General features: G+C 37.6%; 42 protein-coding genes (2 of these 42 cut by a window edge). 28 read left to right on the top strand and 14 right to left on the bottom strand.

What is annotated here, in order from left to right; all coding sequences use genetic code 11:
• On the bottom strand, positions 1 to 334 hold the 5' portion of the coding sequence (locus J7J00_RS03940) for a GRP family sugar transporter (RefSeq protein ID WP_214787619.1). Its footprint begins 518 nt before the window's first position; the window shows 334 of its 852 coding nt (coding positions 1-334); it begins with the start codon at positions 332 to 334; its stop codon lies beyond the left edge, outside the window.
• Between the two features lie 216 nt (positions 335 to 550).
• On the opposite strand from J7J00_RS03940, the gene J7J00_RS03935 reads away from it, so the two are divergent.
• The gene (locus tag J7J00_RS03935; RefSeq protein WP_214787617.1) at positions 551 to 1,111 is read left to right on the top strand and encodes a thioredoxin family protein; all 561 of its coding nucleotides are present in this window, start codon (positions 551 to 553) and stop codon (positions 1,109 to 1,111) included.
• A gap of 196 nt (positions 1,112 to 1,307) precedes the next feature.
• Here J7J00_RS03935 and J7J00_RS03930 read toward each other — a convergent pair whose 3' ends face one another.
• On the bottom strand, positions 1,308 to 1,853 hold the full coding sequence (locus J7J00_RS03930; RefSeq protein ID WP_098370550.1) for a helix-turn-helix domain-containing protein: 546 nt from the start codon (positions 1,851 to 1,853) through the stop codon (positions 1,308 to 1,310).
• A gap of 393 nt (positions 1,854 to 2,246) precedes the next feature.
• Between J7J00_RS03930 and J7J00_RS03925 the strand changes: the two genes are divergently transcribed.
• The 14 genes from J7J00_RS03925 to J7J00_RS03860 all read left to right on the top strand — a co-directional run bounded on the left by J7J00_RS03925 (position 2,247) and on the right by J7J00_RS03860 (position 32,588).
• Positions 2,247 to 2,486, top strand: coding sequence for a PLD nuclease N-terminal domain-containing protein (locus J7J00_RS03925; RefSeq protein WP_034305547.1), 240 nt, complete (start codon positions 2,247 to 2,249; stop codon positions 2,484 to 2,486).
• The gene (locus J7J00_RS03920; RefSeq protein ID WP_214787616.1) at positions 2,483 to 3,388 is read left to right on the top strand and encodes an ABC transporter ATP-binding protein; all 906 of its coding nucleotides are present in this window, start codon (positions 2,483 to 2,485) and stop codon (positions 3,386 to 3,388) included. Before J7J00_RS03925 ends, J7J00_RS03920 begins: the two co-directional genes overlap by 4 nt.
• Positions 3,385 to 4,173 (top strand): ABC transporter permease, encoded by a 789-nt coding sequence (locus tag J7J00_RS03915; protein WP_098370552.1) that lies wholly within the window; start codon positions 3,385 to 3,387, stop codon positions 4,171 to 4,173. Before J7J00_RS03920 ends, J7J00_RS03915 begins: the two co-directional genes overlap by 4 nt.
• Before the next feature lie 49 nt (positions 4,174 to 4,222).
• Positions 4,223 to 4,939 carry an ABC transporter ATP-binding protein gene (locus tag J7J00_RS03910; protein WP_179891015.1) on the top strand — a complete coding sequence of 239 codons (717 nt, stop codon included), beginning with the start codon at positions 4,223 to 4,225 and terminating at the stop codon, positions 4,937 to 4,939.
• Positions 4,914 to 6,506: a hypothetical protein gene (locus tag J7J00_RS03905; RefSeq protein WP_214787614.1), complete on the top strand. Its 1,593-nt coding sequence runs from the start codon at positions 4,914 to 4,916 to the stop codon at positions 6,504 to 6,506. Before J7J00_RS03910 ends, J7J00_RS03905 begins: the two co-directional genes overlap by 26 nt.
• Positions 6,507 to 6,585: 79 nt before the next feature.
• Complete coding sequence (locus tag J7J00_RS03900; RefSeq protein ID WP_214787612.1) at positions 6,586 to 6,873, top strand: transposase; 288 nt, start codon at positions 6,586 to 6,588, stop codon at positions 6,871 to 6,873.
• A gap of 379 nt (positions 6,874 to 7,252) precedes the next feature.
• Complete coding sequence (locus J7J00_RS03895) at positions 7,253 to 7,951, top strand: 4'-phosphopantetheinyl transferase family protein (RefSeq protein ID WP_214787610.1); 699 nt, start codon at positions 7,253 to 7,255, stop codon at positions 7,949 to 7,951.
• A complete protein-coding gene (locus tag J7J00_RS03890; protein ID WP_214787608.1) occupies positions 7,942 to 8,601 on the top strand; it encodes a hypothetical protein in 660 nt (219 codons plus the stop codon). The genes J7J00_RS03895 and J7J00_RS03890 overlap by 10 nt, the downstream gene beginning before the upstream one ends.
• 12 nt (positions 8,602 to 8,613) lie before the next feature.
• A complete protein-coding gene (locus J7J00_RS03885) occupies positions 8,614 to 16,152 on the top strand; it encodes a non-ribosomal peptide synthetase (RefSeq protein ID WP_214787606.1) in 7,539 nt (2,512 codons plus the stop codon).
• 11 nt (positions 16,153 to 16,163) lie between these two features.
• Positions 16,164 to 16,430, top strand: a complete 267-nt coding sequence (locus tag J7J00_RS03880) for a phosphopantetheine-binding protein (protein WP_098370559.1) — start codon at positions 16,164 to 16,166, stop codon at positions 16,428 to 16,430.
• A gap of 26 nt (positions 16,431 to 16,456) precedes the next feature.
• Positions 16,457 to 21,175: a non-ribosomal peptide synthetase gene (locus J7J00_RS03875; RefSeq protein WP_214787604.1), complete on the top strand. Its 4,719-nt coding sequence runs from the start codon at positions 16,457 to 16,459 to the stop codon at positions 21,173 to 21,175.
• 79 nt (positions 21,176 to 21,254) lie between these two features.
• On the top strand, positions 21,255 to 28,940 hold the full coding sequence (locus tag J7J00_RS03870) for a non-ribosomal peptide synthetase (RefSeq protein WP_214787602.1): 7,686 nt from the start codon (positions 21,255 to 21,257) through the stop codon (positions 28,938 to 28,940).
• On the top strand, positions 28,937 to 31,837 hold the full coding sequence (locus J7J00_RS03865) for an amino acid adenylation domain-containing protein (RefSeq protein WP_214787600.1): 2,901 nt from the start codon (positions 28,937 to 28,939) through the stop codon (positions 31,835 to 31,837). Before J7J00_RS03870 ends, J7J00_RS03865 begins: the two co-directional genes overlap by 4 nt.
• A 19-nt stretch (positions 31,838 to 31,856) precedes the next feature.
• A complete protein-coding gene (locus tag J7J00_RS03860) occupies positions 31,857 to 32,588 on the top strand; it encodes a thioesterase II family protein (protein WP_214787598.1) in 732 nt (243 codons plus the stop codon).
• Between the two features lie 634 nt (positions 32,589 to 33,222).
• Here the strand turns inward: J7J00_RS03860 and J7J00_RS03855 are convergent.
• Positions 33,223 to 34,614, bottom strand: a complete 1,392-nt coding sequence (locus J7J00_RS03855) for a hypothetical protein (protein WP_214787596.1) — start codon at positions 34,612 to 34,614, stop codon at positions 33,223 to 33,225.
• A gap of 497 nt (positions 34,615 to 35,111) precedes the next feature.
• On the opposite strand from J7J00_RS03855, the gene J7J00_RS03850 reads away from it, so the two are divergent.
• The 6 genes from J7J00_RS03850 (at position 35,112) to J7J00_RS03825 (ending at position 40,491) form a co-directional block, all read left to right on the top strand.
• Positions 35,112 to 35,504 (top strand): DUF2283 domain-containing protein, encoded by a 393-nt coding sequence (locus J7J00_RS03850; protein ID WP_214787594.1) that lies wholly within the window; start codon positions 35,112 to 35,114, stop codon positions 35,502 to 35,504.
• Positions 35,505 to 35,707: 203 nt separating this feature from the next.
• Positions 35,708 to 36,772, top strand: a complete 1,065-nt coding sequence (locus J7J00_RS03845) for a C45 family autoproteolytic acyltransferase/hydrolase (protein ID WP_214787592.1) — start codon at positions 35,708 to 35,710, stop codon at positions 36,770 to 36,772.
• A gap of 212 nt (positions 36,773 to 36,984) precedes the next feature.
• Positions 36,985 to 37,275, top strand: coding sequence for a DUF3817 domain-containing protein (locus tag J7J00_RS03840; RefSeq protein ID WP_214787590.1), 291 nt, complete (start codon positions 36,985 to 36,987; stop codon positions 37,273 to 37,275).
• Between the two features lie 180 nt (positions 37,276 to 37,455).
• The gene (locus tag J7J00_RS03835; RefSeq protein WP_214787588.1) at positions 37,456 to 38,223 is read left to right on the top strand and encodes an ABC transporter ATP-binding protein; all 768 of its coding nucleotides are present in this window, start codon (positions 37,456 to 37,458) and stop codon (positions 38,221 to 38,223) included.
• Positions 38,210 to 40,129 (top strand): ABC transporter permease, encoded by a 1,920-nt coding sequence (locus J7J00_RS03830; protein ID WP_214787586.1) that lies wholly within the window; start codon positions 38,210 to 38,212, stop codon positions 40,127 to 40,129. The genes J7J00_RS03835 and J7J00_RS03830 overlap by 14 nt, the downstream gene beginning before the upstream one ends.
• A gap of 5 nt (positions 40,130 to 40,134) precedes the next feature.
• Entirely contained in the window at positions 40,135 to 40,491 is a 357-nt protein-coding gene (locus tag J7J00_RS03825; RefSeq protein ID WP_214787584.1) for a YxeA family protein, read from the top strand.
• Between the two features lie 54 nt (positions 40,492 to 40,545).
• Here J7J00_RS03825 and J7J00_RS03820 read toward each other — a convergent pair whose 3' ends face one another.
• Together J7J00_RS03820 and J7J00_RS03815 are read right to left on the bottom strand one after the other, a co-directional pair.
• Positions 40,546 to 41,946 carry a sensor histidine kinase gene (locus tag J7J00_RS03820; RefSeq protein ID WP_214787582.1) on the bottom strand — a complete coding sequence of 467 codons (1,401 nt, stop codon included), beginning with the start codon at positions 41,944 to 41,946 and terminating at the stop codon, positions 40,546 to 40,548.
• The gene (locus tag J7J00_RS03815; RefSeq protein WP_214787580.1) at positions 41,943 to 42,653 is read right to left on the bottom strand and encodes a response regulator transcription factor; all 711 of its coding nucleotides are present in this window, start codon (positions 42,651 to 42,653) and stop codon (positions 41,943 to 41,945) included. Before J7J00_RS03815 ends, J7J00_RS03820 begins: the two co-directional genes overlap by 4 nt.
• A 375-nt stretch (positions 42,654 to 43,028) precedes the next feature.
• Between J7J00_RS03815 and J7J00_RS03810 the strand changes: the two genes are divergently transcribed.
• Entirely contained in the window at positions 43,029 to 44,204 is a 1,176-nt protein-coding gene (locus J7J00_RS03810) for an MFS transporter (RefSeq protein ID WP_214787579.1), read from the top strand.
• A gap of 75 nt (positions 44,205 to 44,279) precedes the next feature.
• Here J7J00_RS03810 and J7J00_RS03805 read toward each other — a convergent pair whose 3' ends face one another.
• The 7 genes from J7J00_RS03805 to J7J00_RS03775 form a co-directional block, all read right to left on the bottom strand.
• Positions 44,280 to 45,017: an amino acid ABC transporter ATP-binding protein gene (locus J7J00_RS03805; RefSeq protein WP_214787577.1), complete on the bottom strand. Its 738-nt coding sequence runs from the start codon at positions 45,015 to 45,017 to the stop codon at positions 44,280 to 44,282.
• Between the two features lie 29 nt (positions 45,018 to 45,046).
• Entirely contained in the window at positions 45,047 to 45,751 is a 705-nt protein-coding gene (locus tag J7J00_RS03800) for an amino acid ABC transporter permease (RefSeq protein ID WP_214788245.1), read from the bottom strand.
• A complete protein-coding gene (locus J7J00_RS03795) occupies positions 45,735 to 46,559 on the bottom strand; it encodes an amino acid ABC transporter substrate-binding protein (protein ID WP_214787575.1) in 825 nt (274 codons plus the stop codon). The genes J7J00_RS03800 and J7J00_RS03795 overlap by 17 nt, the downstream gene beginning before the upstream one ends.
• Positions 46,560 to 46,871: 312 nt before the next feature.
• Positions 46,872 to 48,461 carry a CehA/McbA family metallohydrolase domain-containing protein gene (locus J7J00_RS03790; protein ID WP_214787573.1) on the bottom strand — a complete coding sequence of 530 codons (1,590 nt, stop codon included), beginning with the start codon at positions 48,459 to 48,461 and terminating at the stop codon, positions 46,872 to 46,874.
• Positions 48,462 to 48,688: 227 nt separating this feature from the next.
• Positions 48,689 to 49,276 carry a YjgB family protein gene (locus J7J00_RS03785; RefSeq protein ID WP_286201158.1) on the bottom strand — a complete coding sequence of 196 codons (588 nt, stop codon included), beginning with the start codon at positions 49,274 to 49,276 and terminating at the stop codon, positions 48,689 to 48,691.
• Positions 49,277 to 49,574: 298 nt separating this feature from the next.
• A complete protein-coding gene (locus tag J7J00_RS03780) occupies positions 49,575 to 50,045 on the bottom strand; it encodes a DinB family protein (RefSeq protein WP_214787571.1) in 471 nt (156 codons plus the stop codon).
• A gap of 482 nt (positions 50,046 to 50,527) precedes the next feature.
• Positions 50,528 to 50,938 carry a GNAT family N-acetyltransferase gene (locus J7J00_RS03775; protein ID WP_214787569.1) on the bottom strand — a complete coding sequence of 137 codons (411 nt, stop codon included), beginning with the start codon at positions 50,936 to 50,938 and terminating at the stop codon, positions 50,528 to 50,530.
• 582 nt (positions 50,939 to 51,520) lie between these two features.
• On the opposite strand from J7J00_RS03775, the gene J7J00_RS03770 reads away from it, so the two are divergent.
• From J7J00_RS03770 to J7J00_RS03755, 4 genes are all read left to right on the top strand, one after another.
• The gene (locus J7J00_RS03770) at positions 51,521 to 52,411 is read left to right on the top strand and encodes a TIGR01777 family oxidoreductase (protein WP_214787567.1); all 891 of its coding nucleotides are present in this window, start codon (positions 51,521 to 51,523) and stop codon (positions 52,409 to 52,411) included.
• 62 nt (positions 52,412 to 52,473) lie between these two features.
• Positions 52,474 to 53,652, top strand: coding sequence for an LL-diaminopimelate aminotransferase (locus J7J00_RS03765; RefSeq protein ID WP_214787565.1), 1,179 nt, complete (start codon positions 52,474 to 52,476; stop codon positions 53,650 to 53,652).
• Positions 53,653 to 53,960: 308 nt separating this feature from the next.
• Positions 53,961 to 54,233: a phage holin gene (locus J7J00_RS03760; RefSeq protein WP_063577356.1), complete on the top strand. Its 273-nt coding sequence runs from the start codon at positions 53,961 to 53,963 to the stop codon at positions 54,231 to 54,233.
• A gap of 192 nt (positions 54,234 to 54,425) precedes the next feature.
• Positions 54,426 to 54,905: a C40 family peptidase gene (locus J7J00_RS03755; protein WP_214787563.1), complete on the top strand. Its 480-nt coding sequence runs from the start codon at positions 54,426 to 54,428 to the stop codon at positions 54,903 to 54,905.
• Between the two features lie 87 nt (positions 54,906 to 54,992).
• Here J7J00_RS03755 and J7J00_RS03750 read toward each other — a convergent pair whose 3' ends face one another.
• Together J7J00_RS03750 and J7J00_RS03745 are read right to left on the bottom strand one after the other, a co-directional pair.
• The gene (locus J7J00_RS03750) at positions 54,993 to 55,529 is read right to left on the bottom strand and encodes a GDYXXLXY domain-containing protein (RefSeq protein WP_214787561.1); all 537 of its coding nucleotides are present in this window, start codon (positions 55,527 to 55,529) and stop codon (positions 54,993 to 54,995) included.
• A complete protein-coding gene (locus tag J7J00_RS03745; RefSeq protein WP_214787559.1) occupies positions 55,522 to 56,580 on the bottom strand; it encodes a DUF2157 domain-containing protein in 1,059 nt (352 codons plus the stop codon). The genes J7J00_RS03750 and J7J00_RS03745 overlap by 8 nt, the downstream gene beginning before the upstream one ends.
• Positions 56,581 to 56,813: 233 nt before the next feature.
• Between J7J00_RS03745 and J7J00_RS03740 the strand changes: the two genes are divergently transcribed.
• Together J7J00_RS03740 and J7J00_RS03735 are read left to right on the top strand one after the other, a co-directional pair.
• On the top strand, positions 56,814 to 57,134 hold the full coding sequence (locus J7J00_RS03740) for a PadR family transcriptional regulator (RefSeq protein ID WP_144527963.1): 321 nt from the start codon (positions 56,814 to 56,816) through the stop codon (positions 57,132 to 57,134).
• On the top strand, positions 57,131 to 57,671 hold the 5' portion of the coding sequence (locus J7J00_RS03735) for a DUF1700 domain-containing protein (protein ID WP_214787557.1). The gene runs 14 nt beyond the window's last position; the window shows 541 of its 555 coding nt (coding positions 1-541); it begins with the start codon at positions 57,131 to 57,133; its stop codon lies off the right edge, out of view. Before J7J00_RS03740 ends, J7J00_RS03735 begins: the two co-directional genes overlap by 4 nt.

Here is a 57,671-nt window from a genome sequence, read left to right as displayed (position 1 = left end):
TCCATTCGCTGAAAATGATAACCGCAAAAAATGTATTTCCTAGAATTTGCAATCCTGTTGAGATGGGGACGGTCTTCGATACCCCGATTTCCTTGACGCTATTGAATTGAAATAACTGCCCGAATGCCCAGCCTATCCCGGAAATGATGCCGACAATCCACACTAGACTGCTCCATTCCGGCGGATTGATGAAAGACATCATGATGGCGAACAGTAATGAACCGATTGTGATGCCAAGTGTTTGATTATAAGAGTTGCCTCCGAGTTTTTCGGAAACAAGCACTAAGCTGCCCCATGTCAATGCAGGGAGTAGCGCAAAGAGAAAACCTTCCACAAAAATTTCATCTCCTAAACTAAAAAACAATGTTTTAATGAATATTAAATAGATAGTTACCAAGCTATTGAATGTATTTAGAGTTTTCCCTTTACACGGGAAAGAAAAACATGGTTTTAATTTACCAATTTGTCATTTTATTTTTCAGGGTGGAAACAATGAAATAATAAGTGGTTTATGGTACTTTTAATTTAAAAAATAGTTAGGAGAAATAGTATGACGACACTGAATGAATGGTTTGAAAAGGGGATTCCTGCAAAAGAATTTGTAGCTTCGATGAAAGTTCATAAAGAAAACTTACAATCGATTCAGGAGGGTTTTTCCATTTCTGCAGAGGACCAAGGGTTCTTTGATGAGTTAAAGACGAAGGAACTTCGAGCCATTGTCATTACTGAAGACTGGTGCGGAGACGCGATGATGAATATTCCTATATTGCTGAATATATCTGAAGCGGCAAATATTGAAACTCGCATGGTTTTACGGGATCAAAATCTTGAACTGATGGATCAATACTTAACGAATGGAACAGCGCGTTCGATTCCCATTTTTATATTCATTGATAAGAATGGTGAAGAAAAAGCTGTTTGGGGACCTCGTGCACCAAAGGTACAAGAGTACGTAATGGAGTTAAGGTCTGACCTGCCGGCCAAGGATGATGAACGTTTCGAGGCAGAGCAAAAAGCAGTTATTAAAAAGATAACTGCGGCTTTTGCTGAAGAAAAGCACCTGTGGGACGAAGTATACAGCAGCATCAAGGAAGCATTGGGGAGCTGCTGACAGCGGGTATGGCACTTTTTGACCTGTCCAAAAAAGGGTGGTAAGCCCATTTTAGAGTTTCTTCCATAATGAATGGCTGTTTCAAAACGGAGACTGCAACCTGATTGGTTGAATATATAGATACGATTCCTAACAGCTTTTTCTATAGTATTCACCTTTCTTGAGTCAGATGTTTTTGGAACAGCCTTTTCATTTTTTATGATTCTGGAATAATTGTAACGCCGATTGTTCGAATAGGAGAGTCTTGTTTAGCACTTTGATTCGTAGCTTTGTAGTATTTTAACATTAAATCGTTCAATTCATTTTGGAAGTTAATAAAGCTTTCATCATCAAGCTTTAGTTCTAAAAGGGAAAAGGTTGAACCATCCTCCGCGCAGTCTCTTTCTTCTAATTTATTAAGATAGTTTTGATATTGAGTCATAAGGGATAATTGATAATAAGAAAAATAATTCACCTTTTTCTCATTAGAAGATTTTTTCCATTCTTCCCCGCTAAGTCGCGCTTCTTCTTCATTTAAAACATAGTATTTTTCGGAAACGGATCTCACTTTTTTCTCTTTTACAATGCGAATGACCCCTGAATCCAACAGAACCTGTATATGTCTATATAATGTTGCTTGGGGTACATCTTTAATGATTTTTAACATTTCCAATGGTGTTAAGCCATTTTCCCTGTTTCTCATTAAAGCTTGGGTAATCTTTATTCTTACAGGATGCATTAAAATTTCAGCTTTATTAATCATCTTATTCTCCTCACATTGGACTGGATAATTTTCAATAAATTTTAATGTTGACCGTGAATAATAAGTTTAATTCATCATATATTGTAATGTTTGAATCATTTTCATTTAAATAAAAATGACACGGTTTGAAAAATAATATTACAGAAATACTTTTTCGAAGTAAATAATAAGCCTTTTCAAATAAGTGTAAAAAAATAATGTCTTCATGAAATAAAATTTAATAAATAACACTATATTTTTATTATTATTCATTGTGATAATATTATCATTATAAATAACAATAAAAACTAAAACAATATTTTATTAAAGAAAAAAATAGGTGCAAAATTCCATTTTTCATGTTATCATTATCGATAATGATAATAATATTTCGTTTTCAAAGGAGTGGTATATATGGAATTGCATTATGGATGGAACGAATTGAAAGATATTGATTTCATGTCTATTCTGCCGATTATTTTACCGGTAATTGCTATTGGAATGATTTTAGTGCTTATAGCATTAATTGATTTATACAGAAATCGAAAGACGAGGAAAAATGTTTTATTGTGGACACTCATCATTATTTTTGCAAATACTATCGGTCCAATTCTGTATTTCGTTATTGGTAGAAAGGACAGTGAAAGAATATGAAATTAGAGATTAAAAATGTTACAAAAAAATTTAAAGAAAAAACAGCGGTCAGTAATTTTTCAATGGAACTGCAATCAGGGGAATGTGTTGGATTGATAGGGCCAAATGGGGCTGGTAAATCGACACTAATAAAAGTGATTTCAGATATTATAGATCCAAGTATGGGAGAAGTATTGCTTGATGGTAAGAAAATTTCAAAAATGAAAAAGGAGATAGGCTATTTACCACAATACCCAAACTTCTTTCAATGGATGACTGCCAAAGAAACCCTCACTTTCATGGGCCAGCTCTCAGGTATCAAGAGAGAAGAATTATTAAGCGGCATTCCAGAGATATTGTCGAAAGTGGGGTTGAGCGGGGAAGAGAATTCCAAGGTGCGGACTTTTTCAGGCGGAATGAAACAAAGGCTTGGAATTGCACAGGCGCTGTTACATAAACCAGCATTGATTGTCATGGATGAACCGGTTTCTGCATTGGATCCAATCGGCCGGAGAGAAGTGCTAAACATCATAAAAGAAATAAAGAAAGATACGACAATTTTATTATCGACGCATATATTAAGCGATGCAGAAGAAATATGTGAGAGGTTTGTCATAATAAAAAGTGGTAAAAAAATTGAGGACACAACGATGTCGGAATTATTAAACAGGAATAGCAGAAATAAGATCAATGTCGATATAACCTCTAAAAGTCAAAAATGGATTGAAAACGTTAAAAGCTTGAACTTTGTCAAAGGTGTAGAGGTAATGGGAAATAAATTGAAAATAGAAGTGGATAATATTGAGTCAAATAAGAATATGTTACTGGCGAATGCTTTGGAGCATAATGTTGATCTTGTAAGGTTCGAAATAGATAACGATACATTGGAAGAGATATTCTTAAAATTGGTGGTGGAAAAATGAATAATTTTGCCGTTTTAGCTAAAAAGGAATTTGTTCAGATGTTACGTGAGTATAAAGTGATTTGGCTGCCGCTTGTATTTATATTTTTAGGAATAACTCAACCAGTCGTAAGCTATTATTTACCTTCAATATTAGAGGCACTGGGCGGGGGCCAAGGAATCACCATTGATCCAAGCATGGCTGCCCAAAAAGGCGGCGAAGTACTTGCTAGTACCTTAGGGTCTCAATTCGATCAGCTAGGGGTCATGATCATCATCGTTTCCATGATGGGAGTCGTACAATCCGATAAAGCAAATGGAATGCTGGCTTTCATTCTAACAAGGCCAGTGACGGTTGGATCTTATATAAGCGGGAAAATCATTTCCAATTATCTGTTTGTTGCCTGCAGTGTAGCATTAGGATATTTGGTTTCATATCTGTATGTAGTTTTTTTGTTTACGAGTGTTGATTTTGGGGATTTAGTAGTGGCTTTGCTGTTCTATCTGCTGTGGATCCTATTTATCGTTTCATTCACGACGATGATCAGTACCATTTTTAATAGTCAGGGTATTATTGCATTAATTTCGATAGTATTTCTCCTCGGCTGTAGAATCATAGTTGGGTTAAGTCCGGTTATAGACAATGTGAATCCGGCAAGCATGAGTAAACATGCCATGGAAGTACTGATTTTAGGCACAGTCAATTCACAGGCGATTTGGGGTGCAATAGCGGCACTTGCGTTAACGGCAGTAACGATATTGGTAACGAATATATGGATTTCAAAAAAGAAATTCAATAACGAGTAAGTTGGGGATGGAAATGTGTTAATCATGAAGTGATGGGAGGATGATAACTTTGTTAAGCATCACAGATTTAGAGAAAAGCTACTCGGCCAAGAAGATTTTGAATGGTGTAAATCTAGAAATCAAAAAAGGGGAAATCTTAGGTTTTATAGGGGCAAATGGTGCAGGAAAAACCACGACGCTGAATATTATTACGGGCATTTTAGATTCTGAAAATGGAAAGGTTGAAATAAATGGCCTGACCAAAGAAGACGGCATAGAATATAAAAAACAATTTTTCTTCATCCCTGATACTATCAATGTTTTTAACAATGTTTCGGGATTTGATTGGATTCGTTTCTTGATGAACCTATATGGAAATGATGACAAAGAACGTTTGGGGAAATATATCAATCGGTTTGGGATGCAGGAGTCCATTAAAAAGCCAATGGGAAGTTATTCTTATGGAATGATGCATAAGGTATCCCTGATAGCGGCTTTTACCATTAATCCCCCGATTATCATTATGGATGAACCGTTAAATGGATTAGATCCAAACGCCGTTTTAGTTTTTAAGGGGTTAATCAAACAATATGTTGAAACGGGCGGTACAGTGTTTTTCTCGACGCATCTGCTGGATGTGGCAGAGAAAATTTGTAATACAGTGGCTATTTTAAAAGAGGGGAAAATCATCCTGCATGATGAAATACAAAATATAATAGGTGAAAGTTCATTAGAATCTACCTTTATGGAGGCTCAGGTATATGAAGGGAAAACTTCAGTTAACTAGATTTTTCATTTCTTCCTTCTATAAAATGCCCAAGCAGACAATGTTGCAGGCTGTACTGATAATAGCCGTTTTTTATATGTTTATGCAGCTGACTGTCGTAAACGCCTTTGTTTATTTTCTTGGAGATACCGATGTCTTCCTGTTTTATAATGTAACGATTTCTAGCATTCTCGTCTTTGCATTGGTTTGCTATTTGTCCACATCACAAATATTTGCTTATTATGAATTTAAAGTGTTGGCACCTCTGCCACTCACCTATAAAGAAATATCAAGGGCTAAGTTGTTAAGTAGCTTATGGGTTCCTATCATTTTATCAATGGTAATCCAGGTGCCAACAATAGTCTTCTTGATAGTCGATCTAAAGTTTATGGAAGCGTTTAAATTGTTCATATTTTTACCGATTGTCAATGGTTTAACGGCTTTGCTCCTGCTTTTTATCTTATCGTGCATTAATAGATATTATTATAGATTCAAAAATAAAGTAGCATACTTAATGGTGAACATTGCTGTCATCCTCATGCTTGCGATTATTTCCATTGTATATTTTGCTGGAAAATCATCGATTGCCATATTAAAGGTCATCTCGGAAATAGATTTGAATTCTATTGAAGGGCTTAAAAACTCGTTGGAATTCATAATGAGACATATGTTTGAAACCGCAAATATGATTCCAGTGATTAAGTGGATACTGGATGCTTTTGTATCAAATGAAATAACAGTTCAATTTATTATTATTTATATTTCGATACTAGTAATTGGTTTCCTATTGTATTCATTTATTATAGAAAACATTTCCGTTAATTATTTCAAAAACGGGTTATTGGGAAATAACAAAGCGAATTTGAAAAACTCAAAGGTTAATATATCAAAAAATCAATGGAGTAACTATTTACAAAGAGAGATATGGGTCATTAAGTCTGAAACATATTTTAAGATGCAAATCGCTTTAGGTCTTTTATTGCCGCCGGTCTTTTCACTTGTCATGTTATTGCTGATTCAGAATGAAGTGTTCCCGAATTATTTGAATATAACGAAAGAGGGAGTCTTTGATAAATATTTTTCATATTCGATCCTTTTCTTGTGCTGTATTAATAATATAAGCGGAACCCCATATTCAAGAGAAGGGGAATATCATTATTTACTGAAAAGTGCCCCTTTTGATGAAAAATATGTTTATTTTTCTAAAGTGATATTTTCATCAATAATAGGAATTATAGCCGTATTGATCAGCTTTATGATATTTGCACTTTTTGGCTATTGGGAAATGGAAAATGCAGTCATGTTATTAATTACTTCTTGTTTAGTGGTTTGCTATAATCTTCTAACACCATTATATGATATGAAAAATCCAAGTATAGAATGGGAGAACCCATCTGCTGCCATTAAATCAAACCCCAATGTATTAATAAGCCTGCTTTATGGATTGCCATTATTAATCATGGTTACAGCCATTCATTTTGGCTTGGTTTGGTTCAGTGTCCAACCCCTGATGGGAGCTCTCATAATATTAATGATCGTAATAGCGATCAATTCCGTTTTGATTAATAGGTTGAAATATAATTTATGAAAGTCATTATATTAGAAAAGTATATAAAGGAAGTACAGAAAATCGGCACTAAATAAATTTAAAAAAGGAGTGTCTTATTATGGGGAAGCACCATGATAGAGATTTTAAAATTTATGCTGCTCGATTAGTATTGGAAGAAGGCAGAAAACCTAGGGAATTGGCCGAAGAACTTAATATCTCGACACCTACATTAAGAAATTGGGTCAATATCTATAAAGAAACAAATGAAGAGGGACAGGCGGACTTTAGTATTGGTTTATCAGGTCTCAGTCTGAAAGAGGAAAAAGATAAAATAATTAAAGATTTACAGGAAGAGAATGAGATATTAAAAAAGGCAATGCACATTTTTACGAAACAACCAAAATGATCGAACAGTATTAAAGCCATATTTTATTTTTCACAAATTATAGTGAAAAATAAAATATGGCTTTTTTAATTAGAAAATTTATCATTTCATGCACATTTTTTAAAGTGTTTCATACTAAAATCCCTATGAAAATACTACTAAGAAGGAAAAATAATGAAAATTGGTAAAGTTATTATGTAATGTAGATAATTTACAAATTTTTAATGGACTCGGCAAAATTGTTGTGATAAAGTGTTATCGATAATGATAATAGGTAATAATTAACCTAGAAAATGAAATAATTGTTTAAAAAAAGAAATTTTTGAGGAAAAAAATGGAGAAAAGATGCGGGTTTTTTTAAAAAAAGAGGGGAGGGAAATTATAATTGATTGAATATTTTATGAATAAGGAAAAAACTTATAAATCTTACATCAAGTTTTATGAAGCGGATTCAGTCAATTTGGACTATATTGATGATGTTTTCAACGAAAAGGAATGGAATTATCTTAATTTGCAAAATGGCAAAAGAACCATCGAAGCAAAGAAAAGTTTGTACTTTGGAAAAAAAGCAATTATGGAGTTTTTAGATATAGGTTTGGATGAAATAAAGAATGTATCACTGTTGAAAGGAGTCTTTGGACAGCCGATTATTGTTAATAACCTGTTCTTATTAATGAACATGAACATTGGTATATCCATCACTCATACGGATAAAACATTCGGAATATTGATTTTTGATCAACTGCATCCAATGGGAATCGATATTGAAACTAAAACGAAAACTGATTCTGCGTTTTTAGAGACCTATTTAACGGAATACGAGAAAAAAATGATTAAGGATAGTGAAGGTCTTTTAAGTAAAGAAATTTTCTTTAGTGCAAAAGAAAGTCTATCAAAAATACTAAAAACAGGATTGACCTCTCCACTTGAAATCTATGAGATTTCCAAAGTTGAAATGGATCATGAAAACATCTCACTTTTCTATAGGAATTTTCCCCAGTACAAATCAACGGTTGTACTCGTGAATGATGAAATAAGAAGCGTTACCTTTCCAATAAGTTCTACGAAAGTAATTGAGGGGGAATACCAATGGAATTAAAAATGGAAGCAAATGCTGAATTTAAAAACAATAATAAATTAGTACAATATCTTTTTAAAAAAGAGGATAGAGTTCATAAGTTAATATTTTCGTTATTGATACTCAGTTTAATCGCAGGTATCGAAACGACGCTTTTGTTATATTCTGCGGATCAAAAAGGGATGAATGTATTAAATGGCATGTCCATTTCAGAGATCGGAGCCATGAATTTTGCCATTAGCACAATTGTAATGGGGGCTCTAGGATTATTGGTCACTTTCATCATTCAAATATTAATTGTGTGCCTAATATTTTTAGTTTTAAAAGAAAGACCGGTAAATATTAAAGGAATTTGCCGAGCTGCCATAAATGCTGGGATATGCATCGTAATTGGATCTGGAGTTAATGCAATAATCGCATTATTGGTTAAAAGCAAGGAAACCACATTTACTAGCTTATCCTTACTCGTGCATGATAAAAATTCCATCCTTCACACCCTCATGGCCGAGTTTGAATTGTTTTACATTGTCAGTTTAATCCTATTCAGTTTTAGTTTGGAAAAGTTGGCGCTCGTCAAGAGAAGAAATGCAATAATCATAACGATTGTAATAGCTTTAATTTCTTTAGTTTTTCATATGTTGACAGTTGCATCAGGCACATATTTAAAATAATGGGGGAAAATGATGAAGATGAATTCTTTAGCGAATCTATTTGAAAAAAGTGTTAGGGAATATGGAGACAATATTGCAGTAAGAAATAAGGATATGCAATTTACATATAAAGAAACGAATATCTTGGCAAATAAAATGGCGCTGTACATAAAGGACAAAGGGATAAATAAAGGAGATAATGTCGGAATCTATATTGAAAAGTCGGAGCATGTTTTATTTTTAATCATAGCACTCCTTAAATTGGGGGCTACCTATGTACCTATCGACCCTAAAAGTCCTGATGAAAGAGTAAAGCATATAATAAAGAACTCAGAATTGAAGTTATTGATTGGGGATAAAGGCCGGATTAGCGGCATTGATTGCCATTATGTAACCCTCGATGAATTGATAGAGAATTCAAATGATAGGCCAGGTGAGAATTTCCATACCTTAATTGATACAGAGGATCCAGCCTATATCATTTTCACATCGGGCTCTACAGGAAAGCCTAAAGGAGTTTGCGTTTCACATGAAAATGTCATGAACTTGTTTTTAGGCTGCGAGGGTTTGTTCGAGTTTAATAATAAAGATATATGGACATTTTTCCATTCATACGCATTTGATTTCTCCGTCTGGGAGATGTGGGGGGCTTGGATATATGGCGGAGAAGTTGTAGTGGTTTCATTTGAGGAAAGCAGAAATCCAATATCCTTTGTTAATTTATTGATAAATACACAAACAACCGTTTTCAATTGTACACCAAGCGCTTTCTTCGAGGTGATTGGTGAACTCATAAACCGACAAAATGAATTAAGTTTAAAATACATCATTTTTGGAGGGGAAGCATTAAACTTCAAGAAATTGACGCAGTGGTTTTCTCCCGAAAATGGCAGGCTGCCAAAGCTAATAAATATGTACGGAATAACTGAAACCACAGTGCATGTAACATACAAAGAAATAGCTAAGAGTGATGTGGAAAAAGGAATTACGAATATCGGAAAAGTCTTGCCACATCTTGGGTTCAAGGTGATGAATCAAAATGGAGAAGAAGTAACTGGAGATGAAGAGGGCGAGTTATACGTTTCAGGAAAAGGTGTTTCGCTAGGCTACTATAAAAATACCATGATGAATAAGATGAAATTTACGGATATTGATAATGTTCGCTACTATAAGTCAGGGGATGTAGTGAAAGTTTTGGATGATGGTGATCTGCAATATATCGCCAGGAATGATGATCAAGTGCAGTTAAGAGGTTTCAGGATTGAATTAGGGGAAATAGAGAGCTCGTATAATGATTTGAAAAACATCAAGAATGCAGTCGTTACGATGGATAAAGCGTTTAATGATGATATGCATTTATTTTTATACTATGTTGCTGATGAAGAATTAGCTGCTGATTATTTGAGGGAAAGTGTAAAAAGCTCATTGCCAGCCTATATGATACCAAGCTTTTATATCAAGGTGGACAACATCCCCCTAACGGTAAATGGCAAACTGGATAAATCCTTATTACCCAAATTCGTCATAGAAGACTGTGAAGCTCCATCGAATATCAAGAGTCCAGTGGATGAAACAATTAGTGAAAAAGTAAGAGAATTGGTTGTTAGCATCATAGGCAATGGGGTTATAAAAAATAATCAGTCCCTACTTGAATGTGGAATGAACTCATTATCGATAATGAGATTAATTGTCAAGATTAAAAATCAATTTCAAATTGAAATTGCTCCTTCAGTTTTATTGGAGAACGATACGATCATAAAATTATCCCGAGTCATAGAAACTAGTCAAAAAGAAGAGGTAATGCAAGATTATACACCGATCAATATTAATGCCAGAAATACATACCCTTTAACATATGAACAAGAAAATTTGTGGTTCATTCACCAAACCAATGTAGACAAATCGTTATATAACATAGTTTTTTCGTATGAAATATCAGGTGAAGTGAATGAAGGAAATCTGGAACTATCTTTAGATAAACTAAGCAATAAACATCAAATTTTAAAAAGTGTCATTAGAGAAGAAGCTGGAATGGGCATCTTGGCTTTCGATAAGTCGATTCATCATGATATTAACTATTTCGATGTTTCGCATATTCCATTAGTCATGCAGGAAGAAAAAATAAATCACTTGGTGAAGGAAGAAACGGAACGGCAATTTGATTTAGGAAATGGTCCCCTCTTATCGATGTCGCTAGTGAAGACAAATGAATGTGAACATCAATTATTATGTAACATCCACCATATTATTTTTGATGGTTGGTCGATTCCATTAATGATCAATGATTGGTTTTCCATTTATGAGGAAATCGAGAATGGCGAACGAAATGATAGAGATAACCAATCAATCCAATATGGAGATTATGCTTTATGGCAAAAAAACTCGCCAAATTATGTAAGTGGTAAGGATAATGAGTTCTGGAGTAATGAAATAACTGCATTATGGCAAAAGTCCTTTTTACAATATGATCATCAAAAAAACGGAGAAGGTAAAAGCACTTCCGATATTATCAGCTTTTTGTTACCTAAAGAAATTCAAAACAACCTGGAAAGTCTTCATAAAAAAACGAAATCGACTTTGTTCATGAGTTTACTTACCGCCTATCAAACCTTTTTATCGGTGTACTTTGATGAAGAGGAAGTTGTCGTCGGAAGTCCTTTGGCGAAGAGAAACCATGTGGATACTGAACAATTGATAGGATATTTCGTCAACACATTGCCCTTTAATTTAAATGTATCCCAGAAAGATTCATTTGAAGAAATTTTGCGGAAAAATATAAAAAAAATTGCAGGTGTTTTTGACCATCAAAATTTACCTACTAAGGAAATTTTGAAATATTTATCGGCAGAAAGAACCATGGGAAATACGCCATTGTTCGATACAGTATTTGTCCTGCAAAATAACCAAAAAGAAAAGCTGGCATATAGAAATTTCACGTTAAAGCCGAAAAAAGTCAATACCTTTAAAGCTAAATTTGATTTGGTTGTTCAGGCAGAAGAAATGGATGGCGATGAATTATTCATTTCGTTTGAATTCAACAAATCATTATTTAATAAAGCAACGATTCAAAGAATGGCTAGTAATTTTCAGTATTGGCTGCAAGAGATTACAACCGAGGAAAGCAAGAAGATAAAGGACATCACCTACTTAGAGCCTGCACAGTTACGATCAATAATCGAAATGGGTACAGGCAATGTAAATCAAGAAGTGGAAAATCAGCGTTTTGAAGATGTAATAACTAAGTTTGAGAATATAGTAAGTACAAATTTCAGTGATGTTGCCATTGTTCATGGTGATGACCAAGTGACGTATAGCGAGTTAAATGCCCGGGTAAATCAGGTGGCGCACCGATTATTCCGAAACCATGTAAATGTAGAGGATAGAATTGGGGTTTTTATGGATCGATCGATCAATATGGTTACGGCCATTTTAGCCATTATGAAAGTTGGGGCGGCATATGTGCCTTTGGACCCATCACAACCAGAGTCACGGCTGAAACATATGATTGAGGATTCTCAAATCAAATATTGTTTAAGTAATGAAGAAGGACTTTCAAAGTATCCCGGTGATGAAGGAAAACTAATATGTATCGAAGACATGCTAAAAGAACGAGAAATTGAATGCGAAGAATTCGTTTCAAGAAAGATATCGGAAAGTGATCTGGCCTATATCATCTACACTTCAGGAACAACGGGAAAACCTAAAGGGGTCATGATTGAACATGGAGGGTTGGCTAACCTCTGTAATTGGCATATCAATTATTATTCTGTCGATGGAAAAGATGCAGCAGTACTAGTTTCGAATACATCTTTTGACGCTTCCGTTTGGGAGATATTCCCTTACCTGACAAATGGGAATAAACTCCTGATATTGGATTACTATGATTTATTGGATGTAGAGATCCTTTCGGAGAAGTTAGAAAAGGAGAACGTCACACTCGCGTTTTTTTCAACGGGACTGCTCGAGCAATTATTTATCAACGATATGAAATTTCCAGAATCAATCAGAGCCATTTTGACAGGGGGAGATCGTTTAAAAACGATACCCGATCATTTGAATTTTGATTTATATAATAATTACGGGCCAACTGAGGGCACTGTCGTTTCGACAGCATATAAGGTACTTCCAAGTGATGATACAGTGATCCCGATCGGAAAGCCAATCTTAAATGCAGAAGCGTATGTGTTCAATTCCAGGATGAAGCCCACTCCTAAGGGTCAAATAGGCGAGCTGTATATCGGCGGGAGGGGCATTGCAAGAGGATATATAAATAATCCGGAGAAAAACGATGAAAGTTTCATTCCAAATCCGTTCAATCCTTCAAGGAAGCTATATAAAACTGGAGATTTAGTTAAGTATACCGAGGATGGAAATTTACTATTTGCAGGCAGAGCGGATGACCAAGTGAAAATCAGGGGATATCGTATCGAACTTGGCGAGATCAGTGCCGTTCTAAATAAATGCACAGGTATAAAGGATTGCTTTATAGCGATAAAAGATGAATCTAAGGCAAAGAAATTCATCATTGCTTATTATATCTCTGACAATGACCTGGAAGAAAATTATATCCGGGATTATATGAAGAATCATCTTCCCCAATATATGATTCCTTCTTATTTCATTAAAATGGAGTCATTTCCGTTAACCGTTAACGGCAAAGTAGACATGAAGAGCCTGCCGGATACAAAAACGAACACGGAAGGAAGCAAAAATAAAAGTGCCATTAATGGAACGGAACAAAAATTGTTAAAGATATGGAAAGAGGTGCTGAATAATCAGGAAATAACCATCTTTGATAACTTTTTCGAATGTGGAGGAGACTCCATCCTAAGCATTCAAATTTGTTCACTTGCCAAGAAAGAAAATCTTTTCATTACTTCAAAAAACATCTTTGAAAAACAAAGTATCGAAGAGCTGGCAAAGGTTGTGGAATTGACGGGCGATTTAACGATAAATCAGTCTGATGTTTTTGGAAAGGCACCATTTACACCTATTCAAAGTTGGTTTTTCACTCAACAAATAAATAATTATAATCATTGGAATCAATCTGTAACGTTAAAGGGATACCCGCAATTGAATGAGAAGCGGCTGCAAAAGATCATGGCTCATATCGTTAGACATCATGATGGGCTGAGATCAAGGTTCAATAAAGATGAAGCATTTTCGAAAGTGGAAGAGCATATCGACCCGACTGAAAATTGGACTATGAATTACGTAAATCTATCGAACATGAATAAGGACAAACAGGAACGGGAAATAGCTAGACTCGGGAACGGTGCACAGCAGGGCATAAACATTTCAAACGGTCCACTGATGAAAATTGAATGCATCAATACTGGCCAAAATGAGCATGTAATCATTTGGATCATTCATCATTTACTTGTTGATGGGGTTTCCTGGAGAATCTTGATCGAAGATTTTGATCGGCTATATATTCAGGATATCAACGATCAAGAACTAAAACTGGATACTAAAACGACATCATATAAGGAATGGGCGAATAATCTAAACCAATACAAAAATAGCATTCCATTAGGCATTAAAGAGTACTGGCTGAATGAACATGAGGCAGTAAACGATAACACCCTAGTCAAAACAGGGAATGTTTACGATGGAAAATCATTTGAAGTGAAGCTGAATAAAGAGATTACAAACAAAATCTATAAGGAAATGACAAAAGCGTATAAAGCATCTATCGATGAAATATATTTATCAATTTTCGCAACGCTAATCGGGAATTACTTTAATAAAAGGGATATTCATTTCACTTTGGAGGGACACGGTCGCGAAGAATTATTTGCAGGTATCGATTTATCCAGGACAGTAGGATGGTTTACGACCATGTGCCCGGTTTATATAGAAAATAAAGAAACCATTTCGAACACGATTCAAGGTACAAAGAAAAAGTTAAGGATACTGCCTAATAAAGGGATTGAGTATGGAATCCTGACCGAATTATGTGGCGAGACACATATGAAACGAAATAGGCCGATTATCAGTTTTAATAATTTAGGTAGATTTCACCAAAGCAATGATTTGGCTGCAAAAGAGGTGATCTTTTTTAGTGAACAAGATATTCAACATAATTCCTATACCGAGCATGAAGTCGATATTGAATTGCTTGTAGTGAACGAAGAGCAAACTATAAAAATAAACTATAACAGACATTTCGTAAGAGAAGATTTTGAGAAATATATTCAACACAATTTGCCGGATTTGTTGCGGACATTGGAAGAAGAAACAAAATCGGTAAAACAGATGTACCGACCGGAAGACTTTCCATTGTTGGATATGCCTGAAGAGGAACTTAACCAACTACTGCGCAAAGAAACAGGAATTGTTGATATTTATGAATTGACTGCTTTGCAAAAAGGGATGTTGTACCATAGCTTGTTTGATAGTGAGAGCAGCCAGTATAAAGTGCAGCTCATATTTGATATTAAAGGTTTTCTGGACGTCGAAAAATTAAAGAATGCCATTGTGACAACGGCAGGGAAACATGACATTTTAAAAACGAAATTATATTCAAGTAAAAAAGGGTTATTCTACCAACTGTTAATGAATTCCATGGATACCGAGATTGAATATAAAGAAATAATGGATCAACAAGTAAAGCTGGAAAAGTTGTTAGCAGATCAATATAAGCTCATAGATATCGAGAACAATAGGTTGAATCGCTTCATGATCGTTAAGCTTACGGACAATGAATACCAATTAATATGGACATTCCATCATATTATTATGGATGGCTGGAGTTATTCGATGGTTATTAATGACATCTTTAATTCTTATCATTCAATAACACCATCATCATCCGGTAGTGCTTCATTTAAAGAGTATGTTGAATATATGAAAGATTATACGAGTAATAAGGAGCTGCGGGAATATTGGGCAGGGAAATTGGAAGGTGCCCGAAATTCTGGATCTAGTATAACGGGAGTGTTGGAAGGCGAGGGATACATTGAAAATGGTTACTTGAAAGTACTGGATGAGGAATTGAGTGATACCATTCAACGATTCTGTCAGGAATACAAGATTACCATCAATACTTTCTTTCTAACAATATGGCTAGCCACTTTAAAAGAAGTAAAAGGTACGGAAAATGTATGCTGCGGCGTAGTGACATCCGGCAGGAATATCCCAGTCCGGAACATTGAGGCCATAGTTGGTCCATTTATCAATACTGTGCCATTTATAAAGCATATCAGCCAAGAAAAGACTTACATTGAACTGCTCGATGAAGTTCAAAAGGAGTTTTTGGAACTAAGCTCCTATGAGAATACACCATTATCAGAGATTTATGAGTGGGCTAATTTGGAGAATCATTTGTTTGAATCATTATATGCTTTTGAAAACTATCCCATGCTATTAGCTAATAATGATGAAATCAATGTGAGTTTGAAAGAAGGACGGGAAACGACCCATTATCCAATCGTCATTATCATCACTCCTGGTTCAAGTGTTCAAATTAAGTTTAATGAGGCAGCGGTCAATCCAAAGTTAAGGTCATCAGTCATTTCTATATTTAATCGAATCTTAAGCGAAATGTTAGAAAAAATGAAAGTTAAGTGAGGGGGATATATATGGAAACAACTATTGCTGTGAAGGAAAGGTTAATTGAGGAAAAGCTTATAGGATTTTGGAAAGAGATTTTAGAACAAGAAACTATAGGTACAGATTCCAACTTCTTTGACTTAGGCGGGAACTCCCTTTTAGCCATGCAATTTATTCAAATGGTGAAGAATAACATGGGAGTGAGATTACCAATCAAAGTGATGTTCGAACAATCAACCATCCAGGAACTATCCGTACTCATCAAACAATTGGATGATATTAATAAGTTAGGTTGAATGGAGAAGAATTGAGGTGTTTTTCTATGAAAAGGATAATCAGTGAAACGGAAGATAGGCTATTAAACTTGATTTCAATTGTTATCGAACCTTTTAAAATATCAGTAATGGAGGACATGAATGAACCACTAAGCAAAAATGAAAAAAAAGATGAGTTTTTGTCTTCGATAAAACGGGAGTTTGGTATTCAATTAACACCGGAAATCATTATAAGTCAATGGAATATAGAAAAGCTGGCAAGTTTTCTGGACATGCTTATCAGCATGAGGGAAGTCGAGGTAAATATGCCTTATAAACGTGGGAAAAGTGAAGGGATGCTTTCTCATAATCAAGATCGAATGTATCTGTTTGACAGCCTGAATGAAAGGAAAATGCTCTTTAATATGCCATTTAAATTCATTTTAAATGGCGTAGTGGACATTGATGACCTGCAACAGGCAATAAATTTCATGATTGAACGCCATGAAACTTTGCGAACCAATTTCAAGGGTGAAGAACATCAAATCCTTCAATTCTTATCAAAAAAAAGCAGAAACATAATTGCCTATGAAGACTGTCGGGAAGTAGATCCCGAAGTCAGTAATATAATGGTCGCCTCTCATCTTACTGAAGAAATGGAAAGATGTTTCGACCTGGAAAATGATCATTTATTTAATATGAAACTATTTCGAATTGACGAAGAAAAGCATTATTTAGTATGCAATTTTCACCATATCATTTTTGATGGAGTATCATTTGTCACCTTTTTCGAAGAGTTAATGGAGATTTATGAAAGAATTCAAACGGGCAGGGTTGGGGATATTCCTCCTCTGGACATGCAATATTTAGATTATGCTGTCTGGCATAAGGAGTGGGTCAAGGAAAGTACACCGAGCCAAAGGAGGTTTTGGGAAAGTTATTTAGATCAAGAGGAAGAAGCATTGGAACTTCCATTTGACTTTCAACGCCCAAAATCACCTTCATACTCAGGTGGAAGACTGGAAATGGCGATAACGGATGAACTTCGTGTATTGATAGGCAGGATTTTAAAGGAGAATGGCACGACTTTATATGCTTTTATGATGACCGCCTATCAAGTGTTTTTAAGTCAGTATACCGGGAAGAATCAAATCATTGTCGGGAGTACCGTGGCAAACCGCGGCCAGGTAGAATTTGCCCGGACAGTTGGATGCTTTGTCAATACACTGCCATTGAAACTGACCGTGGATGCCACAGAATCATTTCATGAAATATTGAACCGAAATCGTAAAGTGATTTTGGATGTATTGGAACATCAGGCCTTTCCATTTGAAAAAATCGTTGAAATCATTAATCCGGACAGGGATCTCAGCCATTCCCCATTGTTCCAAACAGCATTGGCAATGGAAGAAAGCTTTGATGGAAACTTTAGCAATTCATTCTTCACTCTTGAACAAGACAAATTCGAAATTCCTTATTCAAATTATGACCTGACCATAAAAGTAAAGGGTTCCCATAACCTAATCCTAGAGTTTGAGTATTCCGATGAACTTTTCAGACGGGAAACAATTGAAAGACTCATGTTGAGTTTTGAAAAATGGTTATTCCAAATTTGCAGAAATGCAAATAAACCTATACGTCATTTGGAGCATTTAGATGACAATCAAATGAACCAATTGTTATTTGGGTGGCAAGGTGAGGTTTCGGATGCACATCAAAATGAGACGATCACCTCCATATTCGAAAGAATCGTTAAGAAGCATTCAAACAAATTAGCCGTTGCTGATAATGGTAAATCCATTACCTATTCGGAATTAGATCAACGATCAAATGTGATTGCGAAATTGCTTAGAAATAATATTGAAAATGGCACCAATAAGGTGGGCCTGCATGTAAACAGATCGATTGATATGGTGATAGGCATGTTAGGAATCATTAAAGCCGGATGTGCATATGTTCCGCTTGATCCTATGCTGCCAGCTGAAAGATTGGAATATATCATTAATGATTCGAAAATGGATATATGCATTACCAATCAAGTTGAGGTTCCTGCCATAAAAAAAATAGCTAAAGTGATTAATCTTGAATCCGTCCATTACGTGGATACCGAGTGCTGTAACGAATCGATTGCCCCTTCCGATCTGGCTTACATAATTTATACTTCGGGAACGACAGGAAAACCCAAAGGTGTCATGTTATCCCATAGAGGAGTAGTGAATTTAATAAAAAGTCAAAACAAGTACTTACAACTTGTTGAGACCTCTAGGGTATTACAATTTGCCACTTTTAATTTTGACGCTTCTATCTATGAGATTTTTGGAAGCTTATTAAATGGTGCAGAGCTGCATATCGGGAATAATAAGGAAGAAATGTTTGATTTATTGGCTTTGGAATATCAAATCAAAAGTGAAAAGTTAACCCACTTAGTATTGCCGCCTGCAGTTTTGCAAGAGCTCAATATAGAGGAATCTGATGTGAAATTCGTTGGTTCAGCCGGATCTGAATGTCCAATAGCTTTGCTGGATCGCTATCGAAATATAAACTTTTATAATGCCTACGGTCCAACGGAATATTCAGTATGGACCACGATTGAAATGTTTAAAGCGTTCGAAAATAATGAGACTGCTAATAATAAAGTATCGATAGGCAAACCTATCCTGAATACTGAAGTCTATTTATTAAGTCCTGAGCAAAGACTTGTCCCGATAGGTGCCGCAGGGGAAATATATATTGGTGGTGAAGGGTTAGCTGTTGGCTATGTGAATAATGATGTTTTAACAAAAGAAAAGTTCATTGAACATCCCTTTAAAGCTGGAAAGCGTTTATATCGCAGCGGCGACCTTGCAAAATTCACGAGCGATGGTGAGTTGATTTTTCTGGGGCGTAAAGATAATCAGGTGAAAATAAGAGGTTTCCGAGTGGAAGTTGATGAGATTTCGGTCAATCTCAATGCGTATCCGAAAGTAAGTGACTCATTCATTAAGGTTCAGGATCAGCCAAACTTAAATAAACAAATAATTGCTTATTTCACATCCAAACAACAAGTTGATCATGACCACTTAAAAGCATTTTTAAAAGAGAGATTACCAAGTTACATGATTCCTGCATTCTTTATGCAAGTGGACAAATTTCCCTTAAATGCAAATGGGAAAATTGATTCAGCGCTTCTTCCGGTACCCGTAACTAGAAGCAATACATTGGAAGAACCTGAGACGGTCAATGAGAAAGTGCTTCTTCAGATTTTTAAGACTGTCTTAGGATTGGATGACATAAGTATCCGAGATAACTTTTTTGAACTTGGCGGCGATTCCATTCAGAGCATTCAAATATGTTCTCTAGCAAGGCAGGAAAATATAATCATCAGTCCAAAATCTATTTTTGAAAATCAAACGGTAGCAGAGCTGGCAGCTATTGCGAAAACCGAAAATAAGGTCATGATTCAACCTATAGCCACTAGAGGGAATGTGGAACTGACCCCCATCCAAGAATGGTTCTTTGCAGAACACACGACTTCCATCAATCATTGGAACCAGTCCATTGTTTTTAGTAAAGATTCCTGTGCTCAAATGGAGGACATTGAAAAAATTCTATCTCATATCGTGGAACATCATGATGGATTGTTAACCCTATTTAAAAAACATGACAATAAATATATCGGGAATATAGACTCAGAACACAAAACATGGGAGTTAGTCTATAAGGATATACATCATTTAGACGAGGAAACGCGAATAAGAATGAGAGATGAATGGGAAAGTAAGGCTCAACGTTCATTGGACATAAGTAATGGACCGATCATGAAAATGCTTGTTTTAAAAGAACAATCAAACAAGTATCGCTTCTTTTGGGTAATCCATCATTTATTGATTGATGCCGTTTCCTGGAGAATTTTACTTGGGGATTTCAATACTCTCCATGATCAAGCTTTAAACAATCAAAAAGGGAAGCTTGCTTATAAAACTTCTTCATTCAAAGACTGGTCAAACTTCTTGAAAAAATACAATGAATCGTTGATGGACCCTGGAACACTCCGTTATTGGGAACAAAAAACAAAAAGTGAAATAACGGATTTTAAGATAGCGGAAGACTTTATAGCTAAAGAAGAAAGAACGATGGTGAAATCATTCAGTGAAGAAGAAACTGAAATATTGATCCAGGAATTATCAAGGCAATCAAAAGCGACTGTGGAAGAAGTATTGTTGTCATTAATTGCAAAGAGTTTGAAAAAGTCTTTTGAAGTGAAGAACTTCTGGATGGAAGTAGAAGGGCATGGCAGGGAAATGGCGGATGAAACAATGGATGTTACTCGGACCGTTGGCTGGTTTACTGCGATGTATCCGATATTGCTGCATTCAGGAGAGACGTTTGATGGCACTTTAAAAAACACGAAGAATGCTATAAGGAAAATTCCAAATAAAGGTTTTGATTATGGCGTTATCAAATATTTACGCCCTGGGGTCATTAAGGAGCCGGATATCCACGTTACTTTTAATTATTTAGGAAGATTGGACTCCCAATTTGAATCATCCAATAGCAGGGACTTTGGTGAGTTTGAAAATAAACCAAAACTCCATTTCCTGGCATTGATCCAGGACGGAAAACTATTCATAAAAATAACCTCAAAATTAGCTGAAGAAAAGATGAACTTAATAATAGAAGCGATTGGTAATGTCGTCATGGAAATCAGGGAAACTGAATTTGACCAAGCTTCTTTAATAGAAAGTGATTTTCCAGATGCGATGCTTACTGAGGAAGATTTGTTTCATATATTGAATTCCAATAAATAAGGTGATTAAGGGTTTAATAGAATGATTGCAGTCGGCAGGTATGGATGACACGAAGATAATGGAATTGGGAGGCGCAAAATTGGAGAAATCTATTCAGAATATCTACTCATTAACTCCGCTTCAAGAAGGAATCCTTTATGAACTGGAAATGAACAATACAGCAGAGAACCTTTACATTTCTCAAATGCGAATCAGGATAACGGGCGCTCTTGAAGTACATGCATTATTCCAGGCGTGGAGTCAGGTTGTAGAACGTCATGAAGCATTAAGAATGAAGGTCATCTCTAAAAATATCGAAAACAATGTTCAGGTTGTATTCAATGCAATGGACTATCAACCAGAAATAATCGATATGACAGAGTTGAGTAAACATGATCAATTAAATGAAATTCAGGGAGTGACATCCAAATCCCAGGAGATGGATGTGAATAACTCCAATTTGATGAAACTCCAGTTAGTGAAAATTGAAGAAAATCAGTATATCTTGATTTGGACTCATCACCATATAATTTTGGATGGCTGGAGTACCAGCATAGTCATCGATGAACTCTTTGTTATTTACAGCCGAATTGTAGGAAAAGACTCCAAACGGCTTATTGATAAGCCGAAGCAATATGGAGATTTTATCCGGTATATGAATAAAATCGATGCGGAAGATATAAACCGTTTTTGGGAAGAGCTAGCAAAGGATATTGAGGAGCCGACAATCACATTCCCCGTTCAGAAGCATGTGAAGGAAAACCAGCAGGAAAATGATCTATTTTGGGAGCTGGATAAAAAACAGAGTGAGCTTTTAAGGGAATTTGCCGCTAAAAACCATGTAACGATTAATGTATTATTGCAGTTAATTTGGTCGATCGTCCTAAAGGAAATGTCCAATCAAAATAGAATAGTCTTTGGAATTGTAAGCTCTGGCAGGTCGAATAACTTATTCAAATCCGAAGAAATTGTTGGGCTGCTCATCAATACCATTCCGATGATAGCTGAAATGAACGATACAGATAGCATTACTGATTTACTGAAACGGTTCCAGGAAACATTAAACAATATGCTCGATTACTCTCAAATTTCTTTAGTGGATATCAAAAGGCATACGAAATTAAAGAAGGAAGATCCGATTTTCGAAACTTTATTTGTTTATGAAAATTATCCGGAAGCGAAAAATGAACAGTTTGACATTGACTGGGAAATCGAAGGCGGAAAAGAGACACATAGCTTTCCATTATCATTACAAGCCCAGGATAATAAAGAAACGATTAAATGCAAATTGTATTTTAATCGCTGCTTCATAGAGCGTTCACTAGTAAATGATATCCAATCAGCCTTCATGCAGATTGCCCATCAAATTACAAAAGTACAGCAAATTGACGAAATATATGTCGATGTTGATTTTTCAAAACTAAAAAATAATGTGAGTAAGAATCATCAAGCAACAAGTGACCATGCGATCACATCCACATCCGTTAATCAAGAACTTAAAGAAATATGGCAAGAGTTTTTCTTGAACAGGGAGATTAATGAGGATTCTGATTTCTTTCAATTGGGCGGGCATTCGATAACAGCCATGAAATTGGTGTCTAAAATAAATAAAAGACTTGATGCGAATATGAAATTAGCCGATTTGTTTGAAAATCCTACATTGAAAATGCTAAGTCATAAGATCTTTCCGGAAGTGAATACGCCTCCGAAAGATGAAACGGAAGTAGTTTCATCTTTTGTGGAAAAGACATTTTTGGAAGTCCTATCAACAAGTCAAATCGATAAAGATGCCGATTTTTTTGAAGTGGGCGGACACTCGATTTTAGCCATGAAGTTAATGACGAAATTAAACAAAGAATACAATCAAGTTCTAACTTTGAAAAATATTTTTCGAAATTCAACAATCGATTCGTTGACGGCCTTCATCATTAACGAAATGTCAGATCATGACATAGATCAGAGTGAAGCGCAACAAAAAGATCATGTTTTATCCAGTAACCAAGAGGCTTTGTGGTTCAACGAAAAACTCAATGGTAAGACAACCAATTATAATATCCCTCAGAAATATAAAATTACTGGTGCAGTGGATACTTCAATATTGGAAAAGTCAGTAAATCATGTCGTTAATAGACATGAGATTTTAAGGACCACCGTCCGTGAAAATGCCGGGAAAGGCTACCAGGAGATCAAGGAAGATTTGTACATTAAAATAGATGAAATCAACCTCTCTGCGTTAAAGCCCGAACAGCAAACGATTCGTATGCTGCAAATTGAAGAAGATGTCCAATCGGAAATCTTTGAAATGGAAAAAGGTCCTCTCATGACAGTGAAACTGGTTAAATTGAGCGAAAAAGAGTCTGTTTTATTCGTGAATCTCCACCATTTCATATTTGACGGATGGTCAGTGAGTATATTTTTAGACGAATGGTTATCTTTTTATGACAGTGAAGTGAATGAAAAGGAACTTATCCTTGGAAACGACTTTAAACAATATAAGGATTTTGCCATTGAGCAGAAAAGCTGGCTAGAACATAACATTAAAGAAGAATCGCTATTTTGGAAAACAAACTTATCTGGGGAATTACCTAAATTGGAGCTTCCTTTAGATACGATACGAACAAAAGAAAATAGCACCGATGGCAGCAGTTTCATAGTGGAACTAGCAAGTGAAGAGCTCCAAGGTTTAAAACGGATGTCCCTTGAAAAAAACTCGACATTATTCATGACACTGCTAACGATGTACCAGTCTTTTCTAGCAAAATATACAGGTCAAAACGATATCATCGTCGGAAGTCCTTTGGCGAATAGAATGATTGAAGGAACAGAAAAATCGTTAGGTTATTTTGTCAATACACTGCCCTTTAGATTAAAGCTGGGACTTGAGGAAACATTCGAAGAGATTCTTGAAAGAAATACAAACCATATCATCGACATCTATGAACATCAGCAAATGACATTGGAGAAAATTGTTGAAGTCATTAATCCTGAAAGAAATTTAGCAAGCACTTCATTATTTCAAACCGTCTTCATTTTACAAAATAATGCAAAAGCTTCATTTGAAAGTGAATACATAAAGATAACGCCTGAAGTAATAAAATCAAAGGCAGCAAAATTCGATTTGAGTTTAGCTGCAGAAGAATATGAGGATAAGCTTTTATTCGCTTTTGAGTATAATTCAGGGATCTTCAATGAACAAACCATTCAATTATTAGCTGAAAATTTCTTAGAGTGGATTAGGAAAATCACTTATCAGCCTGAGCGATCGATTGACAAGATATCCGTCGTGAGTAAGAGGCAGGAAAAAGTATTATTGGAAGAATGGCAGGGAGAAACCATTCGTTTTGAGGGGATCAATGACACAATCCCAGAAGCCTTCCATAAAATTGTTGAGCGGTTTCCTGATAAGATAGCCATTGTTGATGGTCCGAGAACCATTACATATCGCGAATTGAATGATAAGAGCAATCGACTCTCACGCTATTTACTAAGCAAAGGGATTTCTAAAGAAGAAAGAATCGGAATTTATATGAATCGATCAATTGATATGGTGACAGGGATGTTGGCAGTAATTAAAGCTGGTGCTGCGTATGTTCCATTGGATCCTCATTATCCTGATGAACGGTTAAGTTACATGGTTGAAGATTCTTCCATTTCCTACTGCTTGAGTCACAAAGAACTCGGAAAGAATGGTTTGATTGACTCATCCAAAATAATATATTTTGAAGATATTGAAAAAGAATCGGATTTGTTATTGGAAACGAATCTTCACATTGCGGATCAGAGAGACTTAGCATATGTCATTTATACCTCGGGAACGACTGGCAGGCCAAAAGGAGTCATGTTAGAACATAGAGGAATCATTAACTTAGTTTATAACCAAAATGAAATGATGTGTTTGGATACATCAGCTAAAGTGCTGCAATTCGCTACGTTTAATTTTGATTCATCCGTCATAGAGATTTTCAGCACACTATTATTCGGTGCCGAGCTGCATATAAGTGTAGATAAAGAGAATCAATTTGACATGAGTAAACTTGTTGAACAAATTAAGCGTGAAGAAATTTCTCATATCATTTTACCGCCTGCTGTGTTGAAGGAACTTCCAATCAATGAATTGAACACGATTAAAGTGTTGGGATCTGCAGGTTCTGAATGTCCAGTTGAGCTCGTTTCAAAGTTTAAACATATATCGTTTTTCAATGGCTACGGGCCTACGGAATATTCGGTATGTACAAGTTTTAAAATGTTTCCCCCGAATGAGGATGTTACAGATGAATTCGTTGTTTCGATCGGGAAGCCTCTGACCAACACGGTTGTACTTGTGTTGGATGAAAACGGGAAACTAGTGCCGGCAGGGTCAGTTGGTGAACTTTACGTTGGCGGAATTGGGTTAGCAAGGGGATATTTGAATAATGAGAGCCTGACAAATGAAAGATTCATATCCAATCCATTCAACCCTGCCGAAAAAGTATACAGAACTGGGGATTTAGTTAAGCATAACAAAGCTGGGGAATTAGTTTATATAGGCAGGGCGGACGATCAAGTGAAAATAAGGGGATACCGGGTTGAACTATCGGAGGTTAATGTTTCATTACGAAAAATAGCAGAAATCAAGGATAGTTATGTAACGGTAATGGAAGATGGATTTGAGAATAAAAGGCTAATTGCTTATTATACGGTGAATGATAAGGTTTCGATAGATTCAATCAGAAGACGTTTGAAAGATACACTGCCTGCTTTCATGATTCCTGCTCATTTTATGCAACTGGATAAATTTCCTTTGACGCCGAATGGAAAAGTTGATCGGAAATCCCTGCCGAAATGGACGGAACAGTTGGATGAGAGGAAGGAAAAAGTGCTGGATGTGCAAGAGTTGTCCAAAACTGAAACAGAGCTGCTGACAATCTGGAGAAATGTTTTAAACGATCCGACTATAGGACCGGAAGATAACTTTTTTGAATGTGGCGGTGATTCAATCATCAGTATTCAAATATGCTCTGCCGCAAAAGAAAAAGATTTATTTATAACTCCTAAAGATTTATTTGAATGCCAAACGGTCCGTGAGCTAGGGAATATTGTAAATGAGCTGGAGCAAAAACAAGTGGTTCAAGAAACGGTATCAGGTTATGTCCCGTTGACGCCTATTCAATCATGGTTTTTTAATGAAATCCATGAGAATATCCATCATTGGAATCAGTCAGTCGTTTTGATGAAGGATAATACGTTGACCACTGAACAATATAAAAAAATCATCATGAAATTAATTGATCAGCACGATGTTTTAAGAACATTATTTGAAAAACATGGTGATTCATATATTGGCAATATTTCAAATGCTGATACAGCTTGCAGTTTTTATGAGTATCATGTTTCAAGTTTTAAAGATGAAAAAAGCTTGAAGGAAATTAATGAGCTAGAAGAAAACGCTCAACAAAGTTTAAATATACACAATGGCCCCTTGATGAAGTTCCTTCTATTCAGGGATCAAAGGGAGGTAAGGGTTTTTTGGGTGATTCATCACCTAGTGGTTGATGGTGTTTCGTGGAGGATACTTCTTGAACATTTCGAAAGATGCTATCAACAGATAAAGGATGAACAAGAACCATCACTGCCTTTAAAAACGACTTCTTATAAACAATGGTCCGAGAAACTAAACGAATACAAGAACACTGACCTACCGGAAGAGGCCGTTCAATATTGGGAAAAGGAAATGAATGTTCCAGTTTCTCCGCTGACGGAAGACTTAGGAGAAACGTGTGATTTTGAAAACATGTATAAAATAGAAGTGGATGAGGCCCAAACACAAAACCTCATTAAAAACACTTTAAGAAAACATAAAACGACGATTGATGAAGTTTTATTATCCGTAATCGCACATGCACTTTCCAATCGAATGGGAATCGATGAATTTTGGCTCGATTTAGAAGGACATGGCAGAGAGGATATTGAAGATGATATTGATTTATCAAGGACGGTAGGGTGGTTCACCTCGATTTATCCAGTAAGGATTAAAGGAATGGCGACTTTGGGCTCAACTTTGAAAAACACAAAAAACATATTGAGAAATGTGCCAAACAAAGGGTTTGACTTTGGAATCCTAAAGTATATTTCCAATCGGAATCATAACTATCCAGATAGCCTTGTGAGTTACAACTATCTAGGTCAGTTTAATAACACTGGTGATATGGCACAAACCCATAGCAGCAATATCGATTTGAACTATAAATTTCCATATAAACTCAATTTTGTCGCTAGCATCGTAAACAATAGACTCCTGCTGAATATTATTGGCGATAGCAATAATGAGAACTTCCGAATGATATGTAAAGAAGTTGAAGTACACGTAAACAAAATTTTAAGTGGAAGTGCAGATTTGAATGACTCCATTGTTGAAACGGATTTTGAAGCAGAGAAAATAGTCGATGGAGGCACGATCACCCATTTCATTAATAAGTTTAATAACATTGAAGAGATCTACCCAGTGACATCACTTCAAGAAGGAATGTTATTCCATAGCGAAGTAACCCAAAGTCCTGAATATATTTCACAGCTATCCATTGATTTAGTAGGTGATCTGGACTTGGTTAAATTAGAAGAAGCCTGGAATGAAACCTGTAGAAAATACGACGTTCTAAGATCCGTTTTCAGGCGCAATCAATTGGGGGACCGTTATCAAATCATACTTAATGACATTTATTATGTGTTTAATCATGTGGATCTAACGATGTTTAGTGAAGACGAGTCAGAATCCAAGCTAGAAAACCTTTTAGAGCATAGCAAAAACAGACAAACGGATTTAGAGAATGGTCCGCTCATGAACATCACTTTGATTCAGCTATCGGATCATCGCTATAAATTCATATGGACACATCATCATGCTTTAATAGATGGCTGGAGCCTGCAAATTGTCATTAATCATTTTTTGGATAATTACCGAAACCCATCCAATACGACGAAAGACAGTGATGAACATAAGAATGCTTATAAACAAGTCATGAATCATGTCAGGAATATTAATAAACAGGAAGAATCAGCTTTTTGGAATAAAGAATTGAGGGATTTCGAACAAGTAAAAGCACTAGTGAGTAATAAAACGGATAAGGTAGTTTTTACATCGGATAAAGTTATTGAATATAGCTTACCTGAAGAGCTTACCGAAAGATTAATAGAATTATCCAAGCGTCATCGAAAGACCATTAATACCGTTGTTCAAGGAGTTTGGAACATCGTTCTATCCTACCTCAGTGAAAGCGACTCAGTATGCTATGGGGTGACAAGCTCAGGAAGGAACCTCAGCATTCCGCATATTGAATCAGCTGTAGGCTTATTGATCAATACTCTGCCATTCTCTTTAAAAATCGATTGGGATGATGATTTACAATCCTATCTAACTGCTATTCAAAACAAGCAATTACAAATGAGAGAGTATGAGTTCAGTTCACTTACGGATATAAAGAGATACGCTGAAATTCCCTGGGATAAGGAATTATTCCAACATATATTTGTATTCGAAAATTATCCGAGCACAGAACTGGCAGAGGATTCGCAAATCATGATCGAAAATTCAGTTGGAAGTGAATCGACCAATTTTGATCTTACGTTCTCTGCGGCTATAGTGCAATCCAAGCTGCATTATAAAATCATTTATAAAGAAAGTAAATTCGATGAAAATGAAATTTTACGTTTTATGGATTCCATGCAGGAAATATTCTTAAAACTAACAGAAGATGAAAAACTACTATCTATTGGTAAATTAATAAATCACTTGAAAGTTGGGGCCCGATGATAAGTAAATCGATAACGACGAATAAATTGATGTCAATAACTGAAGCTTTTATAAAAATCGTGGAAGATAATCAGTCGAAAGCGGCTCTTTGTGAAAATGACAGGCAAATTACTTATAAAGAATTAGATATTCTTTCAGATAATCTTGCCAAAAGGATCATTGATTTGGGGATTCAAAAAGAAACAATGATCGGGATTCCAAGCAAAAGGTCCATTGAACTGATCATCGGGATGCTTGCGATAATAAAGTCAGGCTGTTGTTATGTTCCAATAGACGAAAAGTACCCATTAAAAAGATTGGAATATATGCTTGCAGATACGGATATGAAGTTCTTCTTATCGTTTAATGGCCAAGAAGGGAAGCTCCGTGAATTGGATATTGAACCAATTCCATTTGAGATTAATGAATTAAGCAAGGAAGGGCACATGCCCGTTAACCGTTCTTCGGAGAATGGTCTCGCATATGTTATCTATACATCAGGAACGACTGGAAAGCCAAAAGGTGTGATGATAGAGCATAAGAGTGTAGTCAATTTAGTATTGAACTCTGAAATACTTGAAATAAACGAAAATAATAGAGTGGCTCAATTTTCCAACCCATGCTTTGACGCTGCAACTTTTGAGATATGGGGAGCTTTATTGAATGGCGCAACTTTATTCTTGATGTCGAATGAATTCACTTCTTTTGATGATTGGAAAGAAGCGATATCCATTGGAAAGGTGGATGTAGCTTTTTTTACGACAGGTCTTTTCAATGCAATGGTTGATGAGGATCCATTAATTTTTGAAGGATTAAAGAAAATTGTGGTTGGCGGAGATAAAATCTCAGTTTCCCATGTGAGAAGATTGAAGCAAACAATCGGTCATTTTTCCTTGATTAATGGGTATGGACCAACTGAATGCACGACTTTTGCCATTTGCCATGAGGTCGAAGACAAAGATGCAGATGTTATTCCCATTGGAAAGCCGTTGAGCAATGTAGAAATCAAGATTCTATCTGAAGAACAAGTAGAGGTAGAGGATGGGGAAATAGGCGAGATCTACATTGGCGGTCTAGGGGTCATGAGGGGCTATCTAAATCAGCCGCAATTAACGGAACAAGCTTTGCTCATGGATGATTTGAATCAGGCAAAGTGGTACAAAACAGGTGATCATGGCGTCCGGTTACACAATGGTGAAATCTTGTACAAAGGCCGAAAAGACAGTCAAGTGAAAATTCGCGGCTTTAGAATTGAACTGAATGAAATTCAGGAAAAGCTTGATAAATACATGAAGCTGGAAAGTTCAGTAGTTGCTGTTAAAAACATCAATGGTGAGAATTATGTTATCGCTTATTACAAACATAAAGAAAAAGCGGAAAACGCTGAAAAGGATATTAAAGATTATCTTAGCAATGAATTGCCAAATTATATGATTCCCCATTTTTTTGTCAGAGTGGATGATTTCCCGCTTAATGCCAACGGTAAAGTGGATAAAGACAAATTATTGGAAATGGATATCATGCAAAATAAAACTTCCTTAGCCAATCAAGAAACTGGAAAGAAAAAAGAAGTATTGGAGATTTGGAGAAATGTATTAGGAAATCCAAGTCTAGGATTGAACGACAACTTCTTTGAAAATGGAGGCCATTCCATCTTAGCTACAAAACTGGTCTATGTAATGAAGGAAACCATACTTCCTGAGGCCACTTTACAAGTATTATTGGAAAATAACACAGTCAATAAATTTGTTGAGGCACTTGAAGTCGATTCAGCTGGCAGCATGGAAGAAGTGATGGAGAAGGATTCCATGCTCGCTCCAGTGTTGATGGAGAAAATAAAGGAAATATCCACTAAACCAGTTGAGATTGAAAAAAATATGATGATTACAGGTGGAACAGGGTTTTTAGGGGCACATCTATTAAATAAATTGTTACTGGAATTGGAAGATGTCAAAATCTATTGTTTGGTTAGATTTCCTTCAAGAAATAGATTGAAAGATACTTTAATGAAATATGGTCTTTGGCAGGATGATTTCGTAAGTAGAATCGTTGTAATTGAAGGAGATCTTAGTAAGCATCAATTTGGTTTGGATGATATGACATATGAGAAATTAAGCAATGATGTTTCTCATGTGTATCATGTCGGTGCCGAAACGAATTTCTTCGAGCCATATAGCAAATCAAAGATTTCAAATGTGAATGGTGTAGTGGAGATCATTAAGTTTGCTTCATCATACACTAGGAAAAACATTTATTATGCCTCAACGCTTTCTGTCTTGACCGGCGAAAGGAAATGGGACGAGGAAGACGAATTGGTTTACTCCCCCGATTTAATGATCGGGTACAGCCAGTCCAAATGGGTTGCCGAGAAATTGCTTCTTCAAGCAAGGGAACATGGACTGACAATCGATATTTTCCGATTAGGCAGGATTTCATCTAATTCAAACGGGGTTTGGAACGAGAAGGATATGTTGTACAAGGTTTTTGAATCATTTATTGAACAAAGGATATTGCCATTTAAAGAGGAAATTCATTTTGAGTTGATGCCAGTCGATTTTGTAAGTGAGTTCATTTACAAAATATCAAGATTGAATGCGAATCAGAAGCTCGGGATCTATCATATGTTCAATGATCAGAGGGTTTCAAGTGAATTCGTGACCTCCTTCTTTGAAAAAAATGAAATCCCTTACTCCAACATGGATTTGGAAGAATGGTTACAATCATTAAAAGAAAAGACACAATCTAACGAGATTCATTCATTAAGTGCTCTGTCCCAGTTAATTGATGAATCAACAAAATTAAAAGAGTCGGAAATCCTGCAATCCAAAACCAAGAAGGAAATGGGATTGTTAGAAATGAAAATGCCGGAAATCGATTCAGGGTATGTTGAAAGCTTTATGAAGTTCATGCTGAAATAATCGATCATGGAGAAGGGGGATGGAAGGGCTGAAGAAGACAATTTTTTGTTTCCCTTATGCCGGGGGAAGTGCATCTTTTTATAGAGAATGGAAATTTGATGATGATGTGATAGAGGTAGTCCCGCTGGAATACCCAGGACATGGCAGTAAATATAGTGAACCATTGTGTGACCATATGGCGGATTTGACGGATATATTAATAAAAGAAATGGAAACGAAGCATCAAATGGATAAACTGGGAAGCATCTCTTTGTTTGGACATAGCATGGGTGCGATCGTAGCCTATGAAATTGCGGCAAAATTAGAAGAGAGAGATGCTAATAAAGTAGAGCATATATTCATTTCAAGTAAATCGTCTCCAGATTATAAAGTAGACCAAATCGATTGCTCTAATGCAAAACATTTAAAGCAATCGCTTGAAAAAATCGGGGGAACGAACAAGGAACTCCTAGAAACCGATGATTTCATGAATATATTCCTTCCGATAATCCAGTCGGACTTGAATGTTTTAGCCAACTATCACCATGAAAAAAAACGCGATAAAAAGGTGGGAAATAAAGCCGTTTTGCTATTGGGCTCGGATGATACCGTGACGAAGGAGAGTATCGAAAGCTGGAATGAATACATTGCACATATTGAAGGATTGCATATATTAAAGGGTGATCATTTCTATATAAAGCAAAACCAGTCTATCGTTTTAAAAATCATTCAAGAGTATTTACTCAATAGTCGTTGTGAAGTTCTGATTTAAGGTTGCGGACTGTCTTGAATACAACCGAATTTGTTCCGCCAATTAGTTTCAGAAGTCAAAATAATTTAATATAATGTGAGGTTGGAATTATCCGCCTGGATATGCATGAAACCTGATTTATATCTAAAAAAGGACTGATTTATTCAGTCCTTTGATACTGTAGATAGACTCAATGAAAATCGAGTATATCTACAGTTTTTTATTGGTTTTAGAATTTGGACGTTGATTGGAACGAAGGAAACTCGCTTTCCGCGGGCGTTCCGGGAGCCTCCTCGGCTTGCGCCTGCGGGGTCTCCTCTAGACGCGCTATTCCCGCAGGAGTCTCGCACCTTCCATTCCAATCACCTTAACTGTAGACAAATTAAAAAAGTTCCAGTTGATTTCAGAAATCCACTTCCTTTCCGCCGACTGTCTGCCAAGCCTCATCAAAGTAAACGTCTCAGGGACTAGGCTAGCCAGTTATTCGGCAGGAGTGTCGTAAGTTTCTTCAATCACTCCATATAAAAAAGTAAAAAAACATGAAGGATAACCAAGTCTTTTTCAGGGGTCGGGGTGAGACTAACCGAACCTCCTTTTAATGGAAATGGAGAGGCCGTTCCGTGCTTTAGAGTTGACAAACATCGATACAGATCAATTAAATGAGAAACATCGCGACTATCGTAGTAACTGCCAAACCAATGGTTACCGGAAGCAGATTCCGGCGGGCAAGTTCAAAGGGACTGACGTTACATATTGCAGCTGCTGGTATCAATGCCCATGGAATCAGGGTACCTCCGCCAACCCAAATCGCGGTTATTTGCCCGAGTGCAGTCAAGGTGGCGGTTCCGCTTCCGATTGCCGTTCCAAATAGTTTGGCGACAGATCCGGCTAAAGAAATGCCTGAGAAGCCCGATCCATCCAAGCCAGTGATGGCACCGATGCCCGTTAATGTGACGGCGGCTATTTCTTTCGTTAAAGGAACGGAGGCCGCTAAGGCGGCACCGAGGTCATTGACGATGCCAAGTGATGCTTTTGGTAAGTAGTCACCGATGATCTGATTGAATCCAGAATCACCTAAATAGAAGAATGCGGCGATTGGAATCACGGGTCCGAATACTTTGAAGCCAAATTGAAAACCCTGAATCAAATAAGCCGTTGATTTTTCCAGTCCTTGCTGTTTATGTGCGACAAGGGATAAAATCAGCAAAATGAAAACGGCTGTACCGCCAACCAACGCCGTGGCATCTCCGCCTTGCAACTTCAAAACCGACAATGCCACAACATCCAATAGAAAGGCAATCGGAATGAAAACGGCAAAAAACTTCTTTTGTCCCAGTGTGAGCAGATCTTCACTGATTGTCTGATCTGGGATGATTCCCTCATTATCCGCCGCCTTGATTCTTCCAAGCTTCATATCCCGCTTTAAAAGGATAAAGGCGGATATGGTGGTGACAACCCCCATTGTAATGACAAGGGGAATGCTCGCAGCGATTACATCTCCGACTGGTATGGAAGCGGCATCCCCCGTAAGTTTAGGTGCAGCCTGGATGATGAAGTCCCCTGATAATGCGATTCCATGACCAAAAAGGTTCATCGCCATCGCCACGCCAAGGGCAGGTAAACCAGCCCGTAAGGCAACGGGGAGCAGGACTGCCCCAAGTAAGGCAACGGCAGGTGATGGCCAGAAAAACCAAGATATAATCATCATAACGATTCCAATTACCCAAAAGGCAAGTGTAGGATTCTTAATGAATTTCGCAAACGGTGCAATCATGACATCATTAATGCCGGACCTCGTTAAAACCGTGCTCATGGCAACGATGATTGAAATGATTAAAATCGTGGACATTAATTCCGTAATTGCGAAAATGAAGCTGTTGAATATCCCGCTTACGGATGAGGCTAAACTGCCTGTAGCCACTAAAGCCAAAAGGAAAATCCCAATTATGCAGATGAGGGTAGTATCACGACGTTTTACCATAAACCCGATTATCAATGCAATAAATACAACATAAATCCAATGGAGTGCCGTTAATTCCATCTCCATGATCCGTCCCCCTCATAAATGTGCCTAGTTACAGATTATGAGGGAGGTATGGGGGGGTGAGTTGTTTCAAAAATTTTAAAGGCATATCTTATTTTCAACTTATGATGTAAATATCGAGTTTAAGAAGCAGTAATTCCGAAGGAGTTTACCCATTTTTTAACCTTCTTCTGCAGTTCTGCTTTTAAATCACTAGCATCTCCTGTATCTTTCATTGCCTTTTTTGAATATTTGCCAGGAAACATATTCTTAACCGAATCTTTGTATTAAGACCCGTCTGATGGTTCTTTATATTCTTTTACTATATATGTATTGTCTTCTTTTGCTAACTTTTTACTGTTAGTATTCTATTTATAATGCCACTAAAAGCAACATCTATCTGAACATATGCAAGAAAGAGGAATTTCACCAGTACTAGTATTTATGCAGTAACAAACGATAGCTTTTACCACTATCTATAAAAACAGCAAAATCTAAATTAAGGTGGGAGTAGGGATAAGATGAAATCTAGGGTTACATATGATGAAGAAGCAGAGTTAGCATATTTATATACTTTACCCTCATCAGTAAAGTATAAGATAGCGTCTACTATTGAATTAGAAGTAAATGAATATTTAGAGTTGGATATTGATGAAGGCGGTAGAATAGTAGGGATCGAGTTTTTTGGCCCAATAACATCAAAGTTGTCTAAAATAGCCGGAAGCAGGAAAATTTATAAGAAAAATGGAGAGAGATTTTCATTCCGCTTAACTGAAAAGGATATTAAAAGTAAGTTTAGCTTTAAAGGAATGGACTTTTGTTTTGCGGACAATGATTTTCAAGAATTTATGGGTTTTGATGTAGTTGATATAAAGAAGTATAATGGGGAATCTTTGAAATTCATTACAGAATGATTCTAAAAAACAATAAATATTGAAAAGCTTAATTCTGATGGAGAAAGTCCTTCTCTTAATTGAGAGGGGCGATTTTCATTTTTAAAGGTATATCAAATTATAGGTAAACCCATGGAAAAGTTTAAGGTTTATCTTCTTTATTTTCAACAATACTTCAAGTATCCTTAATTTGAATAGCAACTACTGTAAATGAGGGATAAGCCGTGAAGCAAATATATAGTGATGTCATACAATTTCGGGGTACACATTATGAGTTTGGATACATGCAAGGGGAGGAATTAAAAGATTCACTAACGGTAAAAAATCGTGAAGATCAGTGGAAGATTAGGCAGCCGCGGTTTACGGTTGAGGAAGAAGAGGTCAAGAAAGCAATTACACAATTCGCTCCTGGAGTTTGGGAAGAATTACTGGGGTTGCAAGAAGCGTTGAAATGGCCAATTGACCGCGTGCTGCAAGAGTTCGGTGGATATCGATTGGATTATGTTCGGTCGGGCTGCTCCATCATGACTGGCGATGATTATCTCATTCGCAATTATGATTACCACCCAAAGACCTATGAAGGACGCTATGTTTTATTCCAGCCAACCGATCAAGGGTATTCAAGCATCGGCCCGAGTCAGCGAGGGACTGGCCGAATGGATGGAATGAATGAAAAAGGTTTGGTGATAGGCTATAATTTCATGAATCGCAAGAACCCTGGTGATGGTTTCATTTGCTGCATGATTGGCAGACTGATTGTTGAATCTTGTGCGAACGTACAGGAAGCGGTAGCGATGTTGAAGGAAATCCCGCATCGTCATTCCTTCACTTACGTCGTCCATGATAAAAGCGGAAGTACCTATATCGTTGAAACCTCTCCGAGAAATGTAGAGGTGCGCACGTCAAATGCCTGTACCAATCACTTTGAAATCATGAAAAATGAGAACCGTAACCATCTTATCGATTCGAAACGCCGATTGGAGATCATCCAAGATCATGAAGGGAAACTTTCATCTGCCTACGATGCTTACAGGTTGTTTAATGATACCAATCAAGGTGTCTTCTCGGATTTATATAGCAGCTGGGCGGGAACGATTCATACCTCCGCTTATTTACCTAAGGAGATGAAAGCTTGGATTGCCTTGGGAGGGAACCAGGAGCCGACTTCAATAGATTTTGCGAAATGGCTTGAAGGGGAAAATGTTGAATTAGAACGAATCAAAGGTGTAATTGATACGGATATTCCCTTCGTGCATATGGATGAGGGAGCGAATTGGTTTCGGAATTGAACGTCTTGAAGTAAATTTGAACCTTACTTTGTTAAAAGGCCCGATCCTTGGATTGGGCTTCTTTTGTTGTTCTATTTTTAGGAAAAGCTGGTACTATTTATTAGGGGATCTGCCAGTAATATAATATGATAGAGGAACATATTTTGGATGGGGGACAAGAAGCTGGAAGTCTGTTTGTGCCATACTTGTAAAATGAATAAGGGGATGTGCGAATGTTTTCTACAGCTATTGGATGGTTTCGGTTTATTACAATAATTGAGGGAATCTCATATGTTCTATTGCTTGCCATTGGTATGCCCATTAAGTACATATTGGATATTGGGGAAGCAACACTCATTTTAGGCAGCATCCATGGTTTCTTATTTGTCGTGTTTGGGCTTTTATTACTTTATGTGAGCATCATATCAAAATGGTCCTTTTTAAAAATGGCGATGATTTTCATCGTTTCATTCATCCCATTTGGGAATTTTGTAATCGACCGCAGGCTATTGAAGCAAAGGTAAATGATAAAGATCCATGCCCGAATACTTTTCCTTTTGAAAAATCCATAAAAAAACGTCTTTCTATTTAAATGGAAGGCGTTTTTTTTATGGATTTAAGCTTGCTGTAAGGTTGGCACAAAGATGCTGTAAGAATGAGCATGTAAAGTATAAGTATCAACAATACTTGAAGAGGTGAAACAAATGGAACCATTATTAAAAGTGGAAAATATAAAAAAAACATATGGTAAATCAAGCGCTGCCTACACAGCGTTGGAAAATATATCTTTTGACATTCATGAAGGGGAGTTTGTAGGGATCATGGGACCTTCTGGAGCGGGTAAATCGACGTTGCTCAATATGTTGGCAACCATTGATTCTCCGACTGAAGGGAAAATTTTTATGAATGATACGAGCATTCACGATATGAAAGGTGCAGACTTAACGGATTTCAGACGTAATAATCTTGGTTTCATCTTCCAGGATTACAATTTGCTAGACTCATTGACTGTGAAGGAAAATATATTATTACCACTGGCGATTGCGAAAGTTCCAGCGAAAGAAATTACAAACTTGGTGAATCGTATTGCTAAAGTATTTGGGATTGAAGCTTTATTAGCTAAATACCCATACCAAATCTCCGGTGGGCAAAAGCAAAGAACAGCTGCTGCCAGAGCGCTTGTGACAGAGCCTGCATTGATCCTGGCGGATGAGCCAACAGGTGCACTTGATTCAAAATCAGCAACAGGTCTGCTGGAAAGCTTAAGTGAACTAAATGAAAAAAATAATTCCACCATCATGTTGGTGACACATGATGCGTATGCCGCAAGCTTCTGCCGGCGGATCATTTTCATCAAGGATGGTACGCTTTCAACAGAAATTTATCGTCGTGGCCAATCACGTAAAGCTTTCTTCCAAGAAATTATGGATGTCCTTGCAACAATTGGAGGTGAGGTAGATGACGTTATTTAGTCTAGCGAGAAAAAATATTGCTCGAAACCTCTCCCAATATTTTTTATATATCGCATCCATGGTATTTAGCATTATCATCTACTTCACATTTGTAACATTAAAATATAGCGATACAATTGCAGAACAAACGGCTTCATCACAGAAATTAGATTCATTGATGACTGGTGCGGCAGTCATCCTGATTTTCTTCGTTGCCATTTTTATTGCCTATTCCAATTCATTCTTTATGAAAAAACGTAAAAAAGAAGTGGCATTATATGCATTGCTTGGCGTACGTAATCGTCAGATTGGTTTTATGCTCTTCTTTGAAAACCTATTGCTAGGTTTGGTTTCATTGGTTGTGGGGATTTTACTTGGATTTCTTTGTTCAAAAGGGTTCATGACGATTTTGATCTATTTAATGGGCTATGATGTCATGGCACCATTTACATTTTCGGGATCTGCAGCTTTGAACACCTCTATCGTATTTCTTATAATTTTCTTGGTGACATCATTCCAGGGCTATCGTTTAATTTATCAATTTAAACTAATTGATCTCTTCCATGCATCGAAAAAAGGGGAAGCGGCTCCGAAGCCATCGATGATTGTAGCCATTCTGGGAGTTTCCTTGATTGTCATGGGTTATTGGTTGGCGATGCAAGATCTTTTTACTTCTAAAGTGTGGGAAAAGGTCGGCTTTTTAATGACGGCACTTATCATTTTGACAACGGTTATTGCCGGTACGTTTTTATTGTTTCATAGCGTGACAGGCTTTGTGTTGGCCGTGATTAAGAAAAATGAAAAATGGCTTTGGAAAGGCCTGCATCTGATGACGATCTCGCAACTGCTATATCGCATTCGGGGGAATGCACGTACATTGACCGTAATTGCGGTGTTAAGTGCTACTACGGTAACGGCTGGCGGTGCGGTTTATGGTCTTTATTACAATGCGAATGACCAAGTTGTGACCGTTGATCCGAATACCTTCATGTATCAGCAAACGGATGCAAAAAGCGATCATCAAGTCAGCGCTGTATTGCCAAATACAAAGTATGATGAAAATGTCGAAGCACTATCTGTCACATTTAATACGAAAGAATTGAATAAGGGATCGGCATTCGATAGCTCGGATAAAAGGATTTACACGATAATCGATGAAAGAACATATAACAAATTAGCAGAAGTACAAGGCAAGGAAGCACTGCATGTGAATAATGGCAAAGCAGTCATTTTAGATATTGGATATGACAAAAGATTCTCACCTGAATACAAGGACAAGACCATCAGGACAGAAAACAACACGGCAATCACATTCCAAAGCTTTAAAACACAAACAGTACTAAATGCCGGAACAGCAGGCATTGCAGTGGTCGTATCCAATGAACAATTTAAATTATTGCAAAAAGAAGGGGAAGCGCTAAAATATCGTGTCATCGGTGTTGATCAAGCTTCCACGGATTTATCCGGAAAAATTGCAAAACAAGTGCCTGAAGAAGCGCTATTTTCCAGTGCCCCTCAAGATTTCCAAACAAGCATCGAAGGTGTAGGCTCATTGCTCTTTATCGGAAGTTTTCTAGGCCTGGTTTTTTTAGCGGCAACAGGCAGTATCATTTACTTTAAAGTTCTAACGGAAGCAGAGGAAGATAAATCACAATACAATATGCTTCATAAAATGGGCGTTAACGCAAAAGAAATGCGGAAATCCATTGCATCACAAGTGCTTGTCATCTTTTTCGTTCCACTGGCAGTGGGGCTATTACACAGTGCGGTTGCTTTAAAAGCCTTCTCGGGCTTATTGATGATGAATCTTGCAAAACCTGTGTTGATCTGGATGATCGCTTATACGGTAATTTACGGTCTGTATTATATCTTAACGGCAGCTTCCTACAATCGTATTATCATACAAAATAATAAAACAGAAGGATGATCGAAATGAAGAAATTTCTTATGGTAGTTGGCATTTTGTTTATACTGGGAGCGGCAGGAGTCTTCGCTCTTACTAAAATCGACTTTAACCGCATGAATGCCGACAATTATTATTTGCAAATTACAGAGGATGGGGTACAACATGAAACCAAACTGGATGATGGTTCAGTGATGACTTATTATTCTTATAAACTTGACGCCAAAAATGCAGATGGTGAAACGATACCGCTTGAATTCACGGCACAAAAAAATCTTCGAAAAGATGCTTACTTAAAGATGTACGTGAAAAATGGTGATGAAGTATCGTCATATGATGAAGTGAAATTCGAAGACATTCCAAAAAAGGCACAACAAAATAAATAGGAAAGAAGGGCTGTCTGTAAATTATGGACAGCCCTTTCTCTGCAAGAAAAATAATTATAAAAGTATCGTGATCGCGGTTCCCTTATTTTCAATGCTACTCAAATCCAGTTTACCTTTATGAGCCAGGATGATGTCCCTTGCAATGGCCATTCCTAAACCGGTCCCATGTGTACTGGCAGTATTCGTACCTCGATAGTAGCGTTCAAAAACCTGTTCTAAGTCTTTTGCGGGGATACCACGGCCATTATCGGCAATGGTAATTTGGGTATGCAGTTCTGATTGTGGACCAATATCATCAATTTGTATTTTCACAACGACATTTTCCTCATTATGCACGAGTGCATTATAGATAAGGTTAAAAATCGCCCGTTTCATTAATTTTTTATCCACTTTATGTGTTGCTTTGTCCACATTTGCCACAAACTCAACCTGTTGATCACCAAATTGTGAGTCATTTAAAAGCTCGATCGTCATTTCTCTTATAAACCCAACGATATCAACATCTTCAAATTGCATAGGAAGTCGTTGGTTGCGCAAACGCATCGTTAAATTCAGGTCATCCAATAAATCCTTCATATAAACGGACTGTTTATTAATAATGGATGTAAACTCAAACAATTCCTGTGGAGTTAATTCTGTGGCGTTATCTTTCATCAATTCTGTATAACCATGGATGGAAGCAAGTGGCGTCTTCATGTCATGAGAAACATTGCTAATCCATTCCTCACGCATTTGGTCGAGCTGATCACGTTCTTTTTCATACTGATCCAACTTCACCGATAGTTCATTCATATTGCGAAATACATCTTCATAAACGCCTTTTGGTATGCTCATTTTTTTAAAGCGCCGCTCCCGAAGCTGCTGAATTCCTTCTATTAAAATGTTCAGCGGACTCGTTAATTTTTTTCCAAATAAGAATCCAATGACTAATGCAATAATGATATCCACGATTAAAAATATTACTAGTAAGATGTTAAAGTTCTTAAAAACTTTTTCATAATCATAGGTTATTACATAGCGGCCAATTTTCTGTTCCTTAACTCCTACAAAATAGCTGAAATTATGGGCTTCGCCGACAAAAACAGTCGTCTCTGCATCAATTTCCTTATACTTATACATTTGGACGATTTCAACAGGAGAATATACGGTTTGCAATTTTTGAGGTGTATAAAAGGCTGCAACTTGCTCACCCTCATCATTCAAAAATTGTATCCAAGCGTTATTGTTCCGCAGTTTTTTCAGCCCTTCTTCATTTACGATCGGTTTGTTATCTATTAGTTCCACATATTGTGAAAATGTTCTGCTAAAGTTTTCAGCAGAAACTTCTTCTGCCTCGAAATTATGCATGGCTCGATAAAAGAGTAGAGATAAAAGTAAAATTGTATTTACGATCCCTACGATTACAACAATTGTCACAACGGATCCTAAAAAGCGCCGTGTCAATTTCCACTTCATTTTGTTTCACCCTTGGTTTGTAATTTATAACCAAGCCCTTTAACGGTTATTAAAAAAGAAGGCTTTGAAGGGTCAGTCTCGATTTTTTCGCGTAAACGGCGAATATGTACCATTACTGTATTATCAGAGCCAAAGAAATCATCGCCCCACACATGTTCAAATAAAGTTTCCTTGCTCAAAATCTGGTTCGGGTGATGCATAAAACAGCTCATCAGTCCGATTTCTTTAGCTGTGAGCTCAAGCGTTTTACCATCCTTTTTCACTTCATTTTCATTTGCACTAAGCTCAAAAGGACCAACATGCCGTTTTTTCGGAACGGCCTTTTCCTCTGAAAAGCCCGCACGCCTCAGCTGCGCCTTTACTCGATATGCCACTTCTTTCGGACTGAATGGTTTGGTAATATAATCATCCCCCCCAATCGCCAACCCTAGAAGCTTATCAATTTCCTCATCCTTTGCCGACAAAAATAAAATGGGCACATTCGACACTTCACGAATTTGCTTGCATAAATCATAGCCTTCACCATCAGGCAGCATAATATCAAGCAAGACCAGTGATGGATCGAACTCCTGAAACTTTGCCCACCCATCCGCAATCGTCCCCGCCGTAACAATATTCGGGATACCTTCCTTATGTAAAACTGTCTCCATGAGACGTGCCAAATCTTCTTCATCGTCAATAATTAAAATCCACTGATCATTCGACATTCTGCTACCTCCCAAACATCAATCATACCCTACAGTATAGAGTACTCCTTAAGAAAAAATAAGGGGAGGAAAGATTTTTAACGAACTCATTCATTATTTTCACGGAACAAAGTGGAAAAAACGTAAGTACCATTACCTGAAAAATTACTGTGAATATCAGGATTCTGATGCCTGGTCTTTATTTAGTTAAGGTAGTTTCGGAAAGAAGAGCGTACATCATACTGATTTGGTAAAGGTTGTATGATAAACTGTTTAAAGTATTGTTAGGAAGATTATGCTAATTAATATGATTAAGGAATTCGTTGCTGTTCTTTGTCCCAAACCTTTAAATAAAAGTATGCAGCGAATGTGGAAGAATAAAAGGAGAAAAAAATAATGGAAACAAAAAAGGTATTACCCGTTCTTTTTTTAGTGATGTTTTTAGTCATGGTCGGATTTGGGATCATCATTCCCGTCATTCCGTTCCTTGCCGAAAAGGTTGGTGGCAGTCCTACTAAGCTTGGTCTTTTAATGGCTGTTTATTCATTAATGCAATTATTTTTTGCCCCGATGTGGGGACGTATATCTGACCGGATAGGACGTAAGCCTGTCATGATTATCGGGATTGCTGGACTGGCACTTTCGTTTTTCATCATGGCCTCGGCAGATTCCTTATGGGTATTATTTGTAGCCAGGATCATTGGCGGGATTTTGTCATCGGCAAACATGCCAACCGCAATGGCGTATGTGGCTGATATCACGACGCCGGAAGATCGGGGAAAAGGGATGGGAATCATCGGGGCCGCTACAGGGCTTGGATTCATCTTCGGACCGGCGATTGGCGGGGTATTCTCCAAATCCAGTTTGAACTTACCGTTTTACATTGCAGGAATATCCTCTTTGATTACTTTATTCTTAGTGATTGCGATATTAAAGGAATCACATACGGTTGAAAAGAGGGCCCAACAGTCGATAAATGAAGAGTCCATGTGGAAAGCCTTTAAAGGGCCTCTTAAAACCATGTTCTTTCTGCAATTGATCGTCACCCTTTCAATGGCAGGACTCGAAACGACTTTTGCCTATTTTGCAGCCAAAAAGGCTGATATAAGTCTTGTACAATTAGGCTATATCTTCATGATCATGGGATTTGGCAGTGCGATCGTTCAAGGTGGATTAGTGGGTAGGATGACAAAGAGATATGGGGAAGGCGCGGTTATCCGAATAGGAATCATCGTGTCGGCAGTTGGTTTCATTCTCATCCTTTTCTCTTCCGGTTTTTGGACATCGGCGATCTTCCTGACTATCTTCGGATTGGGTAATGGGTTCATCCGCCCGGCAATTTCGGCACTGCTGACCAAAAGTTCCATGACGGGCCATGGCAGTGTCACTGGCCTACTATCTTCCTTCGACTCGTTCGGCAGGATTGCGGGTCCCCCGATAGGAGGTTGGTTATTTTCGATTTCGATTGATTTACCATTTATATCGGGCGCAATCCTTTCCGTTTTTGCTTTGATTCTTTTTCAGTTATACTTTGCACGGACACAGACTGAACAGGTCCAAGCATCTCATTAATTTAATAATATGCAAAAACCCCCCCATTTCTAAAAAATGGGGGGGCCGCGAGCGGTGCTTGAATAGCACCGTTTTTTATTGAATCATATTGAGGAATTTACGTGTACGAGCTTCTTTAGGATTTGTGAAAATTTGCTCGGGTGTTCCCCGCTCCATTATTTTTCCTTCATCCATGAAAATGACTTCGTCGGCGACTTCACGGGCGAAACGCATTTCATGGGTTACCACGATCATTGTCATGCCTTCTTCTTTCGCCAGGTCTTTCATGACCTGTAACACGTCTCCAACTAGTTCGGGATCTAAAGCGGACGTGGGTTCATCGAATAGCATGACCTTAGGCTCCATGGCCAGGGCCCTTGCAATTCCGACTCGTTGCTGCTGTCCGCCTGACAATTGAAACGGATAAAAATCGATTTTTTCACCTAAGCCCACTTTTGTAAGCAGGGCAGCAGCTGTTTCTTTCGCTTGATGTTTGGCTATCTTTTTTACAATGATGGGGCCTTCCATTACATTTTCCAATGCTGTTTTATGGGGGAAGAGGTTATAGCTTTGGAAAACCATCCCTGTCAAACTGCGAAAAGATGTAATGGAATTTTTTCTAACGGTTTTTTTGAAGTCCATTATGGTTTCATCGATTTCAATCGTCCCGTCCGTGGGTACTTCAAGGAGATTCAAACACCGAAGAAAGGTTGTTTTACCTGAACCCGAAGGTCCGATCAATACAATGACTTTACCTTGCTCCACTTCCAAATCGATGCCCTTTAATACGTCAAGGTCACCAAATGATTTATGAAGATTCTTAATGTTGATCATTTTAAAATCTCCTTTAACTACTGCGGTTCTTATTTTGCTACATAACGATTAAGTCTGTCCTCTAAACTTCCTTGAATGAAAGATAGAATGGTACACAAAATCCAATATAAAGCAGCTGCTTCCATGTAAAGTAGTAGAAATTCATAGTTTTTTGCAGCGATTTCCTGGGCTTTACGGAATAATTCCGTTACAAGAATGAGTGATGCAAGCGATGTATCTTTTAAAAGGCTAATGAACGTATTGGATAATGGGGGAATGGAGACCCGAGCTGCTTGCGGCAAAATGATGCGCTTTAAAGCTTGGGTATATGTCATTCCGATTGAATAGCCTGCTTCCCATTGCCCTTTTGGTATCGATAAAATGGCTGCTCGTATAATTTCCGAAGCATATGCTCCTACATTTAAAGAGAATCCTATAATAGCCGATATGAAAGGATCGATGGTTACACCTAAATTTGGAAGTCCATAGAAAATGATAAATAATTGCACAAGTAAAGGTGTCCCGCGGATGATTGACACATATACACGCGCAATTATTTGAAGAATTCTCATGGAAGATAATCTAGCCAATGCTGTGAGTACAGCGAGAATAAGGCCGAGAACGAATGTGATCAATGTTAGTGGAATCGTATATTGAATAGCTCCCTCTATCATTGGATAGAGGGAGGTTTGAGCGATGGAAACAAGCTGGTTCATACGCTCGGGGTCGGCGAAAATATTACTTAGGAGAAACATCTTCACCAAACCATTTATCCGAGATTTTCGCGTACGTGCCGTCGTCTTTCATTGCTTTAAGTGCTTTATTTACTTCTTCCACTAATTTGCCGCTGTCTTTTCTGAACATTAAACCACTTGCGACTCCGCTTGCTTCCTCATCAGCGACTTTGATAGGTGCATCCGGATGTTGCTTTTTATAATCAAGGTACGATAATTTGTCATTGATCGTGGCATCTACACGTTTAGAGCCAATAAGCTGTACGGATTGAGAAAATCCTTCAATGCCTGTAACTTCAGCACCATGTGATTTGGCTAGAGCATTGTAATTACTCGTTAAAGATTGTGCAGAGGTCTTGCCTTTCAAATCATCGAAGGATTTAATATCCGAATTATCTTTGTGTACAAGCAATACGGCACCTGATTGAATATATGGGTCAGAGAAATCATATTTCTTTTGACGGTCTTCATCGATGCCCACTTGGTTTGCGATCATATCAAAACGTTTAGCATCCAAGCCTGCAAACATGCCGTCCCATTGTGTTTCCTTGAATTCAGCTTTCACTCCAAGGCGTTTTGCCACTTCTTTAGCAATTTCAACATCAAACCCCGTTAGTTTATCTGAGTCATCGTGGAATGTGAAAGGAGGGTATGTACCTTCAGTTCCAACAGTTAATACACCATCTTTTTTGACTTTATCATATAGACTTTCTTGTGATGAAGATTTATTGTCGGTATCGTTTGCCTCATTTTTGGTATTGGTACCACAAGCGGTAAGTACGACTGTGAAAGCTAACAATAGCGATAAAAGTGCAACCATTTTTTTCATTTGGGTAAACCTCCTAGTAATCTGATAGGGATTGATACTCTGTGATACTATACAAGAAAAGGAAAAAAGTCAATGAAAATAACTTACATCATTATTGTTAATGAAACTTGGTGAATTATACGGATTTTCACGCATTGAAGTGAAATAATACTAAAAGAAAGATGTATCGTTATCCGAAAAAGGATTTTAAAGAAAGGGAAGTGATCATTAAGAATCCAAGGGGACAAAAGGCCCCTCATCCACATGATTTTTAGCTAAGTGGAAAAGGGGCTTTTTTGGGCCGTCCGGAACTATTGCAAGATTCTTTTTACCTTAGTGTTTATCATGATTCCTATCCTCTACGCTGACGAATATAGGGTTCGAATAGAACCAAAGGTCTTTATAGTTACGTTTGTTTATTTCCGAAAAACGTGTTTCGTTATCCTCGATTTCAGTCTTTTTATCGATCAGCGGTTCCCCGTCCATCGTTTCTCCAGAGACATTTTCCCCTAGGTTCGTGCCTCGCAAACGGAAATATTGATCCTTATTTGCTTTGACTTTGTATGTGATGGTATGAAATCCATCGCGATCGGTTTTCCAGTCTTTACTGGTAAAGCGTTTAACAACTTTTGTCGTATCATTGGTGGCTTTATTATAAGCAGGTGTTCCAGGCACTGCTTTCCCGGTTACTTCCCCGGAAATTAGATCCACATGATCCACCTTGACGGAGTCCCCGTTATTGTTTTTTGGGGGGCTCTTAAATCGGATGGTGATCTTGACCATCTGTCCTTCCTTCACTTTAAGGTCCCCGCCCATATCAACCGCGTTGTTTCCGTTTTTAGCTTGGAAATCAAGGGCATCGATCAAGTCACCAAAAACAGAGAAGGATTTCCCAGATCGCATGCCATCAAGGACGGATTTTATTGATGAGCCATTTACCCATGTATAATTCTTGGAATATTCTCCTGGCCAGTAACCGCTGGAGTATAGGCGGTTTTCACTGATTTCAAAATGGGAGTCCGAATTGGAAAAGTTCCAGAACTTACGACCTTCCCCAAGAAGTGCATCCCATGCCCCTCCTACCTTAGCAAGCATATAATCGGATCCGCCATAGGTCCGGTTTTCCGGCGTTGTCAGATTTAAACCGCCTCGATCTGGCTCCATCTGGTTACCTGGCATACCTTCAAATCCGAACATGACATCCGGGGCGATATTGTTGAAGTCACGAAAATCAGATATGTTGTACACCCTCTTTCTTGATGGGTGGTTCAATATGGCATAACTTGTATGCTTATAATTTTTCTCAAGCCATGCCAATGCTGTCCGGGCATCCTCGGATGTCTTATTGGCTCTTTGATCCTGTGCTTTCCAGACGGCTACATCCTTAGAATCAAACATCTTTTCATCTTGGTTGGTGAACAGATATTCGAACTGATTGCCAGCTTTCATACTTTTAGGTGAGCCCGGCTGATCTCCTAAAATGCCTATGCCGACATGCTCGTATGTAGGCATATCCCATTCGAAGCCTGAAAAGATGACTTTATTTTTATATTTGCCCTCTTTTTGCAATTGCTCCATTTTCGGGGCTTGATATTGAATGATTCCCTGAGACAGCGGTATCGGCCCGCCTGGAATCAAATGTCCCTCGTCATCCCTTGAAGACATCCTCAAGTGGTCGGAAATTCCCATCCAATCCAGGCCATACTTATCAAATGCGTTATTTAGCAAGCTTTCAAGGCTCTGTGATCCCTCGGTATCATCGGACTGAGTGGTATGGGCATGATATTCCCCCTTCATCCATCTGCCTCCCGGATTTGTCTGATTGTCTTCTGCATCTTTTGCAGCACCCGCGACCGGTAGACCCTGAAAAAGGATGGCTATGCTTAGAACCGATACTGTGAAAGCCCTGAACTTATTAATCATCTTACCGACAACCTCCATATATTGAAATAATATTGAACAAGCTAATTTTATTGTAAAAATATTAAGAATCCGTTTGGGGTGAGTATGGTTTTTGTAAATGGAAAGACCGATTCTGGTAACAGTGGTTTGGAAATTGAAAGGGAATAAAGGGGAGGGGCTCGAAATAAAAAAGGTTGTAGAGAAAATTTTCTTTCTCTACAACCTGAACGACTATTTTGCCGTAAATATTATTTAGCTTGTAGTAGATTGATATGATCTACAGTTCGATCTTCACCGACAATGAATTGCAGTTCATAATCTCCTGTCTTGTAAATGTAGTTGATTTCATTCGTACTGGAAATATGGCGTATTTCGTCAGCACTGCCGAGTTGTTTTCCTAAAACTTTAGGTGTGATGCTTCCTAGATTATGGTCCCGTTCTACATTTGTCCCAAAATATCGGATTTGTGAGATGGTCTTGTCATCGTTATAGGCAAATGCAAATCCCGGATGCCCCATTTCTGCATGGTAATAGTCAAAAGTTTCATCTGTTTTACTTGGCTCAGGGGGAGAACCGAATGTCTCATATACATCTTTTTGGGTGTTTTCATTAATTTTTAAACCCATGGCAGTATAAGGCATTTCTCCTGAAAAAGCTTTGTTGTAGATTTCATGTAAGGTAGTAAGAGCGTGTTCCTTAGCTATGGCAGAAGCGGAATCCATTGTGGATGCAGCCTCAACTGGTGCTGTTGAAAACGATGCACCTGCCCCTAAAAGAGAACCGGTTAGAATAACGGAGCTAACCATTCTGGCCGCTGTTTTTTTAGATAACATCATTTCTTATCCCTCCTATAATTACTTTTCCACAATTTCTTAGCATGAAACATTTTCTTTGTGATCGATTGGAATGTTTGATAATGGTGGAGCATCAAGAACGTTTCACAGTCTTTCATTTTGTGAAAATGATTGGACCGCTTTTCTTCCATATTTAGAGAGTATATAACAAAAATTATAGATTTGATTATTATGGCTGAACTGTCAATGAACTCAGGTTATAGGTCAATAGGGGATGTTTATGCAGTCGAAAATAAAAAGGTGCTTCACCATGATGAAACACCCTTTGAAAATGATGTGATTAATCCCAAACGTTTATTCTAGGAACTCCAGCAGTTCTTAAGTAGTCTAATAATTGACCAGTATGTACAGACTCATGATAAGCGATTCTTAGCAACATGTCTCCTAAATCCCTGATATATCCCATATCGGAGCGATCGATTTTAATATTGGATAAGTCGTCCTCGCTGAAGGATATGATTGTTTCCAAAAAATCACGCCTGTAAGGTTCGGCAAAGTTCAATTCCGCTTCAACAGAGGTAAGTGGCTGTTTTTCAAATGGTGATTCATAAACTTGTAGGCTACCTTGATTTTTAATGGATAAATGATAGTAATGCTCACTATCAAGGACATGTCTAACCATTTCTAAACAGCTCATTGCCTTGTTGTCCGGTTTCCAATGGAGTGTGCTTTTAGGTATTGATGTCCATAGTTTAATGTTTCTTCTTCTAACCTCTTCCAGATTTAAGATGATTAGTTCTATCGATTTCATAATTATCTCCCCTTTTAGCAGGTATATTTTAACTATACACGAATGGATGCTGAGAATATGGGGTTATTTTGAAAATATAGAAAATTTAATAATCTGTTCAGGTATTAATCTTTGCGTATTCCTTCTATTATATAAAGTATCGCTCCTGTTTAATTCAATCAGGACCAGTTTATTTTCCTGGTTGCCTTTTATATGGGAGTACTAAAATAGTAGCAGCCTGGAGAGGCATTAAATCAATGATCAGGGTTTTAAAACTACAGGGAAAATGCCTATGAATCCGTGTAGAATTTACAGGCGATTTCATTCCCTATTTGTTCCATTGCGTGGGGATACATGATTCATATATCCGTATAACCCTTATCTCCCTTATTAGGATTAGTATGAGACAGAGAAGTCCAGTTAAGAAGGGGGGAAACAGATGAATGATTCGTATTAGTTGTGCACTGTATTACAAGATTCTAATAGGTGGCAGGAGGACCTTTTTATATTAAGGATTGAATTAGAATGTCATCATGATAAATTAAAACCGGTTTAAACCCAAGGGCTTTAAACTTTTGTAATGCTTCTGGGTTGTTTTTGTTCACAAAACCGGACACTACAAGAATCCCTTTTTTTCTCACATAAGTTACTAATTCGGGTAAAAGGGATTGCAGAATTCCTTTTCCTCTATATTTCTTGTCAAGTACTACATAATTAATATGAGCCACTTTATATAAGTAAAGATTATAACAAAGAAACCCCACTACTTTACCTTTATCATTACAAACTACGAGTACCTTATGTGCCTTTTGCAATATTTCATTCACTTTATTAGGCGAAACCCGAAAATTACTTACCGTAATATCCGTTAATTTCTTGATATCTTTTTTAGGTTTCCATTCTCGAAAATACATCATGATTTCTCCTTTAGCTCTATTAGATATAACAGTTATTCACCAGAAATATATAGCTTGTACATGTGGAAAAATAATAAAAATATTTGAAATAAGTAATAATGTTTTATTAAGATGGAATTCCTTTAGAATAATCCCAAAGGAATTCCATCAAAATTTCAAAAAAGCAATCTCTTAACCCCTACTTAACCCCTTTTAAATTTAAATTTCTTGATAGAAGTGGGTTGCTTGATGGAAGTAGGTTCCTTGATTGATGTACTTCTATTATTGTTTAAAAAATTATTTAAGATTCTTCTCAAGGCTGACCTACGGCTGTTATTTTCACTTCCGGAACCGTCAGTTCTTCTTAGTCTTTTGTTTGACACTGAATTCATCCCCTTTGTTTTATAAATTTCCACACTACTAATTTATGTGTAATATTCCTTTTTGCTTGGACAAGTTCACCAATTGTTGCACGCGTATGTTATTTATTCGTGATACCAATTAATGTAATAAGATGGTATACTTGTGAAGTAATTCACAAAAAGGTTGAAACTGGTTATGGCTCGGCCTATTCACTCTAAATGAAAGCGGGTTGGTTATATGCTGAAGAAAGTGGTTTTAGCTGGCGGGACTGGTTTTGTCGGTCAATACTTTGAAAAGCATTTCAGGAATTTGGGATATGAGGTAAGGATCATCTCCAGGCAAACCCCGCATACTGGCTGGGAAGATAAAGAAGGAATAAGGGAAACGATCGATAATTCGGATATGTTAATCAACCTAGCAGGAAAAACGGTCAATTGCCGCTACAATGCCAAGAATAAGAAAGAAATATTGGATTCACGAACTGATACGACTGAAATGCTGGGTAAGGCGATTGAACAATGTGAAAATCCTCCTTCATTATGGATAAACTCAAGTACGGCAACGATATACAGGCATGCTGAAGATAAACCAATGACGGAGGGGGATGGTGTAATCGGTTCAGGCTTTTCTGTAGATGTTGCGAAAGCGTGGGAGCGCTCATTTTTCGATTTCCGATTACCCAAGACGAGACAAATTGCTTTACGGATCGCCATTGTATTGGGCGATGGGGGAGTGATGACGCCATATAGGAATTTGGTTAAATTCGGACTGGGAGGCCATCAAGGATCAGGAAATCAGAAATTCAGTTGGATACATATAGAAGATTTATTTAACATTGTCCTTTTTTTAAGAAAGAATCAAGAGTTGAGCGGAGTGTTCAATTGTTCATCGCCTCATCCAGTTACAAATCGTGAACTGATGGCTCATTTGAGAAAGCTCATGAATATTAGGATAGGACTTCCCTGTCCAACACCCATGCTTGAAATGGGGGCTTTATTTATGGGGACCGAAACGGAATTGATATTAAAAAGCCGGTGGGTCATACCTGAGAGGCTGGAAAAGGCGGGGTATGCATTTAAATTCCATCATCTTGATGAGGCTCTGGAACAGATACTGATGAATTCTTAAAATACTCGAGATTGATTGCTATAATGATAGATAGAAAATCATTAAGAGAGGGGAATCGTAGAATGAATATGACTCCATCTGAAAAAGTCGGAAGATTCACAACAGGAATATTTTCAGAGTTGGCGACCCGTAAGCAGGATGCAATGAAACGAGGGGTGGATGTTATTGATTTGAGTGTAGGAAGTCCGGATTTACCACCGCCTGAGTTTGTAGTGGATACGCTTGTGAAATATGCGCAGGATCCCAGTTCTTACGGGTATACGTTAAAAGGTACGCCTGAATTCAATGAGGCAGTCCGTTATTTTTATCGGATGCGTTATGGAGTGGAGCTGGATGCAGAAAGGGAAGTCCTCCAACTGATGGGATCACAGGATGGCCTTGCACACTTGGCAACGGCGATGATAAACCCTGGAGATTATGTGCTGGTGCCAGATCCAGGATATCCAATTTATGAAGCGAGTGTAGAGCTTGCCGGCGGAATCATTCATCCGATGCCGCTTACTGCCGAAAATGCCTTCCTGCCGCAGCTCAACGTTATTCCGGATGAAATAGTGAAAAAGACCAAAATGATGATCATCAGTTATCCGGGAAATCCTGTCACTGCCCTTGCTGATGAAGATTTCTTTTCGGAGGTCATATCGTTTGCGAAAAAGAACGAGATCATGGTGGTTCACGATTTTGCTTATTCAGAGTTGATTTTTGATGATCATCCGCAAATTAGTTTTATGTCCATTCCTGGTGCCAAGGAAGTGGGGATTGAATTTAACTCACTTTCCAAAACTTTTAATATGGCGGGCTGCCGCATTGGGTATGCAGTGGGCAATCGAGAGGCGCTGAACATCCTGGGAACGTTGAAATCACACATCGATTATGGGGTTTTTTATCCAATCCAAAAAGCTGCCGAGATGGCGCTAACTTCCAATCTTTCGCTGCTATCAGAACAGGTTAAGGAATACCAGTCCCGACGTGATGCCTTGATATCAGGTCTTGCTGAAGGGGGATGGCATGTGCCGAAAACCTCAGCTACCATGTTTATTTGGGCCCAAATTCCTACTGGCTGGAAATCACGGGATTTTTCCTATGCATTGATTGAAAAGGCAGGGGTTACGGTCGTCCCAGGCGATGCTTTTGGGAAGCAGGGGGAAGGGTATGTCCGGATGGCTTTGGTCCAGCCGGCCGAGAGATTGAAACAAGCTGCTGAACGGATCAAATTGTTTTTGGAGAAAAAAATTGGAGTGTGAAAAATCTAGCATTTAATATATTCAGGTTTTAAGAACGCTCGATCACGGGCACGCTGAGGAGTATATAGAGCTTGAGGGAGTTGTTACTTACTTGTTAAAGTGAGGCGCTCTCTAGTGTTTTAAAGAAACTGCTTTGAAGTTTAAGAGAAGGTCCATCCTCGGATGGGCTTTTTTTGTTTATGGGAAACTAGCGTGATAGATTATGAATGGAATTTCTGAACGTAAGATGGACAAGCCGCATAATATATAACAAGTCCGCAACCCTCTTAAATGAAGCGGGCTTAATATGATAGAGAGGGGGAAAAGCAATGATCAACTGGAAAGTGCGTCTTAAGAATCCTACGTTTATATTCACGGTACTCCTTCCTGGGCTTTTAATATTGGCTCAGATGGTTGCTGCGTTCATAAACAATTTCATTACCCCTATAGGCTTTACCATTACTGATGATGCATTGAACGGGGCTTTAGGCATCATTAACTTCATAGCGCTTACATTCTTTGGGGTCGGCGGTGTGGTCGATCATACCACTAAAGGTCTAAGCGACAGTGAAAATGCCCGACAATACAAGGAGCCAAAGTAATGGACACTATTCTTTCATCTATTGAAGAGTAGAATATACCAGATAACACCGTTACTTGCTACACAACGGCGTTATCTGGTTATTTGTTTTTTGGGCAGAGATGATGATTGCGGAAAATGATTTTGGTCTAAAAATCGAAATGCTACATACATTTAAAATTGTGGTTCATTTTCAGTTTGGGGAGGAAAAAGGATGAGTTATAGTTTACCAGTTTCAAAATGGTTTGCAGCCATAGTTTTAATCGGGGCATTATTGATGGCATTCATTTTCAGTCCGGCTAATGCTTCAGCCTCTATCAATTATGGTGATGAAGTTGCCGCTTTGGCAAAGAAGCAGGTTGGAAGCAAATATATATATGGGGGGACGACTCCAAAAGGCTTTGATGCTAGCGGTCTTACCCAGTATGTATATAAAAATGCCGCAACGGAAATGAATATTCCGAGAACGAGTGCGGAACAGTATAAAGCCGGAAAGGCCGTGAAGCAAAATGATTTAAAAGCGGGCGATTTGGTCTTCTATGCGACAGGTAAGAAAGGGCAGGTCTCATTTGTAGGAATCTATTATGGAAATGGTACATTTGTCGGGACCACCACCAAAGGGGTCAAGGTGGTCAAAATGAGTGATAAGTATTGGAAGGAAAAATATATAGGGGCAAAACGAGTCATTAAGTAACAATCTGATGCTCATATGAAAAAGTCCAGCAAAAAAGAGCATCGAAAAACCGATGCTCTTTTTTGCTGGTCATATCCGGGGGGGCATTCATTCAATGATGATATCGGTTAAAACAACGTTGCCATTACGAACTTTTACGACGGCCACTGAAGGATTGGCCAATGCGTCCTTCTCCATTTCCTTTGCCTTTTCTTCGGATGCGAAATAATTGTCCAGACCGTATCTGATCTGAATGGTTTCAGCATTTTGCAGGTCATATGGGATTTCCAATTCCCCTTTTAGGTAAACGCCTTTGCCGGGTTTTTCTTTCGCTACGTAATCGACAACGTATAGTCCATCAGTGTTTTGTTTTAAACGTACATATACCTTTTTATAATCACCCATATTTCTTGTATTGAACCCTGTTTTAATCGAGTCATCGACTTGTGACGGCTTAACTGATTCAATTTCGTATTTCAAAGCCACATAGCTTCCCCTAAACAAATCAGTCGGGTCGACCGGGGCTGTTTTGATCTTGATTACATCTCCTGTCATTGTTGTCCAGACCGGAGGAAATGCCAAGACTAACAGAATCAAGACTGGAATGGAAAATACGATGAGTGGCCGGAATGATGGATTACTCATTGAGTTCCCCTCCTTTTTTTCGTTGATTTTCAAAGAAGAAGCCAAAACCGATAAGCATGATTCCACCAATGATGAATGTAAGCGATTTTGGCAGGAAGTCAAAGGAGTAGATGTAATATCTGAAAATCAGTGCACATATTATTACGATGCTGGTCAAACTGCCTTTTAGAATGAGATAAAGCAGAAAAACGAAATAAGCTAAAGGAAACCAGATTGAAAAATCAAAGGTAAGGAAGAGTGCGGTAATACCATGTAAGATATGCCCTTGTATGTGTGTGATGTTCTGTAATTTTGTTCTTACCGGAATATAGGCTAGCACGATTCCCAATACAAACAGAATGGAAAGGACAATCGTATTCGATTTTTCAAAACCCAGCTTCGGCACGAATTCCATAAGAAATAAGGCAATTGTATTGATGGCTAAAGCGTTAATGAAAAAGGTCAGATATTTAGGGTAATCGAATTTCTTTAACAGAATGTATAAAGCCGGTAGAAATATAAGAATCGCAAGCGGATAAGACGTTTCATCAACGAATATACTTCCGTTAATATAAATGAAAAGCAGGAAAGATGTAAAAAGGAGAACCAAGACATCCTTCAAATAGTAACCAATGAATACCGTACCGATCGCCCATAATAAAAAGGAACTGTTGAAATTGATGCTGATGTTAAACATCTGCTCGATTAGAAAAATCCCTGCACCAAAAATCAGAATACCTGTATAATGCAGACTTCGTGACGTTTTCGGCAAGCGTACCTTCACCTTCACGCCAGCAAAGTTCACTCCGATGAGGCATGCAATGATAAGCAGGAATTTAACCGCTTTACTTAAATAGATCCAGTTACTGGCTACGAAGGTCAATACGCCTAAACCTAAAAGAAGTGCCCCAATGGATAATAGAATAGTGATGAAGTTCAAATTACCTTTTACATCATAGGAACCTAACATCCTCACTTTCTCTTGCTGGGAGATGACTCCTTCCTTTTCAAGGTAATTAAATTCATGTTCAAGAAATTCGAATTGCTTTTTTGTTATTTCTTTGTTGGCCAAAGTAACTCCTCCTTCCACATTTTACTATTATATATCGTATTCTCTTGCAGCTTTGAATATAATGTTAATTTTCTTCTACCCTAATTGGAATGCATGTAGTACCAAAAAAATATTTTCAGTACCTTGCAATAAATAGTACCGTGTGGTAAATTATTTACATAAGATGTATTGTTCGGTGTTCAGTACTGTTTATTGAACTATACTAAAAGACTCTTGGAAGGAGTGATGGTGCTATGAATGTACAATTTAAGAAAGGTGTCCTGGAACTATGTGTCCTGGTCTTACTGGATAAGCAGGATCGCTATGGATATGAACTTGTACAAAAGATTTCGGATCAAATTGAAATATCGGAAGGGTCTGTATATCCACTTTTACGACGCTTGACGAAGGAGGAGTATTTTACGACATATTTGCAAGAATCAACAGAAGGGCCTCCGCGCAAGTATTATAAATTAACGGACAAAGGCCGGAGATACCTTCAAGAGCTGCTGACTGAATGGTATGAATTTTCCAATGGGGTCAATCAATTAATCAAGGAAGGTGTGAACCAATGAATAAAGACCAATTTTTAAAACAATTGAATGCCTCTTTAACCAGACTTACCTTAGAGGAACGGGAAGATATCCTTCAAGATTACGAAGAGTATTTCGAAATTGGAATGGAAGAAGGGAAGTCAGAGCAGGAAATCTCCAAATCCCTTGGGAATCCTAGACAGATTTCCAAGGAACTCATGGCATCCTATCATCTTGGTCAGGTCGAACAAACGACTTCTGCAGGTAATGTAATGCGGGCGGTTTGGGCAGTCATTGGTTTGGGATTCTTTAATTTAGTGATCGTTTTGGGACCATTTGTAGCATTGATCGGAGTTGTCATTGCAGGATGGGCTTCGGCGATCGCGTTCATTTTTGCTCCGTTTGGCGTTCTTTTTAACCTTGCGATAGGCAACTTTCAATTATTCGATCTTTTCTTCGCATTGGGACTATGCGGGATTGGCATTTTCATTGCCATGGGAATGTTTGTCGCTACGAATGCTTTAACTAAAGGATTCGTTCGCTATTTAAAATTTAATGCTTCCCTTGTGAAAGGCGGTT

This window comes from Bacillus sp. ISL-4 (assembly GCF_018613275.1).
Taxonomy (GTDB): Bacteria; Bacillota; Bacilli; order Bacillales; family DSM-1321; genus Peribacillus; species Peribacillus simplex_E.
Note: the sequence above shows the minus strand (reverse complement) of the source record. Positions and strands in the feature narration are given on the sequence as shown.

What these genes read in the sequence shown, in the direction of transcription:
- J7J00_RS03935 (WP_214787617.1), top strand. Translation starts at nt 551, where the DNA reads ATGACGACACTGAATGAATGGTTTGAAAAGGGGATTCCTGCAAAAGAA.
- J7J00_RS03930 (WP_098370550.1), bottom strand. Translation starts at nt 1,853, where the DNA reads ATGATTAATAAAGCTGAAATTTTAATGCATCCTGTAAGAATAAAGATT.
- J7J00_RS03925 (WP_034305547.1), top strand. Translation starts at nt 2,247, where the DNA reads ATGGAATTGCATTATGGATGGAACGAATTGAAAGATATTGATTTCATG.
- J7J00_RS03920 (WP_214787616.1), top strand. Translation starts at nt 2,483, where the DNA reads ATGAAATTAGAGATTAAAAATGTTACAAAAAAATTTAAAGAAAAAACA.
- J7J00_RS03915 (WP_098370552.1), top strand. Translation starts at nt 3,385, where the DNA reads ATGAATAATTTTGCCGTTTTAGCTAAAAAGGAATTTGTTCAGATGTTA.
- J7J00_RS03905 (WP_214787614.1), top strand. Translation starts at nt 4,914, where the DNA reads ATGAAGGGAAAACTTCAGTTAACTAGATTTTTCATTTCTTCCTTCTAT.
- J7J00_RS03900 (WP_214787612.1), top strand. Translation starts at nt 6,586, where the DNA reads ATGGGGAAGCACCATGATAGAGATTTTAAAATTTATGCTGCTCGATTA.
- J7J00_RS03895 (WP_214787610.1), top strand. Translation starts at nt 7,253, where the DNA reads ATGAATAAGGAAAAAACTTATAAATCTTACATCAAGTTTTATGAAGCG.
- J7J00_RS03890 (WP_214787608.1), top strand. Translation starts at nt 7,942, where the DNA reads ATGGAATTAAAAATGGAAGCAAATGCTGAATTTAAAAACAATAATAAA.
- J7J00_RS03885 (WP_214787606.1), top strand. Translation starts at nt 8,614, where the DNA reads ATGAAGATGAATTCTTTAGCGAATCTATTTGAAAAAAGTGTTAGGGAA.
- J7J00_RS03880 (WP_098370559.1), top strand. Translation starts at nt 16,164, where the DNA reads ATGGAAACAACTATTGCTGTGAAGGAAAGGTTAATTGAGGAAAAGCTT.
- J7J00_RS03875 (WP_214787604.1), top strand. Translation starts at nt 16,457, where the DNA reads ATGAAAAGGATAATCAGTGAAACGGAAGATAGGCTATTAAACTTGATT.
- J7J00_RS03865 (WP_214787600.1), top strand. Translation starts at nt 28,937, where the DNA reads ATGATAAGTAAATCGATAACGACGAATAAATTGATGTCAATAACTGAA.
- J7J00_RS03860 (WP_214787598.1), top strand. Translation starts at nt 31,857, where the DNA reads ATGGAAGGGCTGAAGAAGACAATTTTTTGTTTCCCTTATGCCGGGGGA.
- J7J00_RS03855 (WP_214787596.1), bottom strand. Translation starts at nt 34,614, where the DNA reads ATGGAGATGGAATTAACGGCACTCCATTGGATTTATGTTGTATTTATT.
- J7J00_RS03850 (WP_214787594.1), top strand. Translation starts at nt 35,112, where the DNA reads ATGAAATCTAGGGTTACATATGATGAAGAAGCAGAGTTAGCATATTTA.
- J7J00_RS03840 (WP_214787590.1), top strand. Translation starts at nt 36,985, where the DNA reads ATGTTTTCTACAGCTATTGGATGGTTTCGGTTTATTACAATAATTGAG.
- J7J00_RS03835 (WP_214787588.1), top strand. Translation starts at nt 37,456, where the DNA reads ATGGAACCATTATTAAAAGTGGAAAATATAAAAAAAACATATGGTAAA.
- J7J00_RS03830 (WP_214787586.1), top strand. Translation starts at nt 38,210, where the DNA reads ATGACGTTATTTAGTCTAGCGAGAAAAAATATTGCTCGAAACCTCTCC.
- J7J00_RS03825 (WP_214787584.1), top strand. Translation starts at nt 40,135, where the DNA reads ATGAAGAAATTTCTTATGGTAGTTGGCATTTTGTTTATACTGGGAGCG.
- J7J00_RS03820 (WP_214787582.1), bottom strand. Translation starts at nt 41,946, where the DNA reads ATGAAGTGGAAATTGACACGGCGCTTTTTAGGATCCGTTGTGACAATT.
- J7J00_RS03815 (WP_214787580.1), bottom strand. Translation starts at nt 42,653, where the DNA reads ATGTCGAATGATCAGTGGATTTTAATTATTGACGATGAAGAAGATTTG.
- J7J00_RS03810 (WP_214787579.1), top strand. Translation starts at nt 43,029, where the DNA reads ATGGAAACAAAAAAGGTATTACCCGTTCTTTTTTTAGTGATGTTTTTA.
- J7J00_RS03805 (WP_214787577.1), bottom strand. Translation starts at nt 45,017, where the DNA reads ATGATCAACATTAAGAATCTTCATAAATCATTTGGTGACCTTGACGTA.
- J7J00_RS03800 (WP_214788245.1), bottom strand. Translation starts at nt 45,751, where the DNA reads ATGTTTCTCCTAAGTAATATTTTCGCCGACCCCGAGCGTATGAACCAG.
- J7J00_RS03795 (WP_214787575.1), bottom strand. Translation starts at nt 46,559, where the DNA reads ATGAAAAAAATGGTTGCACTTTTATCGCTATTGTTAGCTTTCACAGTC.
- J7J00_RS03790 (WP_214787573.1), bottom strand. Translation starts at nt 48,461, where the DNA reads ATGATTAATAAGTTCAGGGCTTTCACAGTATCGGTTCTAAGCATAGCC.
- J7J00_RS03785 (WP_286201158.1), bottom strand. Translation starts at nt 49,276, where the DNA reads ATGATGTTATCTAAAAAAACAGCGGCCAGAATGGTTAGCTCCGTTATT.
- J7J00_RS03780 (WP_214787571.1), bottom strand. Translation starts at nt 50,045, where the DNA reads ATGAAATCGATAGAACTAATCATCTTAAATCTGGAAGAGGTTAGAAGA.
- J7J00_RS03775 (WP_214787569.1), bottom strand. Translation starts at nt 50,938, where the DNA reads ATGTATTTTCGAGAATGGAAACCTAAAAAAGATATCAAGAAATTAACG.
- J7J00_RS03770 (WP_214787567.1), top strand. Translation starts at nt 51,521, where the DNA reads ATGCTGAAGAAAGTGGTTTTAGCTGGCGGGACTGGTTTTGTCGGTCAA.
- J7J00_RS03765 (WP_214787565.1), top strand. Translation starts at nt 52,474, where the DNA reads ATGAATATGACTCCATCTGAAAAAGTCGGAAGATTCACAACAGGAATA.
- J7J00_RS03760 (WP_063577356.1), top strand. Translation starts at nt 53,961, where the DNA reads ATGATCAACTGGAAAGTGCGTCTTAAGAATCCTACGTTTATATTCACG.
- J7J00_RS03755 (WP_214787563.1), top strand. Translation starts at nt 54,426, where the DNA reads ATGAGTTATAGTTTACCAGTTTCAAAATGGTTTGCAGCCATAGTTTTA.
- J7J00_RS03750 (WP_214787561.1), bottom strand. Translation starts at nt 55,529, where the DNA reads ATGAGTAATCCATCATTCCGGCCACTCATCGTATTTTCCATTCCAGTC.
- J7J00_RS03740 (WP_144527963.1), top strand. Translation starts at nt 56,814, where the DNA reads ATGAATGTACAATTTAAGAAAGGTGTCCTGGAACTATGTGTCCTGGTC.